56 protein-coding genes and 1 pseudogene (1 of these 57 only partly in view) are annotated in these 57,671 nt (G+C 38.5%); 46 read left to right on the top strand and 11 right to left on the bottom strand.

What is annotated here, in order from left to right; all coding sequences use genetic code 11:
• Positions 1–193 precede the first annotated feature (193 nt).
• The 18 genes from xseA (at position 194) to I5435_RS13990 (ending at position 19,219) form a co-directional block, all read left to right on the top strand.
• The gene (xseA, locus tag I5435_RS14075) at positions 194–1,546 is read left to right on the top strand and encodes an exodeoxyribonuclease VII large subunit (protein WP_025219922.1); all 1,353 of its coding nucleotides are present in this window, start codon (positions 194–196) and stop codon (positions 1,544–1,546) included.
• 2 nt (positions 1,547–1,548) lie between these two features.
• A complete protein-coding gene (gene xseB / locus I5435_RS14070) occupies positions 1,549–1,782 on the top strand; it encodes an exodeoxyribonuclease VII small subunit (RefSeq protein ID WP_024361176.1) in 234 nt (77 codons plus the stop codon).
• A gap of 5 nt (positions 1,783–1,787) precedes the next feature.
• The gene (locus tag I5435_RS14065) at positions 1,788–2,669 is read left to right on the top strand and encodes a polyprenyl synthetase family protein (protein WP_024361175.1); all 882 of its coding nucleotides are present in this window, start codon (positions 1,788–1,790) and stop codon (positions 2,667–2,669) included.
• 163 nt (positions 2,670–2,832) lie between these two features.
• Positions 2,833–4,734, top strand: coding sequence for a 1-deoxy-D-xylulose-5-phosphate synthase (gene dxs / locus I5435_RS14060; RefSeq protein ID WP_024361174.1), 1,902 nt, complete (start codon positions 2,833–2,835; stop codon positions 4,732–4,734).
• Positions 4,734–5,552: a TlyA family RNA methyltransferase gene (locus tag I5435_RS14055; protein ID WP_108029719.1), complete on the top strand. Its 819-nt coding sequence runs from the start codon at positions 4,734–4,736 to the stop codon at positions 5,550–5,552. The genes dxs and I5435_RS14055 overlap by 1 nt, the downstream gene beginning before the upstream one ends.
• A gap of 101 nt (positions 5,553–5,653) precedes the next feature.
• The gene (ahrC, locus tag I5435_RS14050) at positions 5,654–6,103 is read left to right on the top strand and encodes a transcriptional regulator AhrC/ArgR (protein ID WP_024361172.1); all 450 of its coding nucleotides are present in this window, start codon (positions 5,654–5,656) and stop codon (positions 6,101–6,103) included.
• A 118-nt stretch (positions 6,104–6,221) separates the two neighbouring features.
• A complete protein-coding gene (gene recN, locus I5435_RS14045; RefSeq protein WP_337982463.1) occupies positions 6,222–7,913 on the top strand; it encodes a DNA repair protein RecN in 1,692 nt (563 codons plus the stop codon).
• 127 nt (positions 7,914–8,040) lie between these two features.
• Positions 8,041–8,988 carry a SpoIVB peptidase S55 domain-containing protein gene (locus I5435_RS14040; RefSeq protein ID WP_024361170.1) on the top strand — a complete coding sequence of 316 codons (948 nt, stop codon included), beginning with the start codon at positions 8,041–8,043 and terminating at the stop codon, positions 8,986–8,988.
• A 355-nt stretch (positions 8,989–9,343) separates the two neighbouring features.
• Positions 9,344–10,135, top strand: a complete 792-nt coding sequence (gene spo0A, locus I5435_RS14035; RefSeq protein ID WP_024361169.1) for a sporulation transcription factor Spo0A — start codon at positions 9,344–9,346, stop codon at positions 10,133–10,135.
• A gap of 341 nt (positions 10,136–10,476) precedes the next feature.
• Entirely contained in the window at positions 10,477–11,601 is a 1,125-nt protein-coding gene (locus tag I5435_RS14030; RefSeq protein ID WP_337982462.1) for an ABC transporter ATP-binding protein, read from the top strand.
• A 41-nt stretch (positions 11,602–11,642) separates the two neighbouring features.
• The gene (locus I5435_RS14025; RefSeq protein WP_258842107.1) at positions 11,643–12,536 is read left to right on the top strand and encodes a carbohydrate ABC transporter permease; all 894 of its coding nucleotides are present in this window, start codon (positions 11,643–11,645) and stop codon (positions 12,534–12,536) included.
• Positions 12,533–13,348, top strand: a complete 816-nt coding sequence (locus tag I5435_RS14020) for a carbohydrate ABC transporter permease (protein WP_108030031.1) — start codon at positions 12,533–12,535, stop codon at positions 13,346–13,348. The genes I5435_RS14025 and I5435_RS14020 overlap by 4 nt, the downstream gene beginning before the upstream one ends.
• 36 nt (positions 13,349–13,384) lie before the next feature.
• A complete protein-coding gene (locus I5435_RS14015; RefSeq protein ID WP_337982461.1) occupies positions 13,385–14,737 on the top strand; it encodes an ABC transporter substrate-binding protein in 1,353 nt (450 codons plus the stop codon).
• Between the two features lie 318 nt (positions 14,738–15,055).
• Positions 15,056–15,694, top strand: coding sequence for an NAD(P)-dependent oxidoreductase (locus I5435_RS14010; protein WP_108030033.1), 639 nt, complete (start codon positions 15,056–15,058; stop codon positions 15,692–15,694).
• A 150-nt stretch (positions 15,695–15,844) separates the two neighbouring features.
• Positions 15,845–16,222 (top strand): PH domain-containing protein, encoded by a 378-nt coding sequence (locus I5435_RS14005; RefSeq protein WP_024361163.1) that lies wholly within the window; start codon positions 15,845–15,847, stop codon positions 16,220–16,222.
• A gap of 82 nt (positions 16,223–16,304) precedes the next feature.
• Positions 16,305–16,505 carry a hypothetical protein gene (locus I5435_RS14000; protein ID WP_024361162.1) on the top strand — a complete coding sequence of 67 codons (201 nt, stop codon included), beginning with the start codon at positions 16,305–16,307 and terminating at the stop codon, positions 16,503–16,505.
• Positions 16,506–16,926: 421 nt separating this feature from the next.
• Positions 16,927–18,498 (top strand): flagellar assembly protein A, encoded by a 1,572-nt coding sequence (locus tag I5435_RS13995; RefSeq protein WP_025219919.1) that lies wholly within the window; start codon positions 16,927–16,929, stop codon positions 18,496–18,498.
• Positions 18,491–19,219 (top strand): glycerophosphodiester phosphodiesterase, encoded by a 729-nt coding sequence (locus I5435_RS13990; RefSeq protein ID WP_024361160.1) that lies wholly within the window; start codon positions 18,491–18,493, stop codon positions 19,217–19,219. Before I5435_RS13995 ends, I5435_RS13990 begins: the two co-directional genes overlap by 8 nt.
• Positions 19,220–19,272: 53 nt before the next feature.
• On the opposite strand, the gene I5435_RS13985 is transcribed toward I5435_RS13990, so the two are convergent.
• Entirely contained in the window at positions 19,273–19,509 is a 237-nt protein-coding gene (locus I5435_RS13985; protein WP_010859733.1) for a DUF2627 family protein, read from the bottom strand.
• Positions 19,510–19,818: 309 nt separating this feature from the next.
• On the opposite strand from I5435_RS13985, the gene I5435_RS13980 reads away from it, so the two are divergent.
• The 10 genes from I5435_RS13980 (at position 19,819) to I5435_RS13935 (ending at position 33,065) form a co-directional block, all read left to right on the top strand.
• Positions 19,819–20,913, top strand: a complete 1,095-nt coding sequence (locus I5435_RS13980) for a Leu/Phe/Val dehydrogenase (RefSeq protein WP_025219917.1) — start codon at positions 19,819–19,821, stop codon at positions 20,911–20,913.
• Positions 20,914–21,152: 239 nt separating this feature from the next.
• Positions 21,153–22,580, top strand: a complete 1,428-nt coding sequence (gene lpdA, locus I5435_RS13975) for a dihydrolipoyl dehydrogenase (RefSeq protein WP_337982460.1) — start codon at positions 21,153–21,155, stop codon at positions 22,578–22,580.
• A gap of 126 nt (positions 22,581–22,706) precedes the next feature.
• A complete protein-coding gene (locus I5435_RS13970; RefSeq protein ID WP_024361157.1) occupies positions 22,707–23,723 on the top strand; it encodes a thiamine pyrophosphate-dependent dehydrogenase E1 component subunit alpha in 1,017 nt (338 codons plus the stop codon).
• Positions 23,723–24,706, top strand: a complete 984-nt coding sequence (locus tag I5435_RS13965; RefSeq protein ID WP_337982459.1) for an alpha-ketoacid dehydrogenase subunit beta — start codon at positions 23,723–23,725, stop codon at positions 24,704–24,706. The genes I5435_RS13970 and I5435_RS13965 overlap by 1 nt, the downstream gene beginning before the upstream one ends.
• Before the next feature lie 181 nt (positions 24,707–24,887).
• Complete coding sequence (locus I5435_RS13960; RefSeq protein ID WP_025219915.1) at positions 24,888–26,231, top strand: dihydrolipoamide acetyltransferase family protein; 1,344 nt, start codon at positions 24,888–24,890, stop codon at positions 26,229–26,231.
• Between the two features lie 120 nt (positions 26,232–26,351).
• Positions 26,352–28,055 (top strand): methylmalonyl-CoA mutase family protein, encoded by a 1,704-nt coding sequence (locus I5435_RS13955; RefSeq protein WP_025219914.1) that lies wholly within the window; start codon positions 26,352–26,354, stop codon positions 28,053–28,055.
• Positions 28,052–30,205 carry a methylmalonyl-CoA mutase gene (gene scpA / locus I5435_RS13950; protein ID WP_024361153.1) on the top strand — a complete coding sequence of 718 codons (2,154 nt, stop codon included), beginning with the start codon at positions 28,052–28,054 and terminating at the stop codon, positions 30,203–30,205. Before I5435_RS13955 ends, scpA begins: the two co-directional genes overlap by 4 nt.
• Positions 30,205–31,302, top strand: a complete 1,098-nt coding sequence (meaB, locus tag I5435_RS13945; protein ID WP_337982458.1) for a methylmalonyl Co-A mutase-associated GTPase MeaB — start codon at positions 30,205–30,207, stop codon at positions 31,300–31,302. Before scpA ends, meaB begins: the two co-directional genes overlap by 1 nt.
• A gap of 135 nt (positions 31,303–31,437) precedes the next feature.
• The gene (locus tag I5435_RS13940) at positions 31,438–31,878 is read left to right on the top strand and encodes a BrxA/BrxB family bacilliredoxin (RefSeq protein WP_024361151.1); all 441 of its coding nucleotides are present in this window, start codon (positions 31,438–31,440) and stop codon (positions 31,876–31,878) included.
• A 179-nt stretch (positions 31,879–32,057) separates the two neighbouring features.
• On the top strand, positions 32,058–33,065 hold the full coding sequence (locus I5435_RS13935; RefSeq protein WP_029747083.1) for an aromatic acid exporter family protein: 1,008 nt from the start codon (positions 32,058–32,060) through the stop codon (positions 33,063–33,065).
• 20 nt (positions 33,066–33,085) lie between these two features.
• Here I5435_RS13935 and prli42 read toward each other — a convergent pair whose 3' ends face one another.
• Positions 33,086–33,181 (bottom strand): stressosome-associated protein Prli42, encoded by a 96-nt coding sequence (prli42, locus tag I5435_RS13930; RefSeq protein WP_152490651.1) that lies wholly within the window; start codon positions 33,179–33,181, stop codon positions 33,086–33,088.
• A 125-nt stretch (positions 33,182–33,306) separates the two neighbouring features.
• Between prli42 and mce the strand changes: the two genes are divergently transcribed.
• The 5 genes from mce (at position 33,307) to I5435_RS13905 (ending at position 38,230) form a co-directional block, all read left to right on the top strand.
• Complete coding sequence (gene mce, locus I5435_RS13925; RefSeq protein ID WP_024361149.1) at positions 33,307–33,720, top strand: methylmalonyl-CoA epimerase; 414 nt, start codon at positions 33,307–33,309, stop codon at positions 33,718–33,720.
• A gap of 5 nt (positions 33,721–33,725) precedes the next feature.
• The gene (locus I5435_RS13920; protein ID WP_025219913.1) at positions 33,726–35,273 is read left to right on the top strand and encodes an acyl-CoA carboxylase subunit beta; all 1,548 of its coding nucleotides are present in this window, start codon (positions 33,726–33,728) and stop codon (positions 35,271–35,273) included.
• 134 nt (positions 35,274–35,407) lie between these two features.
• Positions 35,408–36,361, top strand: coding sequence for a hypothetical protein (locus tag I5435_RS13915; protein WP_025219912.1), 954 nt, complete (start codon positions 35,408–35,410; stop codon positions 36,359–36,361).
• Between the two features lie 240 nt (positions 36,362–36,601).
• Complete coding sequence (locus I5435_RS13910; RefSeq protein ID WP_337982457.1) at positions 36,602–37,723, top strand: M20/M25/M40 family metallo-hydrolase; 1,122 nt, start codon at positions 36,602–36,604, stop codon at positions 37,721–37,723.
• An 18-nt stretch (positions 37,724–37,741) separates the two neighbouring features.
• The gene (locus tag I5435_RS13905; protein ID WP_024361145.1) at positions 37,742–38,230 is read left to right on the top strand and encodes a chemotaxis protein CheW; all 489 of its coding nucleotides are present in this window, start codon (positions 37,742–37,744) and stop codon (positions 38,228–38,230) included.
• Positions 38,231–38,295: 65 nt separating this feature from the next.
• Here I5435_RS13905 and nspC read toward each other — a convergent pair whose 3' ends face one another.
• The 3 genes from nspC to I5435_RS13890 all read right to left on the bottom strand — a co-directional run bounded on the left by nspC (position 38,296) and on the right by I5435_RS13890 (position 41,179).
• The gene (gene nspC, locus I5435_RS13900) at positions 38,296–39,435 is read right to left on the bottom strand and encodes a carboxynorspermidine decarboxylase (RefSeq protein WP_024361144.1); all 1,140 of its coding nucleotides are present in this window, start codon (positions 39,433–39,435) and stop codon (positions 38,296–38,298) included.
• On the bottom strand, positions 39,432–40,661 hold the full coding sequence (locus tag I5435_RS13895) for a saccharopine dehydrogenase family protein (protein ID WP_024361143.1): 1,230 nt from the start codon (positions 40,659–40,661) through the stop codon (positions 39,432–39,434). The genes nspC and I5435_RS13895 overlap by 4 nt, the downstream gene beginning before the upstream one ends.
• Positions 40,662–40,990: 329 nt before the next feature.
• Positions 40,991–41,179: a hypothetical protein gene (locus tag I5435_RS13890; protein ID WP_024361142.1), complete on the bottom strand. Its 189-nt coding sequence runs from the start codon at positions 41,177–41,179 to the stop codon at positions 40,991–40,993.
• Between the two features lie 297 nt (positions 41,180–41,476).
• On the opposite strand from I5435_RS13890, the gene I5435_RS13885 reads away from it, so the two are divergent.
• Positions 41,477–42,295 carry a tetratricopeptide repeat protein gene (locus I5435_RS13885; RefSeq protein ID WP_337982456.1) on the top strand — a complete coding sequence of 273 codons (819 nt, stop codon included), beginning with the start codon at positions 41,477–41,479 and terminating at the stop codon, positions 42,293–42,295.
• A gap of 242 nt (positions 42,296–42,537) precedes the next feature.
• Positions 42,538–43,170: a LysE family transporter gene (locus tag I5435_RS13880; protein WP_024361140.1), complete on the top strand. Its 633-nt coding sequence runs from the start codon at positions 42,538–42,540 to the stop codon at positions 43,168–43,170.
• Positions 43,171–43,226: 56 nt separating this feature from the next.
• Here I5435_RS13880 and I5435_RS13875 read toward each other — a convergent pair whose 3' ends face one another.
• A complete protein-coding gene (locus I5435_RS13875) occupies positions 43,227–44,273 on the bottom strand; it encodes a Cj0069 family protein (protein WP_108030040.1) in 1,047 nt (348 codons plus the stop codon).
• Between the two features lie 189 nt (positions 44,274–44,462).
• A complete protein-coding gene (locus I5435_RS13870) occupies positions 44,463–45,380 on the bottom strand; it encodes an EamA family transporter (protein WP_231784662.1) in 918 nt (305 codons plus the stop codon).
• A 112-nt stretch (positions 45,381–45,492) separates the two neighbouring features.
• Here I5435_RS13870 and I5435_RS13865 point away from each other — a divergent pair, with 112 nt between their 5' ends.
• From I5435_RS13865 to I5435_RS13855, 3 genes are all read left to right on the top strand, one after another.
• Positions 45,493–46,383 carry an AraC family transcriptional regulator gene (locus I5435_RS13865; protein WP_337982455.1) on the top strand — a complete coding sequence of 297 codons (891 nt, stop codon included), beginning with the start codon at positions 45,493–45,495 and terminating at the stop codon, positions 46,381–46,383.
• 151 nt (positions 46,384–46,534) lie between these two features.
• On the top strand, positions 46,535–47,008 hold the full coding sequence (locus I5435_RS13860; protein WP_337982454.1) for a MarR family winged helix-turn-helix transcriptional regulator: 474 nt from the start codon (positions 46,535–46,537) through the stop codon (positions 47,006–47,008).
• A gap of 44 nt (positions 47,009–47,052) precedes the next feature.
• Positions 47,053–48,099: a beta-carotene 15,15'-monooxygenase gene (locus tag I5435_RS13855; protein ID WP_337982453.1), complete on the top strand. Its 1,047-nt coding sequence runs from the start codon at positions 47,053–47,055 to the stop codon at positions 48,097–48,099.
• A gap of 316 nt (positions 48,100–48,415) precedes the next feature.
• Here the strand turns inward: I5435_RS13855 and I5435_RS13850 are convergent, their stop codons facing one another.
• The gene (locus tag I5435_RS13850; protein WP_025219903.1) at positions 48,416–48,940 is read right to left on the bottom strand and encodes a hypothetical protein; all 525 of its coding nucleotides are present in this window, start codon (positions 48,938–48,940) and stop codon (positions 48,416–48,418) included.
• Between the two features lie 107 nt (positions 48,941–49,047).
• Here I5435_RS13850 and I5435_RS13845 point away from each other — a divergent pair, with 107 nt between their 5' ends.
• A complete protein-coding gene (locus tag I5435_RS13845) occupies positions 49,048–49,614 on the top strand; it encodes a TetR/AcrR family transcriptional regulator (protein WP_158497891.1) in 567 nt (188 codons plus the stop codon).
• Positions 49,615–49,638: 24 nt separating this feature from the next.
• On the opposite strand, the gene I5435_RS13840 is transcribed toward I5435_RS13845, so the two are convergent.
• Complete coding sequence (locus I5435_RS13840; RefSeq protein ID WP_024361133.1) at positions 49,639–50,103, bottom strand: hypothetical protein; 465 nt, start codon at positions 50,101–50,103, stop codon at positions 49,639–49,641.
• Between the two features lie 253 nt (positions 50,104–50,356).
• On the opposite strand from I5435_RS13840, the gene bioD reads away from it, so the two are divergent.
• The 5 genes from bioD to I5435_RS13815 all read left to right on the top strand — a co-directional run bounded on the left by bioD (position 50,357) and on the right by I5435_RS13815 (position 54,476).
• Positions 50,357–51,061, top strand: a complete 705-nt coding sequence (gene bioD, locus I5435_RS13835) for a dethiobiotin synthase (protein ID WP_024361132.1) — start codon at positions 50,357–50,359, stop codon at positions 51,059–51,061.
• Positions 51,042–52,409, top strand: a complete 1,368-nt coding sequence (gene bioA / locus I5435_RS13830; RefSeq protein WP_337982452.1) for an adenosylmethionine--8-amino-7-oxononanoate transaminase — start codon at positions 51,042–51,044, stop codon at positions 52,407–52,409. The genes bioD and bioA overlap by 20 nt, the downstream gene beginning before the upstream one ends.
• A gap of 4 nt (positions 52,410–52,413) precedes the next feature.
• A complete protein-coding gene (locus tag I5435_RS13825) occupies positions 52,414–53,004 on the top strand; it encodes a biotin transporter BioY (RefSeq protein ID WP_025219901.1) in 591 nt (196 codons plus the stop codon).
• Positions 53,004–54,002 (top strand): biotin synthase BioB, encoded by a 999-nt coding sequence (bioB, locus tag I5435_RS13820; protein ID WP_024361129.1) that lies wholly within the window; start codon positions 53,004–53,006, stop codon positions 54,000–54,002. Before I5435_RS13825 ends, bioB begins: the two co-directional genes overlap by 1 nt.
• 351 nt (positions 54,003–54,353) lie before the next feature.
• Positions 54,354–54,476 (top strand): hypothetical protein, encoded by a 123-nt coding sequence (locus I5435_RS13815; RefSeq protein WP_255313762.1) that lies wholly within the window; start codon positions 54,354–54,356, stop codon positions 54,474–54,476.
• Positions 54,477–54,543: 67 nt separating this feature from the next.
• Here I5435_RS13815 and I5435_RS13810 read toward each other — a convergent pair whose 3' ends face one another.
• On the bottom strand, positions 54,544–55,140 hold the full coding sequence (locus I5435_RS13810; protein WP_024361128.1) for a LysE family translocator: 597 nt from the start codon (positions 55,138–55,140) through the stop codon (positions 54,544–54,546).
• Between the two features lie 56 nt (positions 55,141–55,196).
• Here I5435_RS13810 and I5435_RS13805 point away from each other — a divergent pair.
• Positions 55,197–55,816 (top strand): annotated as a pseudogene (locus I5435_RS13805) (helix-turn-helix domain-containing protein).
• Positions 55,817–55,867: 51 nt separating this feature from the next.
• Here the strand turns inward: I5435_RS13805 and I5435_RS13800 are convergent.
• Positions 55,868–57,031, bottom strand: coding sequence for an aminotransferase-like domain-containing protein (locus I5435_RS13800; RefSeq protein ID WP_337982451.1), 1,164 nt, complete (start codon positions 57,029–57,031; stop codon positions 55,868–55,870).
• 126 nt (positions 57,032–57,157) lie between these two features.
• Here I5435_RS13800 and I5435_RS13795 point away from each other — a divergent pair, with 126 nt between their 5' ends.
• A protein-coding gene (locus I5435_RS13795; protein ID WP_025219898.1) for an aminotransferase-like domain-containing protein crosses the window boundary here: on the top strand, positions 57,158–57,671 show its beginning. Its footprint extends 890 nt past the window's final position; the window shows 514 of its 1,404 coding nt (coding positions 1–514); its start codon is at positions 57,158–57,160; the stop codon falls past the right edge of the window.

The raw sequence follows: 57,671 nt of genomic DNA, 5'->3' as shown, positions 1-57,671 counted from the left end.
AAAAGGACACATAGTAGCCACTTTCATCCGAGCCAAGTTTGGAATAAATATGTTACAGTAATGTTTTAAAATAGGATGAAAGACAGACGTTTTTTCTCGTGAAACTGTATTTTTACACGTCAGGGGCGACAAAAAATGTTATGATAAGTGTAGTTTTGTGAAAAACTTGATTTTAGTAAAGGAGCCGAAAATAATGTCATCAGCTTCTTATTTAACTGTAAAAGCGTTAACGAAATATATTAAACGAAAATTCGATGCAGATCCACATCTTCGCGAAGTTTATGTCAAAGGGGAATTATCGAATGTTAAAGTACACCAATCTGGGCATATTTACTTTACGTTAAAGGATGATGGCGCACGGATTGCAGCTACGATGTTTAAAACTGCAGCAACAAAATTAGCATTCGAGCCTAAAGAGGGTATGCAAGTATTTATCCGAGGAGATGTAAACGTTTACGAAGGCTATGGTACATATCAATTATATGTGCAGGAAATGCAACCAGATGGAATCGGAAGCCTGTTTGTTGCTTTTAATCAACTGAAAGAACAGCTTCAAAAAGAAGGGCTTTTTAAACCAGAATGGAAACAGCCAATTCCAAAGTTTCCTGAAAAAATAGGTGTTTTAACATCCACTACCGGAGCCGCAATTCGAGATATTTGTACAACCTTAAAGCGACGGTATCCGCTTGCTGAAATTCTCATTTATCCGACCCTTGTACAAGGGGCACAAGCAGCACCAAGCATCGTACACAATATTGAACGCGCTAATCAAGATGCTGTTTGTGACGTCTTGTTAGTAGGACGGGGTGGAGGATCAATTGAAGATTTATGGGCGTTTAATGAGGAAGCTGTAGCACGTGCTATTTTTGATAGTCGGATTCCAATTATTAGCGCAGTAGGGCACGAAACGGATACGACGATTGCCGATTATGTAGCAGATTTACGTGCACCAACGCCGACTGCTGCTGCTGAAATGGCAGTTCCTGACCAGCAAGAATTGTATCAACGAGTGTTGACTCAAAAATCGCAGCTTCACCAAATCGTGAGGGCGCAACTTATAACGGAGCGACAACGTCTAAATAAGCTACAACAGTCCTATCCTTTATCGATGCCAGAAAGATTGTATCGTCCGTTTACCGAACGGCTAGCACAGCTTGAAACAACTTTACAAAAAGCGATGCAAGTAGATTTGATGAAAAAAGAAGCACAACTTCAAAAATTGCATAGCGCAGTAGAGCAGCAATCACCAAAAAAAGCGCTCGTTTTTCATCAAAGGGAATTAGAACAGCGCATTCAACAGCTAACACGTTCTGCAACACATTACGTAACAAAGCAAAAACAACAATTTGAGGCATCTGTAAGAACACTCGAAGCATTAAATCCGCTTGCTATTTTAACAAGAGGATTCACAGTCGCATATAAAGATGACAAAGTGTTGAAATCGTCTACTGACTTAAAGCGGCAAGATCAACTAACATTGGCCTTCCACGATGGGAAAGTAATAGCCGAAGTGACAAATGTCTTGCCAAATAGTAAGGAGGAATAGCAATGGCGAAGAAACAACAAACATTCGCAGAAGCAATGACGGCACTTGAAGAAATAGTCCGCCAATTAGAGCAGGGTGATGTGCCATTAGAAAATGCTATTGATTTATATAAGCAGGGCATGGAGCTTTCACAGTTTTGCCATAGTAAACTACAGCATGCCGAGGAACAGTTAATTTCAATTGTTCAAGAAACAGGCGAAACAACAGTATTTGATCCGCTAAAGGGAGAGAACTAGTTAAAATGAACGAACAATTAAAACATTTTATTCAGAGCAACACACCACAAGTGGAGGCTGAGATGTTTGCACTTGTTGAGAAAATTGACGCACCAGCTCATTTAAAAGAGTCGATGCTATATTCATTAAAGGCAGGGGGCAAACGTATTCGCCCACTGTTTGTATTAGCAGTTTTAGAAATCTACGGTAAAGACCTAAAAGCAGGGCTTACAGTCGGTGCTGTTATTGAAATGATTCATACGTATTCTTTAATTCACGATGATTTACCGAGCATGGATAACGATGATTTCCGTCGTGGCAAACCAACTAACCATAAAGTGTTTGGTGATGCCCTTGCAACACTTGCAGGCGATGCGTTAAATACGCTAGCGTTTGGCATTTTAGCGCGCATGGATCTTTCAGCGGAGCAACGAATAGAACTTGTCAATCTTCTAAGCGTAGCAGCAGGTGCTGAAGGGATGGTTGGCGGTCAAGTGCTCGATATGGAAGGTGAGCAACGTCAACTAAGCCTAACGGAACTAGAACATGTACATGTCAATAAAACAGGTGCACTTTTACGATTTAGTATTGAATCGGGTGCAGTATTAGCCAATGCTTCGCAAGAAGACCGTGCTACTTTAAAAGAATATGCGCATCATATTGGGCTGGCATTCCAAATCCAAGACGACATTTTAGATATTGAAGGCACAACAGAGGAATTAGGCAAAACAGCAGGGAAGGATGTAGCGAGCGATAAAAGCACATATCCTGCATTACTAACGTTAGCTGGAGCCAAAGAAAAACTTGCTGACCATTATCAGCTAGCTATTGCAGCACTGGATAACTTACAAGTAGATGTCAGCTTACTGCGTGAGTTTGCGGCCTATATTGTTCATCGTAAAAACTAAGAGAAAAAATGGGCGTTAAAGGGAAAGAATATGCTAGAATAGGTGAGGACGTTTGCCAAGAGGCAAACAATAAGTGTTCGTACTTTTAGCATATGGATAACACTGTTATAATGGTGGAAACACGATTGCGGTGAATAATTTATTGAAAAGGTGTGTGAGAAAGGTGGATTTAAACAAGATTTCTAGTCCATCCTTTTTAAAAAACTTAGATAAGAGAGAGCTTGAACAACTTGCAAAAGAAATTCGAACTTTCTTAATTGAAAAATGTTCTGTCACAGGTGGTCATATCGGACCGAACCTGGGTGTTGTGGAGCTGACAATTATGCTTCATAAAATGTTTGACAGTCCAAAAGATAAGTTTTTATGGGATGTTGGCCACCAAGCTTACGTGCATAAAATTTTGACAGGTCGTGCGAGTCAATTTGACACTTTGCGTCAGTTCAAAGGGCTTTGTGGTTTTCCAAAGCTTGTGGAGAGTGAACATGATGAATGGGAAACGGGTCATAGCTCGACATCGTTGTCAGCAGCCATGGGTATGGCAGCAGCACGTGATATTAAAAACGAAAAAAACTTCGTCGTACCGATTATTGGGGACGGAGCTTTAACTGGCGGTATGGCGCTTGAGGCATTAAATCATATAGGGCATGCAAAAACTAATATGATTGTCATCTTAAATGACAACGAAATGTCCATAGCACCGAATGTTGGCGCATTACACAACGTATTAGGTCGCTTACGAACTGCCAAAGAATATTCAAAAGCCAAAGAAGAATTAGAATCGTTAATTAATAAAATTCCGGTTTTAGGTGGGAAGCTAGCTTCAACTGCTGAACGCTTGAAAGACAGTTTGAAATATCTAGTCGTTTCTGGTGTCTTCTTTGAGGAATTAGGCTTTAAATATTTAGGGCCAATTGATGGTCACGACTTTGAGGCGCTTGAAACGACTTTATCCTATGCTAAAAAAGTAAAAGGCCCAGTGCTTGTGCATGTCATTACGAAAAAAGGAAAAGGCTACAAACCAGCAGAAGACGATACAATCGGGAATTGGCATGGGACAGGGCCATATAAAATGGAGACCGGTGCCTTTGTTAAATCTGAAACAAAAGGTCCTGCGTGGAGTAGTTTAATCGCTGAAACTGTTCGTAAAATTGCACATGAAGATGAACGCATTGTGACGATTACGCCAGCGATGCCTGTTGGCTCAAAATTGCAAGGGATTCAAAAAGACTTTCCTAAACGCTTTTTTGATGTCGGCATAGCTGAACAACATGCCGCAACGATGGCTGCAGGTCTTGCTACTCAAAAAATGAAGCCGTTTTTAGCGATTTATTCAACGTTTTTACAGCGTGCATATGACCAAGTTCTACATGATATTGCGCGTCCAAATTTAAACGTTTTCATTGGGATTGATCGTGCTGGCTTAGTTGGTGCAGATGGTGAAACACACCAAGGCGTCTTTGATATAGCATTCCTTCGACATATTCCCAATATGACGATTATGATGCCAAAGGATGAGAATGAAGGTCAACATATGGTGAAAACAGCCATTGATTATAACGGCGGACCGATTGCCCTTCGTTATCCACGTGGAAATGGGATAGGCGTCCCACTCGATGAGGAGCTTATGGCTTTACCAATAGGTAGTTGGGAAGTGCTGCGTGAGGGGAAAGATGCGACGATATTAACATTCGGCACAACTATTCCAATGGCAATGGAAGCAGCGCATATGCTCGCGCAACAAGGCGTAGAAATTGAAGTGGTGAATGCTCGCTTTATTAAGCCGATGGATGAGGACATGCTGCATCGTATATTTACTAGCAATAAACCAGTGCTAACGATTGAAGAAGCGGTATTACAGGGGGGCTTTGGTAGTGGCGTCTTAGAATTTGCGCACGACCATAGTTATTTCACTGCAATCATTGATCGAATGGGTATTCCAGATCAATTTATTGAGCATGGAAACGTAGACCAACTGCTAGCGGAAATCCATATGACAGCAGAAGATACAGTAGCACGTATGCAAGTGTTACTACAACAAAAACAGCAAGTAGGTTTGAACAAATAATGACAAAACAACCGAAAGAACGTGTAGACATTTTACTTGTAGAGCGTGGGCTCTGTGAGACGCGCGAGAAGGCAAAACGGTCCATTATGGCGGGTCTTGTCTTTTCTAATGAAATACGCATCGACAAAGCAGGAGAAAAAATTGCAATCGATGCACCGCTGCAAGTAAAAGGGTCAGATTTAAAATATGTGAGCCGTGGTGGCTTGAAACTAGAAAAAGCTTTGCAAATTTTTGATATGTCTGTAGAGGGGAAGCTGATGCTTGATATCGGCTCCTCTACAGGTGGTTTTACAGATTGTGCATTACAAAATGGTGCGCGACATTGTTATGCCTTAGATGTTGGCTCCAATCAGCTTGCGTGGAAAATTCGTTCAGATGAACGTGTAACAGTTATGGAAAAAACGAATTTCCGCTATACAACAGCGGCAGATTTAACGGAAGGTTTACCAGAGTTTGCTACAATCGATGTGAGCTTTATTTCACTATCATTGATTTTACCGGTACTAAAAACGGTTTTAATGCCAGGTGGTGATGTCATGGCACTTGTTAAACCACAGTTTGAAGCAGGTAAAGAGAATGTTGGTAAAAAGGGTATCGTCCGTGATAAAAAAGTCCATCTCGATGTTCTAGAAAAAACCGCTGCTATGGCAACAAAAGTCGGCTTTGTTGTGAAGGATGCTTCTTTTTCGCCGATTACTGGCGGTGAGGGGAATATTGAATTTTTATTCCATTTAGTGAATCCTATAGGGGATGAAAGTATTCCACCATATACAGCTTTTAATGCACTCGTTGAAGAAGCGCATAGTGCACTAAAATAACACGTGCTCATTAAGTAGAGCCGTGTTTTTTCTTGTGCTTTTATGCTGAAAATGGTAGTGTAATTATACAAATATTTAACTATTTATAAGAGGTGAACGATATGAATAAAGGGCAAAGACATATACGGATTCGTGATATTATTGCAAATCATGAAATTGAAACACAAGATGATTTAGTCGATTTTTTAAAGGATGCAGGCTATAATGTGACACAAGCAACGGTCTCACGTGATATTAAAGAACTGCACTTAGTAAAAGTACCTTTGCAGGATGGACGCTATAAATATAGCTTACCCGCAGACCAACGATTCAATCCAGTACAAAAATTACATCGTGCATTAGCGGATGCTTTTGTGAGCATTGACGGAGCATCCCATTTCTTAGTAATGAAAGCACTCCCAGGTAATGCAAATGCTATTGCGTCATTACTGGATCATTTAGATTGGCCTGAAATTTTAGGTACGATTTCAGGGGATGATACTATTTTAATTATTTGTCGCGATGAAGCCGAGCGAGAAAATACAAAAAATCGCTTATTGGACATGCTATAAGAAAGAAACAAAAATCCAAAGGTTAACAGTTGCTTGCCTGTTTTAAAAAAAGCGGTCATTTTGCATCTGATAGCACGAGATATAATAGCAGTTGAATTTAATTCAGAGGTGACAATTTGTGTTAAGAGAGCTTAGTATTCGAAATTTTGCCATCATCGAGGATTTAACGGTTAGTTTTTCGGATGGTTTAACTGTACTAACAGGAGAAACTGGTGCTGGGAAATCCATTATTATTGATGCGGTACATTTACTTGCTGGTGGTAGAGGCAATTCAGAATTTATTCGTCATGGTGCTAAAAAAGCAGAGTTAGGCGGGTTGTTTCAAATTTCAAGCACTGCACATCCTGTATATAAGAAATTGGAGGAAGCAGGCATTGAAATAGAAGAAGATTCTATTATTTTACGCCGCGATTTAAATGACTCTGGTAAAAGTGTTTGTCGGGTAAATGGCAAATTGGTCCCTTTATCGGTTTTACGAGATATTGGTGCAAGTTTAATTGATATACATGGTCAACATGAAAATCAAGAACTAATGGATGAAAAACAACATATTCATTTATTGGATCAATTTGCAGAAGAGCAACTATCACCGATTCTTGAACAATACAGTATTCAATATAACGAATATCGGGCATTAAAAAAAGAATTAGCCACCATTTCTATTGATGAGCAGTTAATGGCGCAACGCATTGATTTGTACCAATTCCAAATGAAAGAATTGGAAGATGCAAATTTAAAGCTTGGTGAAGAAGATGAGCTGTTAGATGAACGTCGTCGTCTAATGAATTTTAATAAAATTTTCGAACGTTCGAGTGCTGCCTATGAAGCAATTCAGGGAGAGACAAAAGGGCTTGACTGGATCGGTACAGCGATGGGCGCATTAGATGATGCGGCGGTCATCGATGAACAGTTTAAAGAGGCATCTGAGTCGGTAACAACTGCTTTTTACGCTTTACAGGATGCTGCCTATCAGGTAAAAAATGTATTAGATGAGTTAGAATTCGATCCTGCGCGATTAAATGAAGTGGAGCAACGCTTGGCACTTTTCCAAAACTTAAAGCGCAAATACGGCTCCACTGTTGAAGAAATGCTCGCCTATTATGAGAAGATTAAAACAGAGCTTAGTGAGCTTTTGAATCGTGATGAAATATTACAATTAAAAGAACGAAAAGTACTTGAAATGGAAGTAGTATTAAGTGAATTTGCTGTAAAACTTTCGCATGTTCGAAAAGCAGCAGCCAATGATTTAAGCGAGGCTATTATGGCAGAGCTACGTGAATTACATATGGAAAAAGCAAAATTTATTGTAAATTTTGATGCTTTACCTTACTTTGATGTCAATGGTAAAGACCAAGTGATCTTTTATATTTCAACGAATGTCGGGGAACCACCGAAATCTTTACCGAAAATTGCTTCTGGTGGGGAATTGTCGCGTATGATGTTAGCATTAAAAACGATTTTTTCTTCTTCCAATGGTGTAACATCCATTATTTTTGACGAAGTGGATACTGGCGTAAGCGGTCGCGTAGCGCAAGCAATCGCTGAAAAAATTGCAGCTATTTCTGTTAATTCTCAAGTTTTGTGTATTTCGCATTTACCTCAAGTGGCGGCGATGGCTGACCATCATTACTTCATTAAAAAAGAGGTTGAACATGATCGGACATTTACTTCTTTAGCAGAAATCGATACAGATGCTCGTATTGAAGAAGTGAGCAGAATGATGTCAGGTGCAGAAATTACCGATTTAACTTTACAGCATGCGACAGAATTGTTAAAGATGGCAAACGAACGAAAAAAACAAATGCGCTAAATTAATAAGAAAATCCAGAGGCAATCCAATGTTTCTGGGTTTTTTTCATTTTGCACAAATATTTACCGCTTATAAGAACCGCACAACAACACATAGTATAAAGACAAAATTCAAAAGGAGGTGTCGTATGAATCGTCGTTGGCGTCAATTTGTCATTTTGCCTATGCTCATCGTTTTGTTATTTATGCCCATTCAGGCTTTTGCGGCCAAAAAATTAATACCGATGGGTGAAGCAATTGGAATTCAGCTTCAATTATCACATGTCTTTGTTGCGCATGATGTGTTATTAGCTTCCAATCAGTGGATGAAAGGAGGCGCCGTTATCGAAAAAATAAATGATACAACGGTAAAAACACTTGCTGATGCCAAGCAAGCCATTGCTCGCCATGGGCAACAAAAATGGACGATAAAAAGTGAAGGTAAAGCATTAACAGTTGACTTACAAAAGCAAGAAGCAGAACATGTCATCTCTTTTTTAAAGGATGAAACAGATGGAGTAGGGACATTGACATACATTGATCCAGAGACATTAAATTACGGAGCATTAGGCCACCAGATTGTCGACTCAACTCTCCAAGAAGCACCTGTCTTCCGAGCAGGCTCCATTTTCTTAGCATCCATTCATCAAATCCGTAAAAGCCTACCTGGTCAACCCGGCTATAAAATTTCCTCCATTGAAAAACATCAGGAACGATTAGGGAGTATTGATAAAAATACGGTTTATGGAATTTTTGGCCGATGGGAAGATAGCTATCAACAAAGATTGCCCAAAGCCATCGAAATTATGCATGCAAAAGATATAAAATTGGGGAAGGCTGAAATTTATACAGCTATTGAAGGAAGTAAAGTCGAAACATTTTCCATTGAAATTACAAAAGTTGAAAATGAACGGCTTGAATTTATCGTTTCTGACGAAAAGCTTATTGAAAAAACAGGTGGCATTTTACAAGGTATGAGTGGTAGTCCCATCATACAAGATGGTCGTTTCGTTGGTGCTGTCACACATATGTTTGTTGAGGAACCGAAAAAAGGGGCTGCTATTACAGTGGCAGAAATGTTAAGAAAATCTTCATGAATTGGATGGAGCTGCCTCTGGTAGCTCCGTTCTTTCATGGGTAAAATAGTATATTTTAGCTCTTTACCCAAGTATTTCATGGTTTTTGTGAACACTTTAGCGATACTTAAAAAAAAGTGTAGTTTTATCAGCATTTTTTCACTAAAATAAGTGATAAGTGTATTCGACAATTTGCTGTTAAGTATCGTAACTTGTCGAGAAAAAAAGAAAGTATCGGACTACATACTCATTTTTGGAAATTGAAAAGGTTTTTAACCCAAAAATGTCGAAAATTCCACAGTGTGTCAAAAAGACATTAGGGGTAACGGTTTTATGCTTTGAACAGTCAAAGCAAAGTCCAGAAGGAGGAATGGAAATGACAAAGGTAAAAGTGGCGATAGCAGATGATAATCGAGAATTATTAAAAACAATGGAGCATTATTTTCAAGGACATCCCGAAATTGAAATAATTGCAACGGCCTCGAATGGGAAAGTATGTCTTCAAATGCTTGAAGAATACACACCTGATATTTTATTACTGGATATAATTATGCCTCATCTAGATGGATTAGCAGTATTGGAAGCGATGTATCAAAATGATCGTATGTCTTCGATACAAGTCATTATGCTCACAGCATTTGGTCAAGAAGATGTAATGAAACAGGCAGTGGATTTAGGAGCATCGTACTTTATGCTAAAACCATTTGAATTCGACCAGCTTGTCCAAAAAATATTACATTGTGCTGGCCAAAAGGCTTCTATACCGAAAAAGGCGAGTGTATTACAGCCGACAACTCCTCAAAAATTAAATCAGCATCAGCTTGATAGCACCATTACAGCGATTATTAAAGAAATTGGCGTACCTGCTCATATTAAAGGTTACTCGTATTTACGGGAAGCGATACAAATGGTGTTTGAAGATATCGAGTTATTAGGGTCTGTGACGAAAATTCTTTATCCAGAAATAGCAAAGAAATTCAATACAACACCGTCACGTGTAGAACGTGCGATTCGTCATGCCATTGAAGTCGCATGGAATCGTGGCAATTACGAGTCCATTTCGTCGATGTTTGGCTACACCGTACACCACTTAAAGTCGAAGCCGACAAATAGCGAATTCATCGCCATGATTGCGGACAAGATTCGTATTGATATGATGGCGAGTTAATTAACAGTTATAACAGCTTACAGGACTTATTTAGAGAGATTTTTAATATTATAGCAACTAACTATTAGTGCATTACTAATTGATAAATTATTAAAATAAACTATAAACACATTCATTTCTGGGATATCCCATTTATGGAGGTGTTTTTTTTTTGCGAGATTTTGGCAAGAAACAAGTAATTAAAACGATACATATGCAAAAAAGACGTTTTCAGGCAGATTTATAAAAATATTAAGGCTTTATAAATAATGTTAATTTTTTGTTATAAATCTGCAGAAATCCTTATTTTTCGAAAAATATATGTTTTAAAATAATAGCGAGAAAAAATAAGGAGGTTAGAGATGAGCCATATTGAGTTAGTTAAGATTTCAAAGACGTACCAAAAAAAGCAAGCTGTATTGAATGAAATCAATTTAACAATTAACAAAGGTGAGTTCTTTGTCCTTGTTGGACCTTCTGGGTCTGGAAAGAGTACGTTACTTAGAATGATTGCAGGTCTTGAGGAAATTTCTGAAGGTATATTGAAAATGAACGGTAAAATAGTAAATCATATTCCACCAAAAGATCGGAATTTATCAATGGTTTTCCAAAATTATGCCTTATATCCGCATCTTTCTGTAGAACAAAACATTCTATTTGGTTTACAGGCAAAAAAAGTGAAGAAACAAGAGCGACAAAGAAGATTATATGAAGCCGCGGAAATGATGGGATTAATTGAATTGTTGGAACGTAAACCAAGAGAGTTATCCGGAGGTCAAAGGCAACGTGTAGCACTAGCGCGAGCGATTGTAAGTCAATCACCACTATGTTTAATGGATGAACCACTTTCAAATTTGGATGCAAAGTTGCGTGCGAATATGCGTGTGGAAATTCGTAGATTGCAAAAAAAGTTAGGAATGACAATGATTTATGTTACCCATGACCAAGTAGAAGCGATGACAATGGGAGACAGAATAATGGTCTTAAACGATGGGAAAATTCAACAAGTTGGAAAACCAATTACGCTTTATAACGAACCAGCTAATTTATTTGTAGCTTCTTTTATCGGTTCTCCAAAGATGAATTTGGGAAAAGCGATTCTTTCAGAAGAGGGCAAACAATTAGTAGTTGAAGGTCATCTTCATCTAGACATAAGTTCTTTATTTGGGGAGGAACTACCTACAAATAGACAGTTTACGATTGGCATTCGAGCTGAGCATCTACTGCCAGGAACAATTGAAAACACAAACTATCTTTTGGAAGCGGTGAATGTAGAACAATTAGGGAATGAAACATCAATAGCATTTGAAGTTGGTGCTGAGTTATGGACGGCTAGGTGGTCTGGACAATGGTTCATCAAAATAGGACAAAAAGTGCCAGTACAAATATTGCCAGAAAATCTATTATTCTTTGATTCGGTAACTGGCAATTTAATTCACTCAGTTTCTCAAGGTAGAGTACAAGAGGTTTTAACAACATGCGTATGACGAACACTACTAATAATACAAATAACAACCACCTTATAGAAATGGAGCAAGTTAAAAAGAAAATCCGAATGAACAATTTTTATAAAGGGATGTTGTTTTTATTACCTTCTATTATTCTGTTTAGTGTTTTCTTGTTTTATCCTCTGTTTCGGACCATCTATTTAAGCTTTTTCTTAACGAAAGCAAGCGGTGATACGACTATATTTGTTGGGCTCGAAAACTATGTGAATATGTTCGCCTCACCTCTTTTTTTGAAAAGCATGAAATCTACGTTTTTATTTGTCTTCTATACGGTGCCCACTACCATCATTATTAGTTTGTTCCTTGCTGTAATAGCCAATGAAAAACTTAAAGGAATTGGCTTCTTTCGAACGATTTTTTCCTCCACTATGGGAGTATCAGTTGCCGCAGCTTCTGTATTATGGTTGTATCTGTTTAATCCGACGATGGGGTTATTTAACCAAATACTCGATGTCTTTGGGTTTGAAGCAATTGGATGGCTAACAGATCCAAAATGGGCACTTCTTGCTGTCTCTGCTACAACAATTTGGATGAACATAGGTTTTACCTTTTTAATTTTATTTAGTGGGTTGCAATCGATTGATTCATCTTTATATGAAAGTGCTGAGATCGAAGGAGCAGGTTATTTCTATAAATTGCGTAGAATAACAATTCCAATGCTGTCACCCACGTTATTCTTTGTAATTACTGTAACAATTATTAATGCATTTCAATCGTTTGGGCAAATTGATATCTTAACACAGGGCGGACCAGTAAATGAAACGAATTTACTTGTTTACTCGATTTATCGAGAGGCTTTTGTAAATTATAGGTTTGGTTCAGCAAGTGCACAAGCCATTGTGCTGTTCATTTTAATCTTATTAATGACATTATTACAATTTAAGCTAGGTGAAAGGAAGGTACATTACCAATGACAATGTCTACCAGCAAAAAAGTCATTTTTTATGTCATTCTCATCCTTTCAGCTTTACTGTTAGCAGGACCTATGATTTTGGCATTTGTAATGAGCTTGATGACTAATCAAGATATTTTAACCGGTAGCATACCGACTGCACTCACCGTTGATAATTATAGTCGAGCATTTGAACGTACACCTTTACTTAGTTATTTAATAAATAGTTTATTAGTGTCAATTGTTATTATGCTGGGACAACTACTGTTATCAAGTTTAGCAGCTTATGCTTTTGTTTTTTTAGAGTTCAAAGGGAGAGATTTATTATTCTATATTTTTATTGCAACTTTAATGGTTCCTTTTGAGGTTTCGGTTATTCCTAATTTTCATTTAATCCGTGATTTAGATTGGATTGATTCTTATGCAGGGTTGACTATCCCTTTCTTTGCAACAGCTTTTGGAACCTTCTTGCTAAGACAAAACTTTAAACAAATACCTAAGGAATTAAGGGAGGCAAGTCAAATTGCCGGTATAGGTGATGTTAAATATTATCTAACAGTTGTATTACCAGTTGCAAAGTCTAGTTTAGTGACATTCGGGATATATGGATTTTTATCCTCGTGGAACATGTACTTATGGCCACTCTTAGCCACAACAAATGACAAGGTACGTACTGTACAAATCGGTTTGAAGCAATTACAGACCCAAGAGCAGGTAAATGAATGGGGTGTTATCATGGCAGGCGCAGTGATTGTTATTATTCCAACATTAATCTTATTGTTCTTTGGACAAAAGAAGCTTCAAAAAGGTTTAACGGAAGGTGCATTGAAGTAATCGAATTTATTTAAATCCAATAAAAGGAGAAATAAGATGAGAAAATTATTTGCATTTCTTACACTTGGAATTGTTGTATTGTTGTCAGCATGTAGTTCAGAAGGTAATTCTACACAAGGGCAAGAAGGAGACAAGCCTAGTTCTACTGAAAATACACGGATGCAAGAGGTAACGTTTTGGCATTCGATGGGTGGAGCTGCCCAAGAGTCGTTAAATAAAATTGTAGGAGATTTTAATAAATCACAAGATAAAATTCATGTTAAAGCGCTCTACCAAGGTACTTATGATGAATCGTTAACAAAGTTTAACGCAGTTGCTGGTTCAGATAGTGCACCGACAGTAATTCAGACATTTGAAATAGGCACAAAGGCGATGATTAACAGTGGACAAATTCTTCCTATTCAAGAGTTAATTGATGCAGACGGATATGATATGAGTGAATTAGAAGAAAATATTACAAAGTATTATTCGTTAGATGGGAAGTTCTATTCGATGCCCTTTAATTCTTCCACTCCAGTTATGTATTACAATAAAGATGCATTTAAAGCGGCAGGACTAAATCCAGATGCGCCACCAAAAACGTTTGAGGAAGTAGCAGAAGCAAGTAAAGCAATCGTTGAATCTAATCCAAAAATGAAAGGTTTTGCATTACAAGCATACGGTTGGTTATGGGAGCAATTATTAGCCAACCAAGGCGCGTTATTATTAAATAATGACAATGGACGAAAAGAGACGCCTACGGAAATCGGTTGGTCGGAAGAAGAGGGCAAATCAATCCTCAACTGGGTAAAGAATATGGTTGATGATGGGACATTTGCTAATTATGGTACAAATTATGATAACATGATGGCTGGATTTTTGGCAGGGGATGTCTCGATGTTTTTACAATCTTCTGCTAGTTCAGGGGATATTATTGACAATGCTTCATTTGAAGTAGGTATTGCTTATTTGCCTTATCCAGCAAATAAAGTTCGTCAAGGCGTTGTTATTGGGGGAGCTAGTCTCTGGATGACTGCTGGTAAATCAGACGCTGAGCAAAAAGCAGCTTGGGAATTTATGAAATATTTACAAACTCCAAAAGTGCAAGCAGAGTGGCATGTAGAAACAGGATACTTTGCCATTAATCCGTCTGCATATGAAGAACAAATCGTGAAAGATGCTTGGGCTAAAAAACCCCAATTACAAGTTACAGTAAATCAGCTACAAGATACAAAAGAATCTTATGCAACACAAGGCGCGTTAATGGATATGCTTCCAGAAGGTCGTAAAATTATAGAAACGGCTCTTGAAACGATTTATAATGGCGGTGATGTGAATCAAGCACATCGTTCTGCTGTTGAGCAATTTAATGCTGCCATCAAACAGGCCAATGCTGCAAGAGGCGAATAATTCATATATCAATAATTGTAAACATTGCTTGTAATACATTCATAGCGCGAGAGCATACGACCGGATCATTGTTTCTGTTTAGATTGGTCATGGCGCTTCACAGTGAAAAACATAACGCCTTTTTAGACAGTTTACATGTACTGTTTAAAGAGGCGTCTTTTATATACCGAAAATTTTATAATACTTTCGTCGTTAGATAAAAAATGATAGGGCAGCGAGCCATTGAAGTAATACGGCATAGAAGTTGAAGAACAGGAAATTTGAATCTAAACAGACGTTTGACCGTATACCTAGTATCATGAGTTTTGGAGGGATTTTATGGTTAATGCTTACAAGGTGGCTCTTATTGGTGGAACGGGGAAAGTAGGGCGTTATATTGCTTCTAAAGCGGTAGCGAAAGGATATCAAGTCCGCATGTTAGTTCGAAATCCAGAAAAAGTAATAGACAAGGACAGTAGGATTGAAATCGTCAAAGGGAATGTAAAAAATGTAGAAGATATTCGTAAGCTACTAAAAGATTGTCAAGTAGTTATAAATACCTTTGGTCAACCAATCAAAGAGAAGGCGATGTATAGCAGTATCACTAAAAATATACTCGATGTAATGACTGCATTACATATTGATCGTTACATTGGTGTAACAGGTGGCTCTCTAACAATAACAGGCGATCACAAAAGTACGTTAAATAGAATAGGGGCAGCGTTGTTTAAAATAATGTACTCTAATATGATGGGAGACAAGAAGAAAGAATGGGATATTTTGACCAATCATCCACATATTCAATGGACGTTAATTAGACTACCATTTATAGTAGATGGCGCAGAAAGAGGAAATTTGAAAGAACATTTAACGGATATGCCTGGCACAAAAATAACTAATCAAGATATTGCGACTTTTATCATTCATCAAATCGACAATTTAAACTATGTACATAAAGCACCGTTTATTGCAAATTAATTTAAATTCCCCCAGTTTATTTATTTCTGCAAAGTACAGTGGCAAATTAATGATGGATTGTATCCTATCATTAATGAACTATGAATGGTATTTTTGTTACAAAATGTAATATATACTATATAAAGCTTGAAAAATTGGAGGGAAATAGACATGGGGTTATTTGATGGATTAATGGGCAATGCAAGTGAAGTCAATCTAGATAAATTGCAGGAAGAAATGAAAGAGATCTTAATACCGAATGAGACCATTCAAAATGCGTATAAAATTATTAGAGATACGTTTATTTTTACGAATAAGCGGTTAATTTTAATCGATAAACAAGGGGTAACGGGTAAGAAAACCGAATATCATTCAATTCCTTACAAAAATATTTTGCATTTTTCAGTGGAAACGGCGGGCACATTTGATTTGGATGCAGAGCTGAAAATTTGGGTTTCAGGCAGCCAATTGCCGATACAGAAAAATTTTAATAAATCGACTAACATTTATAAAGTGCAAAGTGTTTTAGCAGAATATGTGCTAGGTTAGTATTCAATGGGCGGTTAACAGGGTTAAAGCTGTTAATCGTTTTTTTGCCTTTTTGACTATAATAGGGACGGAGGGATTATAAATGAAAAGCGTAAATTTTCAACTTGACCATCATAACGCATTAGAAATAACACAAATTAATGAGCAGTTATATGAGATGCGACTGAGCGTTAATGGAAGCATCAGTGTTTTCTATTTAACGCGTGAACAATTATGCACGGATAGCAGAATTGAAGCATTTCAAGATAGATTAAGCAGTGACTTATTTACAGATAATAAATGACTAAAAGCCCAGAGTCTTTGTGTAGGATACTTAAGTAAATTTGCAAATAAATAGTAAGTTAAAACGGTACTTTATGCAGTAATGTTCTACTTTAAGAAGTTTTTTAGTAGACAAGACCTAATGCGAAAAAATTAAAATGAGGATTTATGTGAATATAGCTATTTCTTTTTCAAAGTGTTCTTAAAAATAACCTAAAAATTTACTGGGTTTTTATGCAATAATAACATTTCCACTTTTGCAACGAAGGAAAACATGTTTTTTTATAGTATATATCGTCTATTTTTTAGAGGAAAAAGGTTTGCACTGTGTACAGAGCTTACTGATAAAGTAGGGGTATTTTCTTTATGAGTAGTGACAATTGTCTCTAAACAAATGTAAATAGATTGTATATACTTACATATAGAGGGAAGGAGGAGGTAGCGTGATTCTAGTTCGAAATGATAACTTCGAAATATCGGAAGAAAACGGAAAGGTATTTATGCTTACATACAGCGCTGGGTTTCCATTAAAAGAATTTGATGGCGTCTTACGTAGTCACCCACGACTAAAGTTATCTAATTTTTCTATATTAAAAACTGTACTAGCGACAGAAAGCACAAGTCCTGTTGAGATTGGACGCTGGCTTCCAAATGTTGAAGCTGAAATTGCTCGAGATAAAATGTCTGCCTCTATATTTATATATGAAACAGCTGATTATATTCAAAAGAATAAAGAAAAATTAACGGAACAAATTTTGGAAACATTAGCGGATCAAGGCATTATTTATGGCATTTTAGACTTTGATATTTCAAAGGTTGAACCTGGCAAAGCGTTTTTAATTGCGCAAGGAACGTCACCTGTGGCAGGTACGGATGCACAAATTACATATTTACCTAAACCTGAAAGAAAACCTGTCATTCGTGAAGATGGGAAAGCCGATTACTACGACATGAATTTTATTTCAGAAATTTCAGAAGGCTCTTGGCTCGGTGAGAAAATTCCTGCAACGATGGGCAAGCCTGGTCAAAATGTACTCGGTGAAATGATTGCGGCAGCACCTGGTCGTGATTTTCCTATTCGATATGACAAAAAATCAGCGTATGAAGTAGAAGAAGATGGTAAAATCGTCATTCGTTCGAAAATAGCGGGTGTGTTAGATGATGTCAAAGGTGCGATTGGTGTAAATCGCCATCTACCAATTCATGGAGATGTAGGCGTTGAGACGGGGAATTTAGAGTTTAATGGCTCTTTAAGCATTAAGGGAACCGTTACAACTGGCTATACTGTTATTGCAACCGGAGATATTTCCATTGAAGGTGCGGAAGGGGTAAGCGGCGCAAAACTAATTAAATCAATCGAAGGTGATGTATACATTCGAGGTGGTATTTTTGGTTTGGGTTCAACACTCGTTGAAGCCGGTGGCAATATTTTCGTGAAGCATGTCAATGAAGCTATTTTAGTCGCAGATGATAGTATTCATATCGGTTTTTATTCACTTGGATCACAACTTACTGCCCATTCCATTTTTGTCGATGAGCGCAGAGGAAAAATCATTGGTGGGCGTGCTGTTGCAAAAAATACAATTGTTACAGCCATTTCGGGAAACCGTCTAGAGCGGAGAACTGATTTAATCATTGAAAGTGTCAATAAACAGGAAAGTTATGCAATGATGCAAGACAAAGCAACACAGTTAAAGCAATTGCAATCCGATATTTCAGAGCGTGAAGCGAAGATTACAAGTTTACTACCGCTGCTTAAGCAAATGTCTACACAGCAAATTGCTGCCTTTGAAGAAACAAAGCAAAGCTTATCAAAGTTAAAAGCAGAAGCGGTGACGCTAGATCGTGAAATTAAGTTAATGATGGATGAAATGCGTCATGCTGGAAAAGAAGAAATTATTGTTACAAAGGAAGCCTATCCTGGTACCTATATTCAAATTGGCAAAAAGTCCTCGTTGTTAAATAAAATGACGAACGGAAAATTTTTACTGGAGTTTGGTGAGCTGAATGTATAATGAATCATTCATCCCTGTGTTTGCGCATCGCGGGGCGTCTGCTTATGCGCTAGAAAATAGTTTCAAAGCGTTTGAAAAAGCATTAGAGCTAGGTGCCAATGGGATTGAGTTAGATATTCAGCTATCAAAAGAAGGGATACCCGTTGTTTACCATGATCCGCAATTATCAAGATTAGTAGGCAGTAATAAGCTAGTGAATGATTGCACAATAGCGGAATTGCAGAGCTTTAAATTAGGGAAGCCGTGGAGAAGGTTTTTTTCATCGTATAGAATTCCGACATTTGAAGCGGTTTTAGCATGGGCAAATAAACACCAACTCCCACTGAATATTGAATTAAAATCGACCATTCTTGACAATCAAGATGCGCTCGTTCAACTGCTTCAAGGGCTTAAATTACCAGCAGGTAGCCATTTTTCATCATTTCATTATGAGCTGTTAGAGGTTGTGAAACGTCATGCGCCACAGCATGAAACAGCGCTAATCGCCACAAAAAAATTAAAATGGGATTTGCTGAGTGATTATAAGGCAATTGATTGTGTTCATATGCATAAAAAGTATTATAAACCCCGCTATTTAGAGGCATGTGTAGCTAGTGCTAAGACATGTCGCTTTTATGCGATTGATGGCAGTGAAAAGTTTTTGACGAATCCACATACATCCGTAGTAGGGTGGATTACTGATTTTCCGGATAAAGTTATCCATGTACAGCTACGTCAATAAAAATAGCTATCCAGTAAGTCACAAAGTTCTGTGGCCTATTTGGATAGCTATTTTTATTTTTTTTGGAAGCGCGGAGCCACTTTTCCTTTTTTTCGATCGCGGTGTAATAAAAAGCCTGCGAAAAAGCCAAAGCCGACAACAAAGAAAATGATGCCAACAACAAATTGTAGCCATAAAAATGGGAAAGGTGAGATGAGCTTACCGAATAATGTATCACGCATAAATTTAATGCCACCTGCGGCCATTAGACCTGGAATTAGCATGACAATAAACGCAGCAAAACGAGCCATACATGTCCCTCCTCATACCTAACTTTAATTGTACCTGTGGATAATGGAATGTCAAGAAAGCCTATGAATCTAAGGCGTCTCGTAAAAGCGCAGGAAGAAGCTCAAAAACTAGTAATCGTAACTGAATTTTTAGAAAATTCTTACTTAGTAGGAAAAGTGTAATAATAGTTGCGAAATTGTGAATTTGTCAGTATTGTAAAATTAAATGGAGCGATATTATCCATTGCAAAACAGTTTTATCATTTTTTTAAAATTTGATTGGGATGGGCATTAGGGGTTGCACTTTCCAAAGCAAAGGGGCGAGTTTTCATGGAAATCTTCAAGTATATGGAAAAGTATGATTATGAACAATTGGTATTTTGCCAAGACGAAGCATCTGGGTTAAAAGCGATTATCGCTATCCATGACACAACACTTGGACCAGCATTAGGTGGTGCTCGTATGTGGACCTACGCGACAGAAGAAAATGCGATTGAGGATGCATTAAGATTAGCACGCGGGATGACATATAAAAATGCAGCTGCTGGTTTAAACCTTGGCGGTGGAAAAACGGTCATTATTGGGGACCCATTTAAAGATAAAAACGAAGAAATGTTCCGTGCTTTAGGTCGTTTCATTCAAGGATTAAACGGTCGCTATATTACCGCTGAAGATGTTGGTACAACCGTAACAGATATGGATTTAATCCATGAGGAAACAAATTACGTTACAGGTATATCGCCAGCGTTTGGTTCATCGGGTAATCCTTCACCAGTAACTGCTTATGGCGTTTATCGTGGCATGAAAGCAGCGGCGAAAGAAGCATTTGGTACGGATATGCTAGAAGGTCGTACTATATCGGTACAAGGGCTAGGAAACGTAGCTTACAAGCTTTGCGAGTATTTACATAATGAAGGTGCAAAACTTGTAGTAACAGATATTAACCAAGCGGCTATTGATCGTGTTGTCAATGATTTTGGCGCTACAGCAGTTGCACCTGATGAAATCTATTCACAAGAAGTCGATATTTTCTCACCGTGTGCACTTGGCGCAATTTTAAATGACGAAACGATTCCGCAATTAAAAGCAAAAGTTATTGCTGGTTCTGCTAATAACCAACTACAAGATTCACGACATGGAGATTATTTACACGAGCTAGGCATTGTTTATGCACCTGACTATGTCATTAATGCAGGTGGTGTAATCAATGTCGCGGACGAATTGTATGGCTATAATCGTGAACGAGCGATGAAACGTGTAGATGGTATTTACGATAGTATTGAAAAAATCTTTGAAATTTCCAAACGTGATAGTATTCCAACATATGTTGCGGCAAATCGTTTGGCAGAAGAACGTATTGCTCGTGTAGCGAAATCGCGTAGTCAGTTCTTAAAAAATGAAAAAAATATTTTGAACGGCCGTTAACAACGTCTATTCGCTAAAGAGAAGTCGCATTGTCGACTTCTTCTGTTTAAATAGTAGTAAATAAATGTCTAGGCTAATAGATTCGTCATTACAATAAGTGACGTACACCTTTCATTGCAATGTCTTTCAGATAGAGATTGTTGCCTGTGGCGATACAGCGCTTTTCCTCGATGGATTGCACTATGACGCCAGTTAGGAGAGAGAGGCTTTAGCACTTTTCTCATAAGGAGGAATAACATATGGCTCAAAATTATGATGTTGTTATTTTAGGGGGAGGGACAGGTGGCTACGTTGCAGCAATTCGTGCGGCACAATTAGGCTTAAAAACAGCTATTGTGGAACGTGAACGACTTGGTGGTACTTGTCTACATAAAGGCTGTATTCCGAGTAAAGCATTACTTCGAAGTGCTGAAGTATATCGTATGGCCAATAAAACCGCGAGTGAATTTGGCGTAGACATTACAGGTGTTACCTTGCAATTCAATAAGGTGCAAGCGCGCAAACAAGCAATAGTAGAGCAATTAAGCCAAGGTGTGAATACACTGATGAAAAAAGGCAAAATTGATGTTTATGAAGGAACAGGTCGAATTTTAGGACCATCTATTTTCTCACCAATGTCAGGTACTATATCAGTAGAGATGCGCAATGGTGAGGAAAATGAAATGCTTGTTCCTACCAATGTTGTCATTGCAACAGGATCGAAGCCACGAGGAATGGCAGGATTAACGGTTGATGGGAAGTATGTCATGAATTCTGACCATGCATTGCAAATGGAAGAATTACCGACTTCATTATTGATTGTTGGTGGTGGTGTAATCGGCATCGAGTGGGCATCTATGCTTTGTGATTTTGGAGTAGCTGTAACTGTAATTGAATACGGTCCTACGATTTTACCAGCCGAGGATGCGGATATTGTAAAAGAAGTGACAAAACAGCTTGAAAATCGTGGTGTGCGCATTGTGACGAATGCTCGGTTAAATACAGATAGCTTTAAAATAGAAAATGATAACGTTTTCATTTCGGCGAAGCTTCAGGATAATGAGGAACAATTTGAAGCAGAGAAATTATTGCTTTGTGTTGGACGTGAAGCAAATATACATGGCATTGGTTTAGAAAATACCGATATTGAAATCGACAACGGCTTTATTCAAGTACGCGATTCTTATCAAACAAAGGAATCACATATGTATGCCATTGGAGATGTAATCGGTGGTTTACAATTGGCGCACGTTGCCTCACATGAAGGCTTGTCCGCTATTGAACATATTGCGACAGGAAAAGTAGCGCCGTTAGATGTTTTGCAAGTACCGAAATGTGTGTATTCCTTCCCAGAAGTGGCTAGTATCGGTTTAACGGAAAGTGCTGCTCGCGAAAAAGGGCATGCATTAAAGATTGGTAAATTTCCTTTTAAAGCAATAGGTAAGGCGCTTGTTAATGGAGAATCAGATGGTTTTGTTAAAATAATAGCCGATGAAAAAACGGACGATATTTTGGGTATTCATATGGTAGGGCCGCATGTAACAGATTTAATAGGAGAAGCTTCATTAGCGAAATTATTAGATGCAACTCCTTGGGAAATTAGTCAAGCAATCCATCCACATCCATCATTAAATGAAGTATTAGTGGAATCAGCTTTAGCTGTCGATAAGCGAGCTATTCATTTTTAATGCGTCTACAGACATTACGCCGAGTTACAACTGATAAAAAGACCGACATAAATTGAGATACTAAAGGAGCTTGTGCGCAAAATACAGGCACTTTAGCACGTTTTCTAATGCGAAAGGGGTGTTCATATGCAAGACGTTCAACTGAAACATGAAGATTTAGGGTTAACGAATGAAGAAGTCCTTGCTATGTTCGAAACGATGTTAATGGCAAGAAGATTAGATGAGCGCATGTGGTTATTAAACCGTTCAGGTAAAATCCCATTTGTAATTTCTTGTCAGGGACAGGAGGCTGCACAAGTTGGAGCAGCATTTGCGCTAGATAAAAATAAAGATTATATTGCACCGTATTATCGAGATATGGGCGTAGTTTTACATTTTGGTATGACGCCAAAAGAGCTGATGTTATCAGCATTTGCAAAGGCTGAAGATCCAAACTCTGGCGGCCGCCAAATGCCCGGGCATTTTGGGCAAAAGAAAAACCGCATTTTGACTGGTTCTTCACCCGTAACAACACAAGTACCGCATGCTGTTGGGGTGGCGCTTGCGGGGCGCTTGCAAAAGGAGGATTTCATCGCCTTTGTTACGTTAGGAGAAGGTTCTTCCAACCAAGGTGATTTCCATGAAGGGGCAAATTTTGCCGGTGTGCATAAACTACCAGTCATTATAATGGTAGAAAACAATCAATATGCTATTTCAGTACCAGTGGAACGTCAGTTAGGTTGTGCAAAAGTATCCGATCGTGGTATTGGCTATGGCATGCCAGGCGTAACAGTAGACGGCAAATGTCCACTGCAAGTTTATAAGGTTGTCAAAGAGGCGGCAGAACGCGCTCGTAGCGGTGAAGGGCCAAGTTTAATAGAAACGGTGACATTCCGTTTAACTGCACACTCTTCGGATGATGATGATCGTCAATACCGTACAGCAGAAGATATCGCGGAAGGCAAAGCGAAGGATCCGATTGTATTGTTTGAGAAGTATTTACAAGATGCTGGCATTATGACGGAATCTCTTCGTACTGAAATAGAAGAGCGTGTGATGGCCGAAGTAAATGAAGCGACGGACTATGCAGAGGCAGCTCCTTACGCTAAACCAGAGGAAGCCTTGAAGTACGTATATGCACCAGTGGACGGAGGTGACGTGTAATGGCAGTAATGTCTTATATTGATGCGATTACATTAGCGATGAAGGAAGAAATGGAACGAGATGAACGAGTTTTCATTTTAGGAGAGGACGTTGGTCGTAAAGGTGGCGTTTTCAAAGCAACTACGGGTCTTTATGAGCAGTTTGGGGAGTATCGTGTGTTAGATACACCGCTTGCGGAAAGTGCGATTGCAGGAGTTGGTATTGGCGCGGCAATGTACGGCATGCGTCCAATTGCTGAAATGCAGTTTGCAGACTTTATAATGCCTGCTGTGAACCAAATTGTATCGGAAGCTGCGAAAATCCGTTATCGCTCCAATAATGACTGGACTTGTCCTATAGTAGTCCGTGCTCCTTTTGGTGGTGGGATTCACGGAGCGCTTTATCATTCACAATCGGTAGAAGCACTTTTTGCTGGAACACCCGGTTTGAAAATTGTTATTCCTTCCACTCCGTATGATGCGAAAGGCTTGTTAAAGGCAGCAATTCGTGATGAAGACCCGGTATTATTCTTTGAACATAAGCGTGCGTATCGCCTAATCAAAGGGGAAGTCCCATTAGACGATTATACATTACCAATCGGCAAGGCAGATGTGAAGCGAGAAGGGGAAGACGTTACGGTCATTACGTATGGTCTAGCCGTTCATTTCGCTTTACAGGCAGCCGAGCGTTTAGCGGCAGATGGCATCTCTGTCCATATTTTAGATTTACGTACAGTGTATCCGTTAGATAAAGAAGCTATTATTGAAGCGGCAAGTAAAACAGGAAAAGTATTGCTTGTAACAGAAGATAACAAGGAAGGCAGTATTATAAGTGAGGTTGCGGCCATTATCGCAGAACATTGCTTATTTGACCTTGATGCGCCTATTCAACGTTTAGCTGGACCAGATGTACCTGCAATGCCATATGCGCCTACAATGGAAAAGTTTTTCATGATAAATCCTGAAAAAGTAGAGCAGGCATTGAGAGATTTAGCTGCATTCTAAAAATCTCCTCAGGAGATGCATATCTAATTAGTAGTTTCTTTTGAGTAGGCTTAAAGGCTTGCGAAAAAAAGTTGAAGCTTCTCAAAATAGTTATCTCGAATTTTGCAATGGCATGCCGTACATGGACAATTCAAAATTCGGGTTGACTAGATGGGGGCGTAATTGATGGGAGGAAAAGATAATGGCGATTCAAAGCATTACGATGCCACAGCTCGGTGAAAGCGTAACAGAAGGTACAATCGAAAAATGGCTCGTACAACCAGGTGATACAGTAAAAAAATATGATCCATTAGCAGAAGTTGTGACGGATAAAGTAAATGCAGAAATCCCATCTTCTTTTGAAGGGGTCATTACAGAACTACTTGCAGAAGAAGGGCAAACGTTACCAGTTGGAGCAGTGGTTTGTTCCATTGAAATCGCAGGTGACGGTGAAGTGCCAGCGTCTCCACCAGTGAAAAAGTCAACAGTAAGTGCTGCAATATTAAATGCAGGGATTCAGAAAAAACAAGAGTCTCCGAAGGAAGTTACTGCACCTATTGCATCAGCAAATTCAGTGAGACAGCAAAAAAACCGCTATTCGCCTGCTGTACTTAGACTGGCGCAAGAACATGATATTCCACTTGAGCAAGTTGTTGGTACAGGAGAGGGTGGCCGTATTACACGAAAAGATCTACAACAACTCATTGACGCAGGAAATATACCAACGCCAAAAGATGTAACACCTTCTGAGCCAGTTGCAGTTGCAACAACGGCTAGTAGCCAACCTGTTGCCGCTGTCGAAACACCAACAAAACCAATCGCATCCTCGCCAGTGTTGCAAACAGGCGACATTGAAATTCCGGTAACGAATGTGCGCCGTGCCATTGCGAATAATATGGTACGTAGTGCTCAAGAAGTCCCACATGCTTGGATGATGATGGAAGTTGATGTAACGGATTTAGTGGCTTATCGGGATAGTATAAAGATGGACTTTAAGCAAAAGGAAGGTTTTAATATTACCTACTTTGCGTTCTTTGTAAAGGCCGTTGCACAAGCTTTAAAAGAGTTCCCAATGATGAACTCTATGTGGGCGGGTGATAAAATTATCCAAAAACATGACATAAATATTTCCATTGCGGTAGCAACAGACGATGCACTTTTTGTCCCTGTTATAAAACACGCTGATGAAAAGTCCATTAAAGGGATTGCTAAAGAAATTCACGAGCTTGCCCAAAAAGTACGCACAGGAAAACTGACAATGGACAATATGCAAGGTGGTACTTTTACAGTTAATAATACGGGTGCTTTCGGTTCTGTGCAGTCGATGGGTATTATTAATTATCCGCAAGCTGCCATCTTACAAGTGGAAAGTATTGTAAAAAAACCAGTTGTTTTACCTGGTGGAATGTTTGCAGCACGCGATATCGTAAATTTATGTTTATCTTTAGATCATCGTGTATTAGATGGATTAGTTTGTGGTAAATTCCTAAATAGAGTAAAAGAAATACTCGAAAATACAAATAAATCTTCGACGTCAGTCTACTGATGACTTGTCGGAAACCTGTTGTATAACGGTTTCCGATTTTTTTTTGCTTTTCGAGTCGCAATTTGTCATGTAGAATAACAAATAGAAACTACTAAGGGGGGAAGCTGATTAAGCGTCCGCATGTCAAACAACATGAAAAATATTGAATTTGAAAAGCCGTCCTATTCAGAATGGCAAGATGCAGCAATCAAAGCTTTAAAAGGGAAACCATTCGAGTCTCTTTTAACGAAAACAAGTGAGGGTGTTACTTTAGAACCACTTTATACACAAGAAAGTTTAGTAGCAAAACTTGGAGATGAACTAGATAAACAAGTTGCCACAATCCGTTCCCTGCAAAATAGTCAAGTATTTCGTGTGGCACAGCAAGTTTATGCAGAAACAAGTGAAGCATTTTTCGCTCAACTTGATGATAGTTTAGCTCGTGGTAATGAGATTGTGACAATTGATAGCCGTGTAAACTTTGAATGGTCTGAAGAAATATTGGCACAACTAGCTCCTTATTTCTCTGAATATTCGTTTAAAATAACGGTAAAAGACGAGAATGATCCATTGTTAGCAGTATTTGACAACATCACAAATGAACAGCGTGAAACTGTGAATGGGTATATTGTAGCTAAAAACCCTATCAAGCTTGAAGGATTGCCAAATGTACGAACAATTAGTGCAAACACAGTAACTTACCATAATGAAGGCGCTAATGCCGTACAAGAATTAGCGTATGCACTTGCTATTGCAGCAAAATATGCAGAGCAAGAAGAAAACTTTGAAGCTTTTGCACAAAAATTTTATGTTTCATTTGCGATTGATACACAATTCTTCACAGAAATTGCGAAGTTACGTGCATTTAAAGTACTTTGGAAAGCGTTCTCATCCGCTTATGGTGTGGAAGAGAATGTGAAAATTCCAACGCTTGCGGAAACTTCTCTACGAAGCTTCTCGAAATTGGATGTTTACGTAAATTTACTACGTGCAGCAAATGAAGCGCTTTCTGGATTAATTGGCGGTGCGGATGTATTTACAGTTCACCCACATGATGCATTAACGAAGCCTACAGAACAATCCGTTCGTATTGCTCGAAATGTATCTTTAGTGTTAAAAGAAGAAACAAATGTTTTAAAAATAACAGATCCTGCCGGTGGTTCATACTTCATTGAATCATTAACAGCGGACTTCGTAAAAGAAGCTTGGGCATTATTCTTAGAAATTGAAGCTGCTGGTGGAATGGACGCGTATGCGGCATCCGGTAAATTGGCAGAAGCATTAGAAGTATCTTACCAAGCGCGAATTAAAGCGGCACAAACACGCAAACAATCGGTTATTGGTACGAATATTTATGCAAATCCAGCAGATGTACTTGAAAGTGAAACGAACCCATTATTTGCAGATGTGAAGCGTATTTCGATTCCGTTTGAGCAACTGCGAGCACAAATGACTGCTGCCAATGTGAAAACAGGAATTCTAGCATTAGGTTCACTAAAAAGTTCAAAACCTCGTGCAGACTTTGTATCTGGTTTCTTAAACACTGTTGGTCTAGTACCAGAAAAAAGCGAACCAGTAGCAACAGTTGAGGAAGCGCTCGCTTGGCTAAATACAACAGAAGCAAAATATGTTGTTATTGCAGGCAATGACGATACTACAAAAGAATTAGTACCAGCGATTTTAGCTAAAAAACCAGCAAACGTCATTGTAGACGTTGCAGGTAAATTTAAAGACGAAGAAGAAGCTTGGTTAGCAAATGGCTTAAACGGCTTTATTTTCGCAGGACAGAACATCATTGAAAAATTAAATTCAGTGTTCGCTAGCATGAAGGAGGTCCAACGATGAGCAAGCCTAATTTTAGTGCAATTGAAATCGAAAAAGTATTATCAACTGAAGCTCCTGCGGCGTCAGATGAAAAATTCATGACAAATGAAGGTATTGAAATTAAAGATATTTATACAAAAGATGACATTAAAGATGTGAAACATTTACATGATGTAGCTGGTATAGCACCGAATACACGTGGACCATACCCTACTATGTATGTTGCCCGTCCTTGGACAGTTCGTCAGTATGCAGGTTTCTCTACTGCTGAAGAATCAAATGCCTTTTATAAACGTAACCTTGCAATGGGTCAAAAAGGGCTTTCAGTTGCCTTTGACTTAGCAACGCACCGTGGTTATGATTCAGACCACCCACGCGTTACAGGTGATGTTGGTAAAGCTGGGGTTGCCATTGACTCTGTCGAAGATATGAAAATTTTATTTGATCAAATTCCGTTAGACCAAATGTCTGTATCTATGACGATGAATGGTGCTGTACTGCCAGTACTTGCCTTCTACATCGTTGCTGCTGAAGAGCAAGGGGTAACACCAGACCAGCTAGCTGGAACAATTCAAAATGATATTTTAAAAGAATACATGGTCCGTAACACATATATTTATCCACCTGCAATGTCGATGAAAATTATTGCGGACATTTTTGAATATACTGCGAAATTCATGCCGAAATTTAACTCTATTTCTATTTCGGGCTACCATATTCAAGAAGCAGGTGCTACAAATGATATTGAACTTGCCTACACGCTAGCCGACGGACTTGAGTATGTTCGTACAGGGTTAAAAGCGGGTATTGATATCGATGCCTTTGCACCACGTTTATCATTCTTCTGGGCGATTGGTATGAACTATTACATGGAAGTGGCAAAAATGCGTGCGGCACGCCGTATTTGGGCGCAAATGATGTCTACGTTCAATCCAAAAAATCCAAAGACATTAGCATTACGTACACACTCACAAACTTCTGGATGGTCTTTAACAGAGCAAGATCCATTCAATAACGTGACGCGTACATTAATCGAAGCCAATGCTTCTTCAATGGGGCATACGCAATCTCTTCATACGAACGCACTTGACGAAGCAATTGCTTTACCAACAGATTTCTCTGCACGTATTGCACGTAATACGCAGTTATTCTTACAAGAAGAAACAGCCATGACAAAAGTGATTGATCCATGGGGTGGTTCATATTATGTTGAAAAACTAACAGATGAAATCACTGAATCTGCTTGGGCGTTAATCGAAGAAATTGAAGAACTTGGTGGTATGGCAAAAGCGATTGAAACAGGTCTTCCAAAGATGAAGGTTGAAGAAGCTGCGGCGAAACGTCAGGCGAAAATTGACTCGAAATCAGAAACAATCGTTGGTGTGAACAAATATCGTCTGGACAAAGAAGAGCCAATCGACATTCTTGATATCGACAATACACTAGTACGTCAAAAGCAAATTGAGCGTTTAGATGCTATGAAAGCAGCTCGTGATGAGGCAGAAGTACAAAAACATCTTGCACGCTTAACGAAAGCAGCACAAGATGGTGAGGAAAACCTACTTGCAGTAGCGGTAGATGCAGCGCGTGCTCGTGCATCACTGGGAGAAATTTCTGATGCAATCGAAGTTGTATCTGGTCGTCATAAAGCCATCATCCGTTCCATTTCAGGCGTCTATTCTGCTAACTTCTCTGACGAAGAACAAATTACTGAAGTGAAAAATATGACAGATGAGTTCCTTGAAAATGAAGGTCGTCGCCCACGTATTTTAGTTGCGAAAATGGGACAAGACGGACATGACCGAGGTGCAAAAGTTATTGCAACTGGCTATGCTGACTTAGGGTTTGACGTAGATATTTCACCACTATTCATGACACCTGAAGAAACTGCGCAAATGGCTGTTGAAAATGACGTACATTGTATCGGCGTATCATCATTAGCAGCAGGTCACAAAACTTTAGTACCTGCATTGGTTTCTGAACTGAAAAAACTTGGGCGTGAAGATATTATCATTATCGTTGGCGGCGTTATTCCAGCACAAGATTATGAATTCCTTTATGAAGCAGGTGCTGTGGCGATCTTTGGTCCTGGTACAGTGATACCTGTATCTGCCATTAAAATTATTGAGGAAATCTATAAACGTTTAGGTTACGAGGAAGTGTCTAAATAATGGACAAAAACAAAGGGATGCAGGAAAGTGCTCTATTTGTCATGGGTGGCGTGGAAGCATCTCACGACGGTATGCAGTATGGTATACCGAAAAAATTCCGAAAGAAAAAGGCAGACAACCTTAATATACTGGAGCTTGCACGAGATGTACGTGCAGGCTCACGTGTACAGTTGTCAAAAGCCATTACGCTCATTGAAAGTTCTAATAGTGCCCATAAAGCACAGGCTCAGGAGTTATTACAGGAACTTTTACCGCATACAGGCAACAGTGTTCGTATAGGGATTACGGGAGTACCAGGGGCTGGTAAAAGCTCTTTCATTGAAGCTTTCGGAACGATGTTATGTGAGATGGGTAAAAAAGTAGCGGTCCTTGCAATAGACCCGAGTTCTTCATTATCAGGGGGCAGTATTTTAGGCGATAAAACGCGCATGGAAGAACTGGTGAAAAAGCCGAATGCATTCGTTCGTCCATCACCGTCTGCTGGTACCCTGGGGGGTGTCCATAAGAAGACGCGCGAAACGATGCTTGTATGTGAAGCAGCGGGCTACGATGTCATTTTAATTGAGACAGTTGGTGTTGGACAGAGTGAAACATACGTCCGCGGTATGGTCGATTTCTTCCTGTTGCTCGTGTTAACAGGTGCAGGAGATGAGCTTCAAGGTATGAAAAAGGGCATCATGGAATTGGCGGATGCAATTGTTGTGCATAAAGCGGATGGTGACAATGTTCGACTAGCGAAAAAAACTGTTTCCGAATACAAGCAAATATTGCATTTCCTTCAACCTGCAACACCAGGTTGGATGTCTACTGCCATGCCAGTTAGTTCGTGGGAGAAAAAGGGACTCGATAAAGTGTGGGATACAATCGGTGAATTTAGGCAAACGGTAGAAGCAAATAACTATTGGTCTATCCGACGTCAAAATCAAACGAGAGATTGGTTCCAATCTATGATTACGGATCATTTAATTGATGCATTTTACGGAGACCCAAATCGCAAGGAACAAGTGCAGTTACTAGAGCGCCAAATCCTCAATGGGCAATTAACAGTAACGCAAGGTGTAGATCGTTTATTTAGCGATGAGCAATCACAGAAATAATGTACGCTTTTATATGAGCATGTAGGTGCACAAAAGCATCACTTACTGCTATGATAGGAGATGTATGAGCGCTTTCAACCTAAAGTTATGCAAAGCAAATGAAGACAGCGCGAAATTGAAAGGAGCTATCGCTTTATGAATATGGATTACGATTTATTTATGCAAGAAATTTTAAAAACAGCACGTGCAGAAATTGAGGCTGCAGGATACGAGCAATTACGCACGCCTGAAGCTGTTGAAGAGGCGTTTGCTCGTCCAGGTACAACATTAGTTATGGTCAATTCAGTATGTGGCTGTGCAGGGGGCATTGCTCGTCCAGCAGCAGCGCAATGTGTGCATTACGATAAAAGACCAGATCATTTAGTTACTGTCTTTGCAGGTCAAGATAAAGAAGCGACAGCAGCTGCTCGTTATCACTTCGGTGAAGACCACTTACCATCTTCTCCATCATTTGTTCTTTTAAAAGATGGACAAGTCGTAGCAGAAGTGGGTCGCTATGAAATCGAAGGCCATGATCCAATGTCAGTAGTGACAAACTTACAAGCAAATTTTGAAGAATATTGTGAAGAGCTATAAAGTTTATTAACACCTACATGGTGCGCTCAACATAAGTTTAGCTTTTATTGATTTGACTAAAGTGACTAGTACACTTTAGTCAAATCCTTTTGGAATTTTTGTAATATTGGCTAAATATATGTGCAACACAATAAAAGTTTAAATAGATAAGATGAGCTTCTAATGAATAACTATTCGTTATGAATGCTGCAGGATGGGAGGCAGTCGACTTGAAGAAATTTTCAATCGGCTATCGTACATTAAAAACAGCAGTCGGAGCAGCAATCGCCATTGCGATTGCGCAGTATTTTGAATTGGCTTCATATGCTTCAGCCGGTATTCTAACGATTCTATGTGTGCAGCCAACAAAGAAAAAATCCCTTCATGCTGCTTATACTCGCTTTGTCGCAAGCATTATTGGAATGCTGTATGCATTTTTGAGCTTTGAGCTATTTTCTTATCACCCGTTAACATTAGCAGGAATGCTTGTATTGTTTATACCGACGATTGTTTCGTTAAAGGTAGCAGATGGCTTTGTATCAAGTGCGGTGATTATTATGCATATTTACGCAGCTAAGGGCTTTTCGTATGATTTGGTAACGAATGAGTTAGCCTTAATGGCAATTGGTTATGGTACGGGAATCGCCATTAATATGTATATGCCAGACATTCAAAAGGAATTAAATTACTATAGAGTTAAAATAGAGGAACTGTACAGTAAGATTTTTTTAGAAATTGCCAGCTATTTAAGACAGGGTGATACGTTATGGGATGGACAAGAACTGATTCAAGCAGTCAAAACGTTGAATGATGCAAAATCATTAGCCTTTAAAGATGTAGAAAATCATTTTACTCGTAGACAAAATGACTATTATGTCTATTTCGATATGCGTGAGCAACAGCTTGAAATTATTGAACGTGTTCTCCCGAAAATAACGGCATTACCTGTTATAGTACAAGAGGCGGAAATTGTGGCAGACTTTGTCCAAGACCTTGGGGAGCATGTCCATTCTGGAAATACGGCAGGTCGTTATAGGGAAAAATTAGAGTTAGCGAAAAGAGATTTTGCGAAACTACCTTTACCTACAAACCATCAAGAGTTTATTGCGCAAGCAGCGCTTTATCAATTCATTGAAGAAATGGATCGGTATTTAGAAATAAAGCAATCATTTAAGGGTTTAAAGGTAGAAAGAAAGCGCCCACAGTAGCGTGGACGCTTTGCATTTTCTTAAACTAGCATTGATAAACCGAATGCAAGAGATGAGATGACCATGATGGCAATCATGGCATAAACAACGACTTTTTGAAATTTTTTATTACTCATATGCTCGTTCGCTCCTTCTTTTCTTATAAATAGTTTAGCAAATCTGAAAAATTTCTCAAGTAGTAGAGTTTTGACAAAAAAATCTGTAAAATAGGTTATGTACCATAACAGAAGGAGATGTCACCATGGAGAGAGTAGACCATATTGGGATTGCAGTGCGCGATCTAGATGAACGCATTACATATTATACAGAAACTTTAGGTTTAAAGTTGCTGAAAGTGGAAGAGGTTGAATCTCAACAGGTTCGTGTTGCTTTTATTGACGCTGGCAATGTGAAAATTGAGTTACTTGAACCGATGAGCGACAAAAGCGCTATTCACGGATTCATCGAAAAACGTGGCGAAGGCATTCACCATGTTGCATTCGGTGTAACAGGAATTCGTGAACGCATGGCAGAACTTCGTGAAAAAGGCGTGCGTCTTTTGTCGGAAGAGCCAGGACCAGGTGCAGGTGGCGCAGAGGTTGCTTTCATGCATCCTAAATCATCTTTCGGTGTGTTATATGAATTATGCGATAAAAGTGGAAAAGGGGAAAAGTGATTAGTATGGATATGTTCGACAAAATTAATGACTTATATGATCGTAAGACGGTAATTGAGCTTGGCGGTGGCTATGAACGCATCGAAAAGCAACATGATAAAGGTAAATTAACAGCTCGTGAGCGTATTGAATTATTACTAGACGAAGGTACGTTTTTCGAGATTAACCCATTCATTACACACCGTACAGTAGACTTCGGTATGGACAAAATGGAAGGCCCTGGCGATGGTGTAGTAACAGGCTTTGGTAAAATTAACGGACGTCCAGTTTACTTATTCTCTCAAGATTTCACTGTTTTTGGTGGAGCGCTTGGTGAAATGCACGCTAAAAAAATGGCGACAGTAATGGATCTAGCAGCTAAAAACGGCACACCGTTTATCGGTATTAACGATTCAGGTGGCGCGCGTATTCAAGAGGGTGTTCTTTCTCTTGACGGTTACGGACACATCTTCTACCGTAATGCGATTTACTCTGGAGTAATTCCACAAATCTCTGTTATTATGGGACCTTGTGCGGGTGGAGCTGTTTATTCTCCAGCTATCACAGACTTTATCTTAATGGTTGATAAAACATCTCAAATGTTTATTACTGGACCAAAAGTAATTGAAACAGTAACAGGCGAAAAAATCTCTGCTGAAGACTTAGGTGGTTCAAAAGTAAATAATGCAGTAAGTGGTAACGCTCACTTCCGTGCACCATCTGAAGAAGCGGCAATCAATCAAATTAAACAATTATTAAGCTATTTACCACAAAATAATAAAGAAAAAGCACCGCGTCAACCACGACCAGAAGGTGACGATTACCGTCCAGAAATCGTGGATACTGTGCCAATCGAAACAACGCGTCCATACGATGTGCGTAAAGTTGTAGAACAAGTAGTGGACGAAGGTTCATTCATGGAAGTTCACTCAGAATTTGCGAAAAATGTCGTAGTTGGTTTTGCACGTATTGCTGGTGAATCTGTAGGTCTTGTATGTAACCAACCAAAAGTATTAGCTGGTGGTCTTGATATCGATTCTTCAGATAAGGCAGCTCGTTTCATTCGTACTTGTGACGCTTATAACGTGCCAATTATCACATTTGAAGACGTTTCTGGTTTCTTCCCAGGCGTAAAACAAGAGCATGGTGGTATTATCCGTCATGGTGCGAAAATCCTTTATGCATACTCTGAAGCAACTGTACCAAAAATTACAGTTATTCTACGTAAAGCATATGGTGGTGCGTACGTTGCACTTAACTCTAAATCAATCGGTGCTGACTTAGTATTCTCTTGGCCAAACGCTGAAATCGCAGTAATGGGTGCAGCAGGGGCAGCAAATATTATCTTTGCACGTGAAATTGCGAAGTCTGAAGATCCAGAAGCAACTCGTGCAGCAAAAATTGAAGAGTACAAAGAGAAATTCGCAAATCCTTATGTTGCGGCATCTCGTGGTATGGTAGACGATGTTATTGATCCTCGTGATACGCGTATCAAACTTATTCAAGCTCTAGATATGTTGTCAAACAAGCACGAAACACGTCCAGAGAAAAAACACGGAAACATTCCACTATAAGTTGGACAAACCCAGTAGCCAGTTGGCTGCTGGGTTTTTTAAATGGAACGACTAAAAAATATATTCAAAAAATGACAGATAATTGAAACATTATGGCGACTCACCCGTACAAATAGGTAAGGGAGTTGAGATGAATGGAGTGGCAACAATTACAGTCTGAGCAGGAAAAACTTCATGCCCAGCTAAGAAATGTTAATAGATTAAGTGAAAAAAAGCTTTTAATTGAAGGACAAATCGAGCATGCAAGGCAAGAAATTTCCAAACATTCTATAGAACTCAATCAAATTCGAATCAAACTTGATAAGCTCGAAGGTTTTTCATTTATGAATATGATTCGAACTTGGACAGGGCAACAAGATGAGCTAAGAGCGGAGAAAGTCGATAAAGCAGCAATTTTGGAATTGAAAAGCAATGAAGCCAAAAAAATGCTACATGATTTAACAATCGACCTGGAGCAAGTGAATCACATGCTCAACCAATCGAATGAAAAACCATTGCAACAAGCGCTAAGTCGTTTGCAAGAAAAAAAGCAAAGCTATCTTCAACTACACGAGCCTGAATATGCGCACAAATTGGAACAGCTTGCGAATGAAGAAGTGATGACGAAGCAGCTAATTCTTGAGATAACGGAAGCAGAAGAGGCGGGGGATATTGCGCTAACTAAATTAGGTCAGGCAGCAGCGTCACTGCATTCAGCGGGTGGATTTTCTACATGGGATACGTTTTTTGGAGGTGGCATTATTGCCACGCATTTAAAGCATGATGCGCTTGATAAAACCGAAAGCTATCTTCACAATGCTCAAATTGCCTTGCAACGTTTTCATAATGAATTGCTTGATGTCCAAGATTTGTCTACCCAGTCATTACATGTGGAGGCAGATGGTTTTGTAAAATTTGCGGATTATTTCTTTGATGATATTTTTTCTGCTTGGTCAGTCCATTCAAAAATATCAACAGCAAGAGAGCAAGTATCCCGTGTACAAGATGACGTACATAATACGATTAGACGTTTACAGGAAAAACATCATAAAGCAGTAGCTCATTTAGAAGAATTACAGAAAGAAAAAAAGGCGATTTTACAAATTTAACAGCGAAACCGAGTCAAAAGCGAAAAAGTGTTAGATTGCTTGTGAGCAATCTAACACTTTTTTGCTATAAACGCTAGGGCGCTTGCTAAAGGGTTACCAACGATTCATGGATTTCTACGGAATGAAAAGACAAAATAAAGAAGTTACTACTAGCGTATTATTCCAACTCTTCAGTCATTGTGCTAAACTAATACTTATATTATGACGTGGAAAACACGTAAATCAAGGGAGTCTTACAACATGACAAGTCGTTTAGTAGAAGAGTTTTTTGAGCTCGTACAAATCGATTCAGAAACAAAACATGAACAACTAATTGCGCCGGTATTAATCGACAAATTAATAGCACTTGGTTTTACAGTAGTGCAAGATGATGCACATACTCGAAATGGTCATGGAGCTGGCAATATTATTGCGACATTAAAAGGTTCATTAGACATTGAGCCAATCTATTTTACTTCTCATATGGATACAGTTGTACCAGGAAAGGGCATTAAACCGTCTCTACGTGAAGATGGTTATATCGTTTCTGATGGCACAACGATTTTAGGCGCAGACGATAAAGCGGGTCTAGCAGCGATGTTTGAAATGGTAAAACGCTTAAAAGAACAGCAAATCGAACATGGTGATATCGAGTTCATCATTACAGCAGGAGAAGAAAGCGGACTTGTGGGGGCGAAAGAATTGGACCCTTCAATTATTCGTGCAAAATACGGCTTTGCAGTAGATAGTGATGGCAAAGTAGGTGGAATCGTGACAGCAGCACCATTCCAAGCGAAAATTTTTGCCAAAATCATCGGCAAAACAGCGCATGCAGGCGTTGCTCCTGAAAAAGGTGTGTCAGCGATTACAGTTGCGTCAAAATGTATTGCACAAATGAAGCTTGGGCGTTTGGACGAAGAAACAACAGCTAATATTGGTCGCTTTGAAGGCGGTCAAGCAACGAATATAGTGTGCGATGAAGTAACGATTTTAGCAGAAGCACGCTCTATTGATAAGACAAAACTTGATGCCCAAACTCAACATATGCAAGATACGTTCGAACAAGTTGCCGCTGCAATGGGTGCACGTGCAGAGATAGAAGTGAAACTAATGTATCCTGGTTTCCGTGTTACAGAGTCAGACAAAGTCGTTCAAGTAGCAATGGCAGCAGCCCGCAACATTGACCGCACGCCACAACTAGGTATATCTGGAGGCGGATCAGATGCCAATATTATTGCAGGCTTTGGTATCCCTACTGTGAACTTGTCAGTAGGCTATGAAGATATTCATACAACAAATGAAAAGATTCCTGTAGAAGAATTAGAAAAACTAGCAGATTTACTTGTGGAAATTGTGAAAGAGTCAGCTAAACACGAGCGCTAAAAAGAAGGAAGTGACCTAATGGAAAGTGTAAAGGCAGTAGTTTTCGCTTGTGGTACAGAAGAATATGCAGTACCGGTGGAGCAAGCAATCTCAATTGAAAAATTAGAGCAAATAACGCCCATTCCACATTTACCAAATTATTTATTAGGTTTTACAAGAAATCGAGGAGAGCTAATTCCTGTATTGGATTTTGAACGTATTCTCTATAATCGTTCATCAAATGCGGCTACAGCACGTATTATTGTCCTCAATACGGATGTCGTGAACTATGGCTTGCTCGTAACAGAGGCACGTGAAATTCTTGATTTAGATGAGTCCATTTTAAAGCAAATGGGGCTTGTTAATTATTCCAAAACACGTTACTTTACGGCAGTGGCCAATTTAGAAAACCGTATGATTACGTATGTAGACCCTAAAATTCTTGTAAATTCTTTAGATGGCATTCGAGAAATTATCAATTATTTGCACAAAATGCTGGAAAATGAAAAAGAAAACGTAGAAGCATAAGTTTTGATAAACAAAAGGAATAACATGAAAACCCCCTCCAATGTTGGAGGGGGTTTTCATTTGGATTAAGAAAGTCGACCGCTATAGTCTTCAAACTTAAATTCACGAATGACTTTAATACCTTCTTCATCGTTATATGAAACGATTGATGGTAGGTTGACACCGTTAAACATATGGTTTTTAACCATCGAGTAGTGGGCCATATCTGTAAAGACAAGACGATCGCCTGGTTTTAAAGGTTCTTCAAATGAGTAATCACCGATAACATCACCTGCAAGGCATGTAAGTCCACCAAGGCGATATGTGTATGCTAGCTCATTTGCTTGACCTGACCCGATAATCATCGGACGGTAAGGCATTTCAAGTACGTCTGGCATATGACAAGTTGCCGATGTATCTAAAATAGCTAAGTCCATGCCGTTTTTCTGAATATCAAGAACCGTTGCAACTAAGTAGCCTGTATTCAGTGCTACTGCTTCACCAGGCTCTAAATACACAAGGAGATTGTACTTATCTTGAATATAATTAATGATATTCACTAGTTTTTCTACATCATAATCTTCACGTGTGATATGGTGACCACCGCCAAAGTTTAGCCATTTCATTTGGTGTAAAACATCACCAAATTTTTCTTCGACTTTTTCAATTATACGCTCTAATGTATCAGAGTTTTGCTCACACATTGCGTGGAAGTGTAAGCCATCAATACCGTCAAGCTGAGATTTGTCGAAGTTAGCTAATGTTGTACCAAGACGAGAGTTCGTATAGCAAGGATCATATAGTGCTGTTTCAATTTCAGAGTACTCAGGATTAACACGAATACCACATTCAATTGTTTTGCCAGCAGCTTTTACTTTATCCTTGTACTGTGCCCATTGGTTGAAAGAGTTAAAGACGATGTGATCAACATAGCCAAGAAGCTCGTCCATTTCATGCTCTACATAAGCAGGAGCATAAACATGAACTTCTTTGCCCATTTTTTCATAGCCAAGACGGGCTTCAAAAAGTGAGCTTGATGTAATCCCAGCTAAGTATTCACCAACTAAAGGGAATGTTGAATGCATAGAAAACCCTTTTAGAGCAAGTAAAATACGGCAGCCCGTACGATCTTGTATCGACTTTAAAAGCTCAAGATTTTTTGTTAATAGTCGTTCATCCACTACATAAGAAGGTGATGGAACTTTTGTGAAATCAATTGGTTTCATCGGCTACTTTCCTTCGCTTCGATCTCTAAGTCAAGTAATTCTGGGTTATGGCTTTCTTGCCATGGTAGACCCCATTTGTTTAATGCATCCATAAATGGATCTGGATCGAATTCTTCTACGTTCCAGACACCTGGTTTTTGCCATTGACCGTTCATAACAAGCATTGCACCGATCATTGCTGGTACGCCAGTTGTGTAAGAAATCGCTTGAGAACCAACTTCGTTATAGCACGCTTCGTGGTCACATACGTTATACACGTAGTACGTTTTTTCCTTGCCATCTTTTAAACCACGGATAATACAGCCGATATTTGTTTTACCTTTTGTACGTGGTCCTAATGATGCTGGATCTGGTAATACGGCTTTCAAGAAGTGGATTGGCTGAATCATTTGCCCTTCGAATTCGATTGGTTCAATTGAAGTCATGCCTACATTCTCTAATACTTTTAAGTGTGTTAAGTATTTTTCAGAGAATGTCATCCAGAATCGAATTTGCTTTAGACCTTTAATGTTTTTAGCAATTGATTCTAATTCTTCATGGTATAACAGGTAAATATCTTTTGGCCCGATTTCTGGTAAGTTATACACTTCTTTTTTCTCAAGTGGTGCTGTTTCAATCCACTCGCCTTCTTTCCAGTAACGACCATTCGCTGTAATTTCGCGAATATTGATTTCTGGATTGAAGTTTGTTGCGAAATGATAACCGTGGTCACCAGCATTGGCATCTACGATATCGATATAGTGGATTTCGTCGAATTCATGTTTTTGAGCATGTGCTGTGAAAACGCCTGTTACACCAGGGTCAAAACCACTACCAAGTAATGCCGTTAAGCCAGCTTTTTCAAACTTCTCTTTATAAGCCCATTGCCATTTATATTCAAATTTTGCCGTTTCAGGTGGCTCGTAGTTTGCAGTATCCACATAGTGCACACCTGTCGCTAAGCAAGCATCCATAATCGTTAAGTCCTGATAAGGTAACGCTACGTTAATGACAACATCTGGTCCGAAACTTTTAATAAGTTCGATTAATTCATCTGTATTGTCAGCGTCTACCTGTGCAGTATGAATCTTTGTTTTTCCGCCGTCTAGTTTTTCTTTTAGAGCGTCACATTTTGAAACAGTTCTACTTGCGATACAAATTTCCTCAAATACGTCCGAATTTTGAACACACTTGTGTACCACAACACTGGCTACTCCGCCAGCTCCTATAATCAATGCTTTACCCAATTGTCTACCCCCAAGTTCATATAAAGTATTGTCAAACAAGCTGATTATACAGAAAATTGATTTACTACTCAATCATTGTTTTTAAATTTCTACAAAAAATTTTTTATTTCAACATTTATTAGCCGTAATTAGTGGGGGATACCCTGATAGCTGAGCACCTAACGCGTAAAAATCCACTGCGTATTCGGGCCTGCACGACATAGGTTACAAAAACGCTCATAGTTGAGTTATTGGGTTATGCTTTAGCGTAGATAGCAGAAGTCTCCATGGATTTTTACTTGGTAGTCATGCACCTTAAATTGTTTAAAAATTGTTTGAGTGACTGGCACTCAAAGGTGGGGTTCTGCATCGCCCCATAAATAAAAAATAATGATTAACAGCGTACTTAATAATCCCATCACGAGGCCATAGGTGCTGAAGGCCACTTGCACTTGACTTTGCACAGCATAAATAAAAATGGCTCCAAGTGTTAATAAATTGCCCATAATAAGTAATAACAGATGAAAACGTTTATTCATAGCAAGCCCCTCCTAAAATAAAATTTACTTGCCCCAAAGATGAAAATATTTTACTTCAATTATCTCATAATTCAGAAAAAATATCCAAATTATAACTATTATTATGTGAAAAAGTTTGAAAGATGGAGGGATTTATCTAAATTTCGTATGGGAATAATGGTTATTTTTCTATGAATGATGAATGGTGCTTTTGGAAGCTGACGTTGCAATGCGCTTGAAACCGATTATTCTTCATGGTGTTGCAAGTAGGCTGACATTATTTATATTAAAAAAACAGCATAAGAATGCATTGGTTTTATGATTATTGCTGTTTTTCGCTCTAAAGATGGTAAACTACCAATAAGAAAGCTCTTTGGTGAAGGTGAGGATTTTATCGTGATCAATCAATTTAATGAACAAGTACAACAAATAAATGAATTATTTGTCAGTGGACAAGTGAAAGAAAGCTATAGCTTGGCGAAGGCATTATTAAAGAACGAATCATTTGAAGCAGATGATTCTTTTCCTATTATTCAACAGCATGTGGCACTTTTAGAGGCTAATGGCTATGCTACTATGCCAGTCCACACTGCAGATAATATAAAGCAAAGTGTCGAACGTGCGGATGGATCGTATCCAGAGCGTGATGTCCTTAGTGCCTATATTGGCAGTCAGGACGATGAGCAATTTGGTCGAGTGGTAGATGAATTATTAGCAGGGTCTATCGAAGCGCAAGCAAATGCTTACTATACAATGGCTGAATATTTTGTACTCGCAAAAGAGCCTGATAAAGCAATGGTACAATATGCGGAAGCGATTAAATTACAACCGAATATAGCACTGTATTGGGGAGCATTTGCGCAATTTATTAATCATATGGAAGCGAGCCCGTATTTGGCACTTCGTCTCATTGAAGAGGCGATTCAGCTAGATGGCATGAATGCTCGTTGGTATTATATTCAAGGGAATATCTTTTTCCAGTTAGTTGCAGCTACCAAAAATTTAAGTTACTTACCGGCACTAGAGGAAGCTTGGTCGAAAGCCAAAAAACGCTGCTCTGCTAAGCAAGTGGCGTTAAAGGTGGACATCGCTAAGTCAGAGGATTTACTAACACAGTGGAAGAAACAAATGCTATAAGGACGAGCTTTTTAATTATAGTATTCCACGTGCGTTTATGCAGGCTTTACTTGTATATTTATGAATTGTTTGAGTGACTGGCACTTAGTAAATATGCTTAACGACGGGCGTTTCAGTAGATATTTAATTGTATATTTATAAATTTTTTGAGTGGCAGGCACTACATTTCTGTATTTTTATGCTAGAATAGGATTATAAACGGACGTAAGAAGCTTATTTTATTGCATGAAAGAAGTGTTTGTTTGAGTTTATATGTTGCGTATGTATTAGTAGGGCTTGCTATAGCAATGCCTGTAGGTGCCATCACGGTCGAAATGACCAAGCAGGGGCTAAAAAATGGCTTTATGCATGGCTGGGCAGTAGGGCTTGGCGGTATGACGGTTGATGTAGTATTAGTTTTTGCTCTGTATATGGGGCTTGCTTCTATATTAGCTATGCCGCTAATTCAGCTGCCTATGTGGATTATTGGCGCCGGCTTCTTGTTTTTACTTGGGTTAGATTCTATCAAAAATGCCGATCAAGACATTACGCTAGCGGGTGAAAAGGTAACAAAATCGTTTTTCACATCGTATCGCAACGGGCTTCTGGTAGCCATTTCGCCAGGAAACCTTGTTTTTTGGGTAAATGTATTCGGTGTAGTTCTAGCAAAATCGTATGACAAAGGAGAGTCAGCAAGTTTCCTAGTAATAGCTGCTGGTATACTTAGCGGTATTTTACTGCACGACATAGGTTTGATGACCATTGTTTCGGTTACACGTAAGGCGATGAGTCGAAAAATGATTAAAACCCTGACAATGATATCAGGCGTGTTATTAATTGGTTTCGCAGGTTACTTTATTTATGAATTTATTCAAGGAATTAAAATGTACAGATAATCGACAAAAGGCATTGAGAAGTAGATTCTCAATGCCTTTTTAGGTTGTCATCATCGTTATGCTGGAATTGTGCGATGTTCCTCAATGCAAGCGATTATTTCTTCCGCTACTTGATGTGCCAAAGCCAGTTCAGAAGTAAAGCCTACACAAGAACAATTCATCTCACCTAAAATATAGCAATCTTCGCCTGCCTCATTTGTATCTAGCATAAAATCGGCTGTCCAAATAAGTGGTAAATCATAATTACCTAATAAGTTGGTAACGAGTGGTAACTGTGTTAAGAAATTTTGTACAAGTTGTTCCCAATCCTCTGGTTTATCGTAGCGATATTGCGCACCAGAGAAAAGTGTAGCACTAAAGGCATCTTCAGTATCGGCTGGTTTTTTATGTACCACGTGAACTGGTTTGTCACGCAACATAAATAAGCGGATTTCGCCTTCAGTAATACGAGGAAGGAAACGCATATCAATTAACATTCCATTTGTGCCAGTAATGTACTGCTCACAAAACGTCATAAATGCACCTAGCTCCCAATACTCTACATGATTATCTTTTGCTTCAGTACATTTAATTTTGGCATCAAGAGGTACTTCTGTTATGCCAGCAGCAAGGGGCTCGACTAATTTTACTCGCCAAATACCTTCGCCAGTTGAACCTCGATTTTGTTTTAAGACACGTTCCGTCAGTGCAAGGGAAGTAGGGAATTGTGCTTTAAATGCCTCAATCGTGTAATAAGCAAATGTATCATCTGGTACTAAATTAGTAGACACTAATTTCGATAATACATCTTTCGAACCGTAGCCAATCATTGCATCCGGATGAGGCATGCCAATCACACCTGCTGCACATAACTCTCGTAGCATTTCGAAATATTCTTCCTCATGTTCTAAATTACCAGGATTAATGCGAGATACATAGGAAACGCCATTTTCTTTTACGTAGTCAAAAATTTCGTCCTTTTTTGTTACCTCAAAAAATATTACTTCCGCATCTTGTCCACGTTGTTTAAGTGCATTGACCATCGGCATTGTATCAAGTCTGTAGCCGTCAGGTCCCTTGTCAGTGCCGCCTTGTACTTCGAAGAAAATAACTTTTTTATTCATATATAGCCTCCTTAACTTCTTGATATTTTTTAGTATACTGGACAAACAAGGAGAAAAGATATACGAAATATGTAAATTTTATATATAATTTCATGGTGAAAATGTTCTCGTATAGTAGTTTACGACTAATTATTTTTTGAATAATCAAATTTCAGAGTTATTTACTATTAAACTGGGTTTAAATTACAATTATAAGTTTTTCTTCTGAAACACTGTAAGATATAAAATCATGCATAGAATCAGTAATGTGCCAATCATTTGGAAGCCCCCAAATGGAATTTGCAGCCAAAGAACACTTGTGATGACGGCCATTAAAGGTTCCAAACTACCAAGTAAGCTTGTTTCTTTTGGGGATAGGTAATGCAAACTGGCAATATAAAACCAAAATGCAAGCATCGTACCAAAAATAATGATAAAGAAAAAATAAGCAGTAGTCGCAAATGTCCAGGTCGATAGCTCAATGTGCCATGGTTGATAGAATATGCTCATGGTGACACCCCCAATGAGCATCGCCCAACCGACAACAAGTAAAGAATGGAATTGTTGTAAAAGCGGTACGGCATACAATGTATAAAAAGCGACAGCCAGACCGGATAACACCCCCCAAAATACACTCATAAATGGGACAGAAAGCGTGGAAAATGAACCGTTTGTCAGCAATAAAGTCGTACCGATTAGTGTAAGTGATACAGCAATGCCATCTTGTTTGGTGAGTTTACTGTATTTTTTAATAATATAGTAACTGATAATGAAAAGTGGCGCTAAATACTGTAATAAAGTCGCTACAGCAGAATTACCGATTGCAATGGACATCATATATGTATATTGCACAGCAAGCATACCAAGTAGACTAAAGAGAATTTGTCTGAATGCATCTTGCTTTGTTCGCCACATAACAAAAATGGATTGGTGACGATGTGTTATTTTGTAAATGGCAATTAACAAGATACCAGCAACAAGCAATCTGCTCGATACGAGCCAACCAACTTCAATATGTTCTTGCTGGAATAGTTTTTGCGCAACTGTTCCGCCAATTCCCCAAAAGCTTGCACCAAGAATGACAAGCATAAAACCAAAAGCACGGTTTTTTTTATGTTGTTGATTCATTTTCTAACATCTCCTAAACTATCAATATAAAAAAATAATATATAATTTTCATTGTAAAAAATATCGTATTAACGGTTTAAACTATCAATATATTGAGGTGTTTGCATTGACATTGACGCATATTAAAGTAGCGAAGGATTTACAAGAATTAACGATACATGGTTCGAATGCATTTCCAATTGCTTTATACGAAACGACATTACAAGTAGATCGGTTGGATTTTTTGCCATTACATTGGCATAAAGAAATACAGTTCGTCTATGTCAAAAGTGGACGTGTCAACTATCGTGTAGGTGCGGACATCATACTGCTTGAGGCGGGAGAAGGGCTATTTGTCAATGCAGCATGTTTACATGAAGCAAAACCAAATGAGGTGGACCAGTCGTTGCTGTTTTGTATAAATGTTGATCCGAAATTTTTAGGCGGTCATGAAGGCAGTGTGTTGACATCTAAATATGTGCAACCATATATAGCCAATAATAGACTACCATTTGTTAAGCTTTCTGGTGAGCTAGCACAAGCTGTAGAACGTGTTGCCCAATTATTAAAAGAACGAAATGCCTTTTTTGAATTTCAGGTATGGAGGGGATTATTATCGATTTGGGAGGCTATTTTAATGCAATCGAAGCTTACTGAGGAAACGATACATGCTTCTATAATCGTGCAACATGAGCGTGCAAAAGAAATGCTTGACTACATTCATCGTCATTATCAAGAAAAAATAACCCTGGAAAAATTAGCTGCACATGTGTTTATCAGCAAGGCAGAATGCAGTCGTTTTTTTAAAAAAGTAGTCGGTATGACACCATTTACCTATCTATCCCATTACCGTTTAAGGAAAAGTATGGAATTGTTGCGCGATCGTGACAAACCCATCACCTTTATTGCATCAGACACAGGCTTTAGTACAGTTAGTTACTATATTGAGCGTTTTAAAGCATATACGGGTTATTCACCACATGCGTATCGCAAAAAATTTTTAGTTGAACAGCGCAATACGTAGTGTTCGGAGAAAAGTGAATATTTCATGACATGCTCATACATTAAAAACTTTGCTTTCCTTGTAAATTGTTTACAAATGATGCACTCTATTTTAAAATAAACTTAATATTAAAGTTAACTTAACTATTAACCTAACTTAAAGGATGATTTTGATGGACCAACATGATGACGCATTATATACACTCGTACAGGAAATTAACGATGCGATTTACTCGATGGATAGCCATTTTATAAAAGTCCATCAGCATTTAGTAACAGATGATTTGTCTACAAAGCAAATAATACTTATGGATTTTATCCATAAAAATAAAAGTGTAACCATTGGACAAATTGCTCACTATTTGAATATTACTTCAAGTGCTGTTGGTCAACTCGTAAGTAAACTTGAAGATCAACGATATGTAATCCGACAAATTAACCCCAAAAATCGCCGTGAAATTTTTGTCCACTTAGATATAGCGGGTAATCAGTATTTCGAGCGGGAAGAAGAAATTAAGCGCTATATTATTGCCAAGTATTACTCGAAACTTGAACGATCAGAATTAGTCCAATTGAAGGAAATTATTCAAAAATTAAATAACATTGTTTTGAAAGAAGGCATGGTAGAGGAAATAAGAAAAGAGTGATGTCATTACGTGTAGCAGTCTAATAGTTAAAGGAGAGATTCGAAATGATGGTCTTAAAAAAGAAACAAAACATCTGGATGGCGTTTTTAGTCGTTGTATTAATTAGCAACTATTCGCTTTATAATACAGGATTAGGTATGTCCATTTTACCAGCAGAAACAGCGGGCGTTGTATTTGGCTCATTACTCGACTTTATCGTCGTAATACCAGTGCTATTTATGCTGTATAAACGAAAGTTTTCTATTAAGTATGCGATTGTTTTGGCCGCAACAGGTTGTATTGCAGCACGCTTCATTATTCCAATGGATCATTTGCAACCGTATGTGGCGGTGACATGGGCTGGATTTGCAATTGAAGGGGCACTTATCGTGACCGAACTATTATTTGTTACAACGTTAGTATATTACTTACCTAAAATGATAGCAGATGTGCGGGCAAGTTCTTTACCAGACATTTTTTCTTTTCCACAAGCAGTTGAAAAACATGCTCCAAAGTATCGGATTATACAGATGCTGTGTACAGATTTACTCGTTCTTTACTACGGATTCGCAAGTTGGAAGCGAAAAGAGCGGGCGGGATTAACGTTACATAAAAACTCTAGCTATATCGCCTTTCAGATAATGATGATTCATGCCATCGTGATAGAGACTATTGGTATCCACTGGTGGCTTCATGAGAAATCCATGCTATTATCCATCTTATTACTCATTATAAATATTTACTCTGTGTTATTTTTTATAGCTGACATGCAGGCAATTCGCTTAAATCCTATTTACGCAACCTCTGATTCATTATATTTATCTTTAGGTTTAATGAAGCGAGCGACCATTCGCTTCGATGCGATTGAAAAAGTGGAAGAAAACCCAGAACTGTTAAAAGAAAAATTATCGAAAGATACAATCGATTTTATTGCACGTGACTTTGGAGAAGCCTATCCTCACATGATATTGCAGATGAAAGAACCGGTGGAAGTAACGTTTATGTTAGGTCTGAAAAAGCGTTATAACAAAGTGGCAATCAAAGTCGATCAAGTACAGGAATTAAGAGACATATTACGCCAAGGTATGGAGAAAAATAAAGGGGAATGGTAAACAGCTAAAGAGGCTGGGACGTGGTGACTCCTGCACAGAACGCACACAGCGTAAGAAGCACGCATTCTGCGCTGAGCGGAAAGCACCGCCGAAGCGGACAATAACGGCGCAGCAAAAAAGTGTTAGATTGACTGCTATCAATCTAACACTTTTTCTCTTTTGTCCCAGCCTCTAGCTGTGTTTATAGCTAAGGAGATGGATTGGAAATTATAAGGTTAGTAATTGCTTTGTTATTAAATACATCTTTATGTATTGCACGATCAATACCTATCCAACCAATCCCTTTCCACATGTAAGGGGCAAGAGAACACGACTGTTATTTTTTGCCGGGGAAAATGACATAAGAAAGGCTAATGACGGCATCGATTATTAAAACAATCCCCCAAATTTTCATCACTTGTAGTAGGGAAGACGTATCGGTATGTTGACCAATAAATACAATCATCGCGTACAATAAACTAGTACTAATAATGTAGGCGAGAACATGTAAACCGAGCATTTTTACTTCATGGATTCCTTTCGCCAATCCTGTTAACCGCTGTTTTTCTATCTGGATTTTTAAAAACCATTGTTGAAACTTTTCATCTGCCCATGTAATCATTGTCTTCCCATAGGCAATCGAGACACCTATATAGATAGCGGCAATACCATGAGAAGCGGATGCTGGTGTACCAGCTTTTAAGTCCATAGCAGTTAGCAAGATTAATAGAAGGTCTATAACAGGTGTAAGGGCAAAAAAGAAAATGCTTAGTTTTGGCTTGTTAAAACGGTATCTACAAACCAAAGCTATTAATATGACAATCCAAAATGCTATTTCTGCAGCGATAATCCAAGCAATCATAAAAACCCTCCATTATTTTGATACGGTTGTATTAAATAAAATTACCATAAAGTTTTAAATAATACAAATGTATTAAAATAGTCTATACTTGAAGTATGCCAAAAATAGTGAATCATGAAGAAAGAAAAGCGAGTATCGCGAAAGCCACGTGGAATGTAATTGCTAGGGATGGACTTAGAGGTGCTACAGTACGTTCAATTGCAAAGGAGGCAAATTTATCATTAGGTGCTGTTCGTTACTATTTTAACACGCATGAGGAATTAATCGTATTTGCGATGGAGTTAGTAGAGCAGCAAGTAAATGAGCGTATTGCCCAGCATTTACAAAAGCCACTACCGATTAAGCAAATTATTGTAGCAGTACTTTTGGAGCTCGTGCCAATCTCTGAACAACATATTATTGAAATGCAAGTTTGGCTAGAATTTGTTTCTTATAAGGTGCGAAGTGGAGAAGCGTCAGAAGAAAATATATTGAGCGGTATTGAAAAGATATTTGCTTATTTACAACAACAAAATTTACTGCAAGATGGACTAGTACTACACGATGAAATTGTCCATTTACATGCATTTATTGATGGTCTTGCCCTGCATGTTTTAATGGGCTTAGTACCAATGGATAAAGTGCGACTTCAATGTTTAATTGAAAAAGAAATAGATAAAGTATTAAAACTATAAAACAAGTGGTTTGCCCATCTAGTGTTAATCTAGATGGGCAATTGCTTTTAGTATGTCTTCACTAACGGCATCCCAAAATTGACGTTGTACGGAATCGCTATACGTATAAAGGTGTTTCTTTTGCACATGCCTATAAATCTCCTCTATTGCTTCCTTGTGGAAAGATAGACGGTGATTCATTGTTTGACGTTCTTCCTCGATACACAATAACTTATAAATATCCGTCAGTCGTTCAAGCTTTGCACACTTCTGTTTCGTATCCTCATATTGAACTTGATGAAACCTTCCTATGGCCGTATGCATTGATATTTTTTCTCGATGTTCTGCTTGCAATGTTCGATATTCTTCTTGCCGAATAGCTACACGATACCAAAATTCATAACGCAACGGTAAATCTCTTATTTCGTAAGTAAGCAAAGTATTTAAAATACTGCTCATTTGTTCATATGTATCTAGCTTTTTATCTGTCTCCTTAAATAGTCCAAACATTTTGCCACCCCCTGTTTTGATTAATACTACAACCTATGATAAAAACCCTTTAATATTTCTTGGGAAATAATCCAACGTTGATAAAACGGGGTGAATATCCGATCAATCGAGTGAAATTTAGGATAGAATACCCTCGGAAAAAGCATTATCTGAATCATTTATGTAAAAATGCAAAAAAAGGCATTTACAAAAGGAAAAAGAATGTGTTAACTTAAAAACTATAGTTGGTTAACTAAAAGAGGGGGAGGTACAGTTGCAACACTTTTGGGTTGTTGGAACAGATACAGATGTTGGAAAAACATTTGTCACCACATTATTAATGCGTAATTTGCAAAAACAGGGCGTACGTGTAACGCCTTATAAACCAGTCCAAACTGGTGAAGTGTATGATGGTGAACAAGCCTATTACTTCGACACAGCGATGTATGAAAAATATTCCTTGCAATTGCTAGACAGAGAGAATTTAAATGGCTATTCATTTAAAGAGGCTGCATCGCCACATTTTGCGGCTCAACTGGAGGGGCAGCAAATTGACACACAGCAGTTATTAAAGCAAATGCAACTTTTACAGCAAACATGGGATGTTGTTATTTGTGAAGGAGCGGGTGGGCTCTTTGTGCCATTAGATGCATGTGGCGAAACGACATTGTTGGATGTCATTGTTGAAAGTAAACTACCCGTTGTCGTGGTTACACGAACAGCACTAGGAACAATTAACCATACGCTCTTAACGTTAGAGGCATTGACTACACGGAAAATTGAAGTGCTTGGTCTTGTATTTAACGGTGATATGGGGAGCAGGATGGAGCAAGACAATATTCAAACGATTTTACAGTATTATACATTGCCCTATATGACGATACCAAAGCTGGAAGAGCTGTCGGACATTAATGAGTATGCAATTACGGGCACATCATTGTTTGAAAGGCTGATTAGACGTGAAACAAGTATTAACTGAGCTACAAGAAAAAGATTTACAACATGTCTGGCATCCTTGCTCACAAATGAAAGATTATGAGGCTTTTCCACCAATCGTTATAAAAAAAGGCGAAGGTGTATGGCTGTATGATGAACAGAATCAACGCTATCTTGATGCGGTATCTTCATGGTGGGTCAATTTATTTGGACATGCCAATCCACGTATTAGCCAAGCATTAAGTGAACAAGCATTTACGTTGGAGCATACAATTTTTGCGAATTTTTCACATGAGCCAGCGATTAAACTCGCACAAAAATTAGTAGCTTTAACACCACAAAGTTTACAAAAAGTATTTTTTGCAGATAATGGTTCATCTGCTATAGAAGTCGCTTTAAAAATGAGTTTTCAATATCATATGCAAACGGGGAAAACGCAAAAAAAACGCTTTTTGGCATTAACGGATGCCTACCATGGTGAAACATTAGGTGCTTTATCCGTCGGTGGCGTAGATCTTTATAACGAAGTGTATCAACCACTGTTATTGGATACGGTACGAGCACAAGGCCCAGATTGTTTCCGTTGCCCATTCAAGCATCATCCGGATAGTTGCCATGCCCAATGTATTAGTTTTGTAGAGGATCAGTTGCGCATGCATCATAAGGAAATTACGGCGGTTATTATTGAGCCACTCATTCAAGCGGCAGCAGGGATGAAAATGTATCCAGCTATTTATTTGCGACGTTTACGTGAACTATGTACGCAATATGATGTGCATCTAATTGCAGACGAAATTGCTGTAGGTTTTGGGCGCACAGGTACACTTTTTGCCTGTGAGCAGGCTAATATCTCTCCGGATTTTATGTGTTTATCAAAAGGTTTAACAGGTGGGTATTTACCACTGTCTGTCGTAATGACGACGAATGAAGTATATCAGGCATTTTATGATGATTATGCCACGATGAAGGCGTTTTTACATTCACATAGTTACACAGGGAATACACTTGCCTGCCGTGTTGCTCTAGAGGTATTGGCGATATTTGAAGAGGAACAGTATATAGACGTTGTGCAAGACAAAGGTGAACGCATGCGAAAGCTAGCCTTGGAGGCTTTTAGTGATTTACCTTTTGTTGGTGAATATCGGCAAGTTGGGTTTGTCGGGGCGATTGAACTTGTGGCGAATCGCGATACCAAAGAGCCATTACCGAGTGAGGAGCGCATCGGCTATCAAATATACAAAAGAGCTTTAGCAAAAGGGTTACTGATTCGTCCACTTGGGAATGTTTTGTATTTCATGCCACCATACATTATAACGGACGATGAAATGCAATTTATGATTCAAACAACAAAAGATACAATTGTTCAATTTTTTGAAGAGCGGGAGGGATGAGGGCATGATGAAACAACAGTCAACGTTATCACTTGTGATGATTGCGATGTTTGCTGCATTAACAGCAGTTGGTGCCTTCATTAAAATTCCATTACCACTCGTGCCGTTTACATTACAAATTGTCTTTGTCTTTTTAGCGGGCTGCTTACTCGGTGGTCGCAATGGATTTCAAAGTCAGCTAGTTTACATAGGAATAGGTTTAGTTGGCTTGCCAGTTTTTACACAAGGTGGAGGCATTACATATGTATTGCAGCCGACTTTTGGTTACTTAATAGGATTTGCTCTTGCTGCATTAGTAATCGGCTATATGATTGATCGAGTAGAATCACCAACGAAAAAGCATTTCATTGTTGCCAATATTATAGGGCTTATCATTATTTATGCAGTCGCAGTACCTTATTTATATGTAGCATTAAATGTATGGTTAAACATGAAATCAAGTTGGTCTCATGTATTTTTAGTAGGCTTTGTCAATAGTATTGTTGCAGACTTTTGCTTAGCAATTGCTTCTGCCCTTTTAGCTGAACGTCTATACAAAGTATTCCGTTCCGCTAGAGCTATAAAACTTGTGCAAATTGAAAAGGAGAATGTTTAGTGAATTGGTTACAATTAGCAGATGAAGTGATTGCAGGCAAGGTAATTAGCGATGATGAGGCACTTGCCATTTTAAATAGTGATGATGATGATATTTTAAAGCTAATGGACGGCGCATTTGCCATTCGTAAGCACTATTACGGTAAAAAAGTAAAGTTAAATATGATTATGAATGCTAAAAGTGGCTATTGCCCAGAGGATTGTGGCTATTGCTCGCAGTCATCTAAATCGACCGCTCCTATTGAGAAATATCCGTTCATTACAAAAGAAGAAATATTAGCGGGGGCAAAGCGTGCGTTTGAAAATAAAATTGGTACGTATTGCATCGTCGCAAGCGGACGTGGGCCGACTCGTAAAGATGTCAATGTAGTGAGTGAAGCCGTTGAAGAAATTAAAGCAAAATATGGCTTAAAAGTTTGCGCTTGCTTAGGTTTACTAAAAGAAGAACAAGCACAACAATTAAAAGAAGCGGGTGTTGATCGCTACAATCATAACTTAAATACATCAGAGCGTCACCATTCCTATATTACGACGACGCACACATATGAGGATCGTGTTAATACCGTTGAGGTTGTAAAGAAACATGGTATTTCCCCATGTTCTGGAGCCATTATTGGGATGAAAGAAACGAAAATGGATGTCGTGGAAATTGCACGCGCATTGCATCAGTTGGACGCGGATTCAATTCCAGTTAACTTCTTACATGCAATTGATGGAACGAAACTTGAAGGAACACAGGACTTAAATCCTCGCTATTGCTTAAAAGTATTAGCGTTATTCCGCTACATGAATCCTTCGAAGGAAATTAGAATTTCCGGTGGTCGCGAAGTCAATTTAGGATTCCTTCAGCCATTTGGACTGTATGCAGCAAATAGTATTTTTGTTGGGGATTACTTAACTACTGAAGGACAAGAAGCCAATAGCGATTATCGTATGCTTGAAGATTTGGGCTTTGAAATCGAGCTGACACAAAAGCAAGAAGAAGCATTTTGTTCTTAATTCAACCAATCATTATGAAATAAAATCTACTACTACACAATATGATTACCTCAAAACCGTGTGAGCGTCGTGGAAAAGGCGCACAGACGGTTTTTTGGTCGATAAAAGAGAAGGAGAAAGGTAAATAAATGGTTCCGATAATATACCTATAAAATGATGGTTTTCACAAAATGTTCAATGAAAGCGTTTTGAAATTGAACAGTTTGTGAAGGGCTTCACATAAAGCTTTATTTTTTTAAAAAAGAGCGTAAAATGAAAATTAGCAAGAGTTGTTATAAGACAGTTTGTTCTTTGTATCACATGTTAGGTGATTGTTATATTACAAAAATAATAGGTAAGGGAGAGGTTAAGATGTGGGTTATTACAGTTTTTGAGAAAAAAAATGTGCGTATTTTTGAATATACAAACAAAAATGAGGCAACAGCCGCATTAGCAAAATTTAAGAAAAATGCCGTATTAACATATACAAAATAATACTTGGTCGATTTAAATCTAAAAATAACCCCTCATTGTACAATATAACGTACAATGAGGGGTTTTGTTAATGAAAAAGTATGGAGAAAGCACTGTAAACTAATAAAATTGCCATGAAAATATTGAATGGTTGTTGATACTGTAAAAGTACTTTTCGAAAGGTAGAGCCAAATAGAGCCCAGCTAAATGTACTTATAATCCCGACAAACCCTAAAAATAATGCAAATAAAATGTAACTCATATAGGAAGTGTAATACGGCAAAATATAGGTCGCAACGACCGTAATGCCAAACAAAATTCCTTTTGGATTGACGAACTGTAGAAAGGCTCCAAGTAGTAAAAGGTTTCGTTTATGCTCCTCTAGATGGTTAGGATTCGAATCTACGTGGTCTTTGGTTGTCGCAATTTTAAAAGCTAAATACAACATATAGCCTACACCTAAAATCGTTAGTGGAAATGTAATAATGGGCATAATTTGACTAACAGCAAAATTAAAAAAACTACTTAAAGCGGTTATTGTAAAGAAGCCAATGCCCACACCGAGACAAAACTGCATCGTTTTTTTTAATCCATATTGGTTGGCATAGGCCATTGCCATAATGTTGTTCGGCCCGGGTGTAAAGCTTGTAATGATAACGAATACTAAAAAGGATATGTAAGGCATTTTAGACCTCCTTGTTATTTGTACGTTATATAGTTCGAAATAAACTATATAACGCCCTGTTTTTTATTATACATAAAGGTCGTTATATTGTACAATTTTTTAAGGGGTGCTTGTATTGGAGGAAATTCATTTAATTTTTGCAAGGAATTTAAAAGCTATTCGCGAAAAAGAGAAACTTAGTTTAGAAAAAGTGTCTCAGCTATGTGGCGTTAGTAAAACGATGATTGGACAAATTGAAAGAGGCGAGTCTAGTCCGACGCTTACAACTATCTGGAAAATTGCAACTGGTTTAAAGGTATCCTTTACAACTCTTATCCATCAGCCGCAGTCGGAAACAGAAGTCGTGCTGAAAAAGGATATACCAGTATTGTCAGAAGATAATGGAAAATATAGAGTGTATCCAAATTTTCCATTTCAAGAAGATAGTCGTTTTGAAATCTATACAATAGAGATTGATCAAGGTGGTCACTTAAGCGCTGAGGGTCATAAAGAAGGCACAGAGGAATTTATTACTGTTTTTGCAGGGGAACTAATGATTTGTGTCAATGACTGTACCTACACTTTAAAAAGTGGTGATTCCATTCGATTTAAAGCTGACAGACCGCATGACTATCGTAATGCAGGTGATACATTAACGAAGCTAGGCATGACCATCTATTATCCGAATGAAAGATAAAAATCGGATGTGCGCTTATGGATAGCGCTCATCCGATTTTTTTTTATTGCATTATAAAATGCTGCCTAAACGTTTAATGCCTTCACGAATAATGTCAGGTGTTGCATTTGTATAGTTCAGACGCATCGTGTTTACACCTGTTTTTGACGTATAGAAGGGATCGCCAGGAACGAAAGCGACCTTTTGTTCCATTGCTTTATTAAAGACGTCCAATGCTGCGACACCGTTATTCATTGTCGCCCAAATAAACATCCCACCTTCTGGACGAGTGTATTCAACATGTGCAGGGAAGAATTCCTGCATCGCATCTAGCATTGCATCAGATTGATTTTTATATAAAGCAATGATTTTTTTTACGTGTTCTGTATAATCATTATTTGCTAAGTAATCATAAATCACATATTGTGAGAAAATGTTTGTGTGTAGGTCAGTTGCTTGCTTTGCTGTTTCAATATGTTTCATTAACACTTTGTTTTTCGTAATAATAAAGCCAAGGCGCATACCTGGTGTAACTGTTTTAGAGAAAGAACCTAGTAAAATACTATTTTCGAGTTTTCCGGCACCGATATAAGGAAGTGGTTCACCTTGGAAGCGTAGTTCTCCATATGGATCATCTTCAATTAATGATACGTCGTATTTAGCAATAATGTCATATATTTGTTGACGTTTTTCCTTTGAATACGTAAGACCGGTTGGATTTTGGAAGTTAGGTACTGTATAGATGAATTTTACGTTTGGCTGCTGTAACGCATTCTCTAATTCTTCTAAATTAAGGCCATCGTTTTCAAGGGTTACACCATAGAAATTAGGCTCACTTAATGTGAAGGCTTGAATCGCGCCTAAATAGCCTGGTTCCTCAATGACAATGCCATCCCCTTTATTAATAAGTACTTTACCAATCAGTTCAAGCGCTTGCTGTGAACCAGTTGTAATCAATATATCATCTGCACTAATATCTAACCCATGAACACGTTTGTACTTAGCTGCGATGTATTCACGTAAAGGTGCATAGCCTTGTGTAGATGAATATTGGAATAATCGACTGCCATTTTCACGAATCGCATGGTCAACAGATGCTTTTAATGCATCGATTGGGAAAGAGATGGGGTTTGGTAGCCCACCTGCAAAGGAAATGACATCCTCGGCATCCGTTACTTTTAAAATATTACGGATGAATGAAGATGGTGTGTTTAAGATTCTTTCAGAATATTGCATAATTTTATCGGTCCCTTTTTCTGATTTTTTAAAAATTATAGCATTGTAATCATTTGCATACAATATTATGATTGTATGCAAGACAATTATATATTGTATGCAAAGCCAAAAGAAAGGGGTTAAAACATGCCGTTTAACTCATTTGATGAATACCCAATGAGCTGGAAGCCCAATATAAGCAATATTTCTGCGCCAATCTATATCGCAATTGCAGAGCAGTTAGAGCAGGATATTAAGGAAGGCGTTTTATTGCCAGGGACTAAGTTGCCACCACAACGAGAACTGGCTGATTTTTTAGATGTCAATTTAAGTACAATTACACGAGCGTTTAAGCTGTGCGGACAAAAGGGACTAATTTATGCCTCCATTGGGAGTGGTACATTTGTTTCTTCTGATGCAGCAGCAAATAAAATTTTATTACCGACAAGTAATGCTGGTCATTTAATCGAGTTAGGTTCGGTCTTACCAGATGCGTATGCAAATGAAGAAATAACACGTTATATGAAGAAAATGCTGAATGATTCTAATGTTAGCAAGTTATTTCAATATGGTCGACCAGAAGGGAATGCATGGCAAACTGAAGCAGCAGCAAAACTTTTAGAAAAGGTTGGATTTCAAACGGATCAACCAATATTGCTTG

This window comes from Lysinibacillus sp. C5.1 (assembly GCF_016350185.1).
Lineage (GTDB): Bacteria > Bacillota > Bacilli > Bacillales_A > Planococcaceae > Lysinibacillus > Lysinibacillus sphaericus.
Note: the sequence above shows the minus strand (reverse complement) of the source record. Positions and strands in the feature narration are given on the sequence as shown.

Bases quoted from the DNA above. Each gene is read 5' to 3' on its own strand.
- I5435_RS13940 (WP_024361151.1), top strand. From the start codon at position 31,438: ATGAATATGGATTACGATTTATTTATGCAAGAAATTTTAAAAACAGCA.
- I5435_RS14005 (WP_024361163.1), top strand. From the start codon at position 15,845: ATGGGGTTATTTGATGGATTAATGGGCAATGCAAGTGAAGTCAATCTA.
- I5435_RS13890 (WP_024361142.1), bottom strand. From the start codon at position 41,179: ATGAATAAACGTTTTCATCTGTTATTACTTATTATGGGCAATTTATTA.
- I5435_RS14015 (WP_337982461.1), top strand. From the start codon at position 13,385: ATGAGAAAATTATTTGCATTTCTTACACTTGGAATTGTTGTATTGTTG.
- I5435_RS13990 (WP_024361160.1), top strand. From the start codon at position 18,491: ATGTATAATGAATCATTCATCCCTGTGTTTGCGCATCGCGGGGCGTCT.
- I5435_RS13875 (WP_108030040.1), bottom strand. From the start codon at position 44,273: ATGAATAAAAAAGTTATTTTCTTCGAAGTACAAGGCGGCACTGACAAG.
- I5435_RS13810 (WP_024361128.1), bottom strand. From the start codon at position 55,140: ATGCCTTACATATCCTTTTTAGTATTCGTTATCATTACAAGCTTTACA.
- I5435_RS13815 (WP_255313762.1), top strand. From the start codon at position 54,354: ATGTGGGTTATTACAGTTTTTGAGAAAAAAAATGTGCGTATTTTTGAA.
- I5435_RS13955 (WP_025219914.1), top strand. From the start codon at position 26,352: ATGTCAAACAACATGAAAAATATTGAATTTGAAAAGCCGTCCTATTCA.
- I5435_RS14055 (WP_108029719.1), top strand. From the start codon at position 4,734: ATGACAAAACAACCGAAAGAACGTGTAGACATTTTACTTGTAGAGCGT.
- prli42 (WP_152490651.1), bottom strand. From the start codon at position 33,181: ATGAGTAATAAAAAATTTCAAAAAGTCGTTGTTTATGCCATGATTGCC.
- I5435_RS14065 (WP_024361175.1), top strand. From the start codon at position 1,788: ATGAACGAACAATTAAAACATTTTATTCAGAGCAACACACCACAAGTG.
- xseA (WP_025219922.1), top strand. From the start codon at position 194: ATGTCATCAGCTTCTTATTTAACTGTAAAAGCGTTAACGAAATATATT.
- ahrC (WP_024361172.1), top strand. From the start codon at position 5,654: ATGAATAAAGGGCAAAGACATATACGGATTCGTGATATTATTGCAAAT.
- I5435_RS13905 (WP_024361145.1), top strand. From the start codon at position 37,742: ATGGAAAGTGTAAAGGCAGTAGTTTTCGCTTGTGGTACAGAAGAATAT.
- I5435_RS13965 (WP_337982459.1), top strand. From the start codon at position 23,723: ATGGCAGTAATGTCTTATATTGATGCGATTACATTAGCGATGAAGGAA.
- I5435_RS13885 (WP_337982456.1), top strand. From the start codon at position 41,477: ATGATTATTGCTGTTTTTCGCTCTAAAGATGGTAAACTACCAATAAGA.
- I5435_RS13850 (WP_025219903.1), bottom strand. From the start codon at position 48,940: ATGATTGCTTGGATTATCGCTGCAGAAATAGCATTTTGGATTGTCATA.
- I5435_RS13800 (WP_337982451.1), bottom strand. From the start codon at position 57,031: ATGCAATATTCTGAAAGAATCTTAAACACACCATCTTCATTCATCCGT.
- I5435_RS13935 (WP_029747083.1), top strand. From the start codon at position 32,058: ATGAATGCTGCAGGATGGGAGGCAGTCGACTTGAAGAAATTTTCAATC.
- I5435_RS13970 (WP_024361157.1), top strand. From the start codon at position 22,707: ATGCAAGACGTTCAACTGAAACATGAAGATTTAGGGTTAACGAATGAA.
- spo0A (WP_024361169.1), top strand. From the start codon at position 9,344: ATGACAAAGGTAAAAGTGGCGATAGCAGATGATAATCGAGAATTATTA.
- I5435_RS13825 (WP_025219901.1), top strand. From the start codon at position 52,414: ATGATGAAACAACAGTCAACGTTATCACTTGTGATGATTGCGATGTTT.
- I5435_RS13910 (WP_337982457.1), top strand. From the start codon at position 36,602: ATGACAAGTCGTTTAGTAGAAGAGTTTTTTGAGCTCGTACAAATCGAT.
- meaB (WP_337982458.1), top strand. From the start codon at position 30,205: ATGGACAAAAACAAAGGGATGCAGGAAAGTGCTCTATTTGTCATGGGT.
- I5435_RS13985 (WP_010859733.1), bottom strand. From the start codon at position 19,509: ATGGCTCGTTTTGCTGCGTTTATTGTCATGCTAATTCCAGGTCTAATG.
- I5435_RS13860 (WP_337982454.1), top strand. From the start codon at position 46,535: ATGGACCAACATGATGACGCATTATATACACTCGTACAGGAAATTAAC.
- I5435_RS13920 (WP_025219913.1), top strand. From the start codon at position 33,726: ATGGATATGTTCGACAAAATTAATGACTTATATGATCGTAAGACGGTA.
- xseB (WP_024361176.1), top strand. From the start codon at position 1,549: ATGGCGAAGAAACAACAAACATTCGCAGAAGCAATGACGGCACTTGAA.
- mce (WP_024361149.1), top strand. From the start codon at position 33,307: ATGGAGAGAGTAGACCATATTGGGATTGCAGTGCGCGATCTAGATGAA.
- scpA (WP_024361153.1), top strand. From the start codon at position 28,052: ATGAGCAAGCCTAATTTTAGTGCAATTGAAATCGAAAAAGTATTATCA.
- lpdA (WP_337982460.1), top strand. From the start codon at position 21,153: ATGGCTCAAAATTATGATGTTGTTATTTTAGGGGGAGGGACAGGTGGC.
- I5435_RS14010 (WP_108030033.1), top strand. From the start codon at position 15,056: ATGGTTAATGCTTACAAGGTGGCTCTTATTGGTGGAACGGGGAAAGTA.
- I5435_RS13870 (WP_231784662.1), bottom strand. From the start codon at position 45,380: ATGAATCAACAACATAAAAAAAACCGTGCTTTTGGTTTTATGCTTGTC.
- I5435_RS13915 (WP_025219912.1), top strand. From the start codon at position 35,408: ATGGAGTGGCAACAATTACAGTCTGAGCAGGAAAAACTTCATGCCCAG.
- I5435_RS14020 (WP_108030031.1), top strand. From the start codon at position 12,533: ATGACAATGTCTACCAGCAAAAAAGTCATTTTTTATGTCATTCTCATC.
- I5435_RS14030 (WP_337982462.1), top strand. From the start codon at position 10,477: ATGAGCCATATTGAGTTAGTTAAGATTTCAAAGACGTACCAAAAAAAG.
- I5435_RS13980 (WP_025219917.1), top strand. From the start codon at position 19,819: ATGGAAATCTTCAAGTATATGGAAAAGTATGATTATGAACAATTGGTA.
- I5435_RS14040 (WP_024361170.1), top strand. From the start codon at position 8,041: ATGAATCGTCGTTGGCGTCAATTTGTCATTTTGCCTATGCTCATCGTT.
- I5435_RS14025 (WP_258842107.1), top strand. From the start codon at position 11,643: ATGGAGCAAGTTAAAAAGAAAATCCGAATGAACAATTTTTATAAAGGG.
- nspC (WP_024361144.1), bottom strand. From the start codon at position 39,435: ATGAAACCAATTGATTTCACAAAAGTTCCATCACCTTCTTATGTAGTG.
- I5435_RS13855 (WP_337982453.1), top strand. From the start codon at position 47,053: ATGATGGTCTTAAAAAAGAAACAAAACATCTGGATGGCGTTTTTAGTC.
- I5435_RS14000 (WP_024361162.1), top strand. From the start codon at position 16,305: ATGAAAAGCGTAAATTTTCAACTTGACCATCATAACGCATTAGAAATA.
- I5435_RS13840 (WP_024361133.1), bottom strand. From the start codon at position 50,103: ATGTTTGGACTATTTAAGGAGACAGATAAAAAGCTAGATACATATGAA.
- I5435_RS13960 (WP_025219915.1), top strand. From the start codon at position 24,888: ATGGCGATTCAAAGCATTACGATGCCACAGCTCGGTGAAAGCGTAACA.